The sequence below is a fragment of the Serratia sp. TSA_105.2 genome (genome assembly GCF_052692115.1).
In genome coordinates, this window is sequence record NZ_JBQZFT010000002.1 from 398,871 (window position 1) to 453,628 (window position 54,758).

58 protein-coding genes (1 of these 58 only partly in view) are annotated in these 54,758 nt (G+C 62.5%); 29 read left to right on the forward strand and 29 right to left on the reverse strand.

Going from position 1 to position 54,758, the window contains the following annotated elements:
- The first annotated feature begins 87 nt into the window (after positions 1-87).
- Positions 88-1,527: an aminotransferase class I/II-fold pyridoxal phosphate-dependent enzyme gene (locus tag ACUTSC_RS08225; protein WP_197766634.1), complete on the forward strand. Its 1,440-nt coding sequence runs from the start codon at positions 88-90 to the stop codon at positions 1,525-1,527.
- On the opposite strand, the gene ACUTSC_RS08230 is transcribed toward ACUTSC_RS08225, so the two are convergent.
- The gene (locus ACUTSC_RS08230) at positions 1,515-1,937 is read right to left on the reverse strand and encodes an NUDIX domain-containing protein (protein ID WP_197773101.1); all 423 of its coding nucleotides are present in this window, start codon (positions 1,935-1,937) and stop codon (positions 1,515-1,517) included. The two genes, ACUTSC_RS08225 and ACUTSC_RS08230, sit on opposite strands and share 13 nt — an antisense overlap.
- A 106-nt stretch (positions 1,938-2,043) precedes the next feature.
- Between ACUTSC_RS08230 and sseA the strand changes: the two genes are divergently transcribed.
- Positions 2,044-2,895, forward strand: coding sequence for a 3-mercaptopyruvate sulfurtransferase (gene sseA, locus ACUTSC_RS08235; protein ID WP_197766924.1), 852 nt, complete (start codon positions 2,044-2,046; stop codon positions 2,893-2,895).
- On the opposite strand, the gene ACUTSC_RS08240 is transcribed toward sseA, so the two are convergent.
- A complete protein-coding gene (locus ACUTSC_RS08240) occupies positions 2,892-3,761 on the reverse strand; it encodes a LysR substrate-binding domain-containing protein (protein WP_060421147.1) in 870 nt (289 codons plus the stop codon). The genes sseA and ACUTSC_RS08240 overlap by 4 nt on opposite strands.
- 105 nt (positions 3,762-3,866) lie before the next feature.
- Between ACUTSC_RS08240 and ACUTSC_RS08245 the strand changes: the two genes are divergently transcribed.
- From ACUTSC_RS08245 to ACUTSC_RS08265, 5 genes are all read left to right on the forward strand, one after another.
- Positions 3,867-4,436 (forward strand): DUF4865 family protein, encoded by a 570-nt coding sequence (locus ACUTSC_RS08245; protein ID WP_197766636.1) that lies wholly within the window; start codon positions 3,867-3,869, stop codon positions 4,434-4,436.
- 76 nt (positions 4,437-4,512) lie between these two features.
- Positions 4,513-5,748, forward strand: a complete 1,236-nt coding sequence (locus tag ACUTSC_RS08250; protein WP_197773099.1) for an FAD-dependent oxidoreductase — start codon at positions 4,513-4,515, stop codon at positions 5,746-5,748.
- Between the two features lie 68 nt (positions 5,749-5,816).
- Positions 5,817-6,077 carry a type II toxin-antitoxin system prevent-host-death family antitoxin gene (locus tag ACUTSC_RS08255; protein ID WP_197766638.1) on the forward strand — a complete coding sequence of 87 codons (261 nt, stop codon included), beginning with the start codon at positions 5,817-5,819 and terminating at the stop codon, positions 6,075-6,077.
- Between the two features lies 1 nt (position 6,078).
- Positions 6,079-6,384 (forward strand): type II toxin-antitoxin system RelE/ParE family toxin, encoded by a 306-nt coding sequence (locus ACUTSC_RS08260; protein ID WP_443003028.1) that lies wholly within the window; start codon positions 6,079-6,081, stop codon positions 6,382-6,384.
- 24 nt (positions 6,385-6,408) lie between these two features.
- A complete protein-coding gene (locus ACUTSC_RS08265; protein ID WP_197773097.1) occupies positions 6,409-6,921 on the forward strand; it encodes a GNAT family N-acetyltransferase in 513 nt (170 codons plus the stop codon).
- Positions 6,922-6,942: 21 nt separating this feature from the next.
- On the opposite strand, the gene ACUTSC_RS08270 is transcribed toward ACUTSC_RS08265, so the two are convergent.
- The gene (locus ACUTSC_RS08270) at positions 6,943-7,455 is read right to left on the reverse strand and encodes a DUF2165 family protein (RefSeq protein WP_197773096.1); all 513 of its coding nucleotides are present in this window, start codon (positions 7,453-7,455) and stop codon (positions 6,943-6,945) included.
- Positions 7,456-7,589: 134 nt separating this feature from the next.
- Here ACUTSC_RS08270 and ACUTSC_RS08275 point away from each other — a divergent pair, with 134 nt between their 5' ends.
- Both ACUTSC_RS08275 and ACUTSC_RS08280 read left to right on the forward strand, forming a co-directional pair.
- A complete protein-coding gene (locus tag ACUTSC_RS08275; protein WP_123894195.1) occupies positions 7,590-7,853 on the forward strand; it encodes a type II toxin-antitoxin system ParD family antitoxin in 264 nt (87 codons plus the stop codon).
- Positions 7,838-8,137: a type II toxin-antitoxin system RelE/ParE family toxin gene (locus ACUTSC_RS08280; RefSeq protein ID WP_443003025.1), complete on the forward strand. Its 300-nt coding sequence runs from the start codon at positions 7,838-7,840 to the stop codon at positions 8,135-8,137. The genes ACUTSC_RS08275 and ACUTSC_RS08280 overlap by 16 nt, the downstream gene beginning before the upstream one ends.
- A gap of 7 nt (positions 8,138-8,144) precedes the next feature.
- On the opposite strand, the gene urtE is transcribed toward ACUTSC_RS08280, so the two are convergent.
- From urtE to trpS, 15 genes are all read right to left on the reverse strand, one after another.
- Complete coding sequence (gene urtE / locus ACUTSC_RS08285) at positions 8,145-8,843, reverse strand: urea ABC transporter ATP-binding subunit UrtE (RefSeq protein WP_445653263.1); 699 nt, start codon at positions 8,841-8,843, stop codon at positions 8,145-8,147.
- A 12-nt stretch (positions 8,844-8,855) separates the two neighbouring features.
- Positions 8,856-9,662 (reverse strand): urea ABC transporter ATP-binding protein UrtD, encoded by an 807-nt coding sequence (gene urtD, locus ACUTSC_RS08290; protein WP_015377102.1) that lies wholly within the window; start codon positions 9,660-9,662, stop codon positions 8,856-8,858.
- Positions 9,659-10,735 carry an urea ABC transporter permease subunit UrtC gene (urtC, locus tag ACUTSC_RS08295; protein WP_149572084.1) on the reverse strand — a complete coding sequence of 359 codons (1,077 nt, stop codon included), beginning with the start codon at positions 10,733-10,735 and terminating at the stop codon, positions 9,659-9,661. Before urtC ends, urtD begins: the two co-directional genes overlap by 4 nt.
- Positions 10,735-12,315: an urea ABC transporter permease subunit UrtB gene (urtB, locus tag ACUTSC_RS08300; protein ID WP_197766643.1), complete on the reverse strand. Its 1,581-nt coding sequence runs from the start codon at positions 12,313-12,315 to the stop codon at positions 10,735-10,737. Before urtB ends, urtC begins: the two co-directional genes overlap by 1 nt.
- A gap of 56 nt (positions 12,316-12,371) precedes the next feature.
- Positions 12,372-13,640 carry an urea ABC transporter substrate-binding protein gene (gene urtA, locus ACUTSC_RS08305; protein WP_197773094.1) on the reverse strand — a complete coding sequence of 423 codons (1,269 nt, stop codon included), beginning with the start codon at positions 13,638-13,640 and terminating at the stop codon, positions 12,372-12,374.
- Positions 13,641-13,672: 32 nt separating this feature from the next.
- Complete coding sequence (locus ACUTSC_RS08310) at positions 13,673-14,386, reverse strand: FCD domain-containing protein (RefSeq protein WP_197773173.1); 714 nt, start codon at positions 14,384-14,386, stop codon at positions 13,673-13,675.
- Between the two features lie 14 nt (positions 14,387-14,400).
- A complete protein-coding gene (gene uca / locus ACUTSC_RS08315) occupies positions 14,401-18,021 on the reverse strand; it encodes an urea carboxylase (protein ID WP_443003022.1) in 3,621 nt (1,206 codons plus the stop codon).
- A 2-nt stretch (positions 18,022-18,023) separates the two neighbouring features.
- On the reverse strand, positions 18,024-19,853 hold the full coding sequence (gene atzF, locus ACUTSC_RS08320) for an allophanate hydrolase (protein WP_197773093.1): 1,830 nt from the start codon (positions 19,851-19,853) through the stop codon (positions 18,024-18,026).
- Positions 19,854-20,076: 223 nt separating this feature from the next.
- Complete coding sequence (locus tag ACUTSC_RS08325; protein WP_445653264.1) at positions 20,077-22,644, reverse strand: putative mucin/carbohydrate-binding domain-containing protein; 2,568 nt, start codon at positions 22,642-22,644, stop codon at positions 20,077-20,079.
- Between the two features lie 177 nt (positions 22,645-22,821).
- On the reverse strand, positions 22,822-23,286 hold the full coding sequence (locus tag ACUTSC_RS08330; RefSeq protein ID WP_004939471.1) for a YehS family protein: 465 nt from the start codon (positions 23,284-23,286) through the stop codon (positions 22,822-22,824).
- Between the two features lie 230 nt (positions 23,287-23,516).
- The gene (gene phnE / locus ACUTSC_RS08335; RefSeq protein ID WP_033637591.1) at positions 23,517-24,416 is read right to left on the reverse strand and encodes a phosphonate ABC transporter, permease protein PhnE; all 900 of its coding nucleotides are present in this window, start codon (positions 24,414-24,416) and stop codon (positions 23,517-23,519) included.
- Complete coding sequence (gene phnE, locus ACUTSC_RS08340; protein WP_019454695.1) at positions 24,413-25,276, reverse strand: phosphonate ABC transporter, permease protein PhnE; 864 nt, start codon at positions 25,274-25,276, stop codon at positions 24,413-24,415. Before phnE (ACUTSC_RS08340) ends, phnE (ACUTSC_RS08335) begins: the two co-directional genes overlap by 4 nt.
- A 78-nt stretch (positions 25,277-25,354) precedes the next feature.
- On the reverse strand, positions 25,355-26,287 hold the full coding sequence (gene phnD, locus ACUTSC_RS08345) for a phosphonate ABC transporter substrate-binding protein (RefSeq protein ID WP_019454696.1): 933 nt from the start codon (positions 26,285-26,287) through the stop codon (positions 25,355-25,357).
- 41 nt (positions 26,288-26,328) lie between these two features.
- Complete coding sequence (gene phnC / locus ACUTSC_RS08350; RefSeq protein ID WP_443003018.1) at positions 26,329-27,162, reverse strand: phosphonate ABC transporter ATP-binding protein; 834 nt, start codon at positions 27,160-27,162, stop codon at positions 26,329-26,331.
- 117 nt (positions 27,163-27,279) lie between these two features.
- Positions 27,280-28,287 (reverse strand): tryptophan--tRNA ligase, encoded by a 1,008-nt coding sequence (trpS, locus tag ACUTSC_RS08355; RefSeq protein WP_197773089.1) that lies wholly within the window; start codon positions 28,285-28,287, stop codon positions 27,280-27,282.
- Between the two features lie 289 nt (positions 28,288-28,576).
- Between trpS and ACUTSC_RS08360 the strand changes: the two genes are divergently transcribed.
- Complete coding sequence (locus ACUTSC_RS08360) at positions 28,577-29,452, forward strand: NAD(P)-binding domain-containing protein (protein WP_197773172.1); 876 nt, start codon at positions 28,577-28,579, stop codon at positions 29,450-29,452.
- Between the two features lie 33 nt (positions 29,453-29,485).
- Here the strand turns inward: ACUTSC_RS08360 and ACUTSC_RS08365 are convergent, their stop codons facing one another.
- The 3 genes from ACUTSC_RS08365 to ACUTSC_RS08375 form a co-directional block, all read right to left on the reverse strand.
- Positions 29,486-30,013 (reverse strand): cysteine hydrolase family protein, encoded by a 528-nt coding sequence (locus ACUTSC_RS08365; RefSeq protein ID WP_063991251.1) that lies wholly within the window; start codon positions 30,011-30,013, stop codon positions 29,486-29,488.
- A gap of 29 nt (positions 30,014-30,042) precedes the next feature.
- Positions 30,043-31,146 carry a suppressor of fused domain protein gene (locus ACUTSC_RS08370; protein WP_038880072.1) on the reverse strand — a complete coding sequence of 368 codons (1,104 nt, stop codon included), beginning with the start codon at positions 31,144-31,146 and terminating at the stop codon, positions 30,043-30,045.
- Positions 31,147-31,309: 163 nt separating this feature from the next.
- The gene (locus ACUTSC_RS08375) at positions 31,310-32,182 is read right to left on the reverse strand and encodes an oxygenase MpaB family protein (RefSeq protein ID WP_197766650.1); all 873 of its coding nucleotides are present in this window, start codon (positions 32,180-32,182) and stop codon (positions 31,310-31,312) included.
- Positions 32,183-32,423: 241 nt separating this feature from the next.
- On the opposite strand from ACUTSC_RS08375, the gene ACUTSC_RS08380 reads away from it, so the two are divergent.
- The 4 genes from ACUTSC_RS08380 (at position 32,424) to ACUTSC_RS08395 (ending at position 35,657) form a co-directional block, all read left to right on the forward strand.
- On the forward strand, positions 32,424-32,867 hold the full coding sequence (locus ACUTSC_RS08380; protein WP_015377088.1) for an acetyltransferase: 444 nt from the start codon (positions 32,424-32,426) through the stop codon (positions 32,865-32,867).
- A gap of 265 nt (positions 32,868-33,132) precedes the next feature.
- Positions 33,133-34,158, forward strand: coding sequence for a methionine ABC transporter ATP-binding protein (locus tag ACUTSC_RS08385; RefSeq protein ID WP_445653265.1), 1,026 nt, complete (start codon positions 33,133-33,135; stop codon positions 34,156-34,158).
- Positions 34,151-34,819: a methionine ABC transporter permease gene (locus ACUTSC_RS08390; RefSeq protein ID WP_033637581.1), complete on the forward strand. Its 669-nt coding sequence runs from the start codon at positions 34,151-34,153 to the stop codon at positions 34,817-34,819. The genes ACUTSC_RS08385 and ACUTSC_RS08390 overlap by 8 nt, the downstream gene beginning before the upstream one ends.
- A 19-nt stretch (positions 34,820-34,838) precedes the next feature.
- The gene (locus tag ACUTSC_RS08395) at positions 34,839-35,657 is read left to right on the forward strand and encodes a MetQ/NlpA family ABC transporter substrate-binding protein (RefSeq protein ID WP_038880058.1); all 819 of its coding nucleotides are present in this window, start codon (positions 34,839-34,841) and stop codon (positions 35,655-35,657) included.
- A 282-nt stretch (positions 35,658-35,939) separates the two neighbouring features.
- Here ACUTSC_RS08395 and ACUTSC_RS08400 read toward each other — a convergent pair whose 3' ends face one another.
- The gene (locus ACUTSC_RS08400; RefSeq protein WP_197766651.1) at positions 35,940-36,584 is read right to left on the reverse strand and encodes a TetR family transcriptional regulator; all 645 of its coding nucleotides are present in this window, start codon (positions 36,582-36,584) and stop codon (positions 35,940-35,942) included.
- A gap of 176 nt (positions 36,585-36,760) precedes the next feature.
- Here ACUTSC_RS08400 and bhsA (ACUTSC_RS08405) point away from each other — a divergent pair, with 176 nt between their 5' ends.
- The 3 genes from bhsA (ACUTSC_RS08405) to dapF all read left to right on the forward strand — a co-directional run bounded on the left by bhsA (ACUTSC_RS08405) (position 36,761) and on the right by dapF (position 38,457).
- Positions 36,761-37,018, forward strand: a complete 258-nt coding sequence (gene bhsA, locus ACUTSC_RS08405; protein ID WP_033637578.1) for a multiple stress resistance protein BhsA — start codon at positions 36,761-36,763, stop codon at positions 37,016-37,018.
- A gap of 192 nt (positions 37,019-37,210) precedes the next feature.
- Positions 37,211-37,468: a multiple stress resistance protein BhsA gene (gene bhsA, locus ACUTSC_RS08410; protein ID WP_004939517.1), complete on the forward strand. Its 258-nt coding sequence runs from the start codon at positions 37,211-37,213 to the stop codon at positions 37,466-37,468.
- 113 nt (positions 37,469-37,581) lie between these two features.
- Entirely contained in the window at positions 37,582-38,457 is an 876-nt protein-coding gene (gene dapF, locus ACUTSC_RS08415; protein ID WP_123894164.1) for a diaminopimelate epimerase, read from the forward strand.
- Here the strand turns inward: dapF and ACUTSC_RS08420 are convergent.
- On the reverse strand, positions 38,432-39,730 hold the full coding sequence (locus ACUTSC_RS08420) for an SLC13 family permease (protein WP_197766653.1): 1,299 nt from the start codon (positions 39,728-39,730) through the stop codon (positions 38,432-38,434). The two genes, dapF and ACUTSC_RS08420, sit on opposite strands and share 26 nt — an antisense overlap.
- Before the next feature lie 84 nt (positions 39,731-39,814).
- Positions 39,815-40,720, reverse strand: a complete 906-nt coding sequence (locus ACUTSC_RS08425; RefSeq protein WP_197766926.1) for a GNAT family N-acetyltransferase — start codon at positions 40,718-40,720, stop codon at positions 39,815-39,817.
- A 481-nt stretch (positions 40,721-41,201) separates the two neighbouring features.
- Between ACUTSC_RS08425 and ACUTSC_RS08430 the strand changes: the two genes are divergently transcribed.
- The 5 genes from ACUTSC_RS08430 to ACUTSC_RS08450 all read left to right on the forward strand — a co-directional run bounded on the left by ACUTSC_RS08430 (position 41,202) and on the right by ACUTSC_RS08450 (position 45,473).
- Entirely contained in the window at positions 41,202-41,873 is a 672-nt protein-coding gene (locus ACUTSC_RS08430; protein ID WP_004939528.1) for a CsgG/HfaB family protein, read from the forward strand.
- Positions 41,874-41,891: 18 nt separating this feature from the next.
- Positions 41,892-42,248: a DUF4810 domain-containing protein gene (locus ACUTSC_RS08435; RefSeq protein ID WP_060421091.1), complete on the forward strand. Its 357-nt coding sequence runs from the start codon at positions 41,892-41,894 to the stop codon at positions 42,246-42,248.
- The gene (locus tag ACUTSC_RS08440; RefSeq protein WP_197766654.1) at positions 42,245-42,901 is read left to right on the forward strand and encodes a GNA1162 family protein; all 657 of its coding nucleotides are present in this window, start codon (positions 42,245-42,247) and stop codon (positions 42,899-42,901) included. The genes ACUTSC_RS08435 and ACUTSC_RS08440 overlap by 4 nt, the downstream gene beginning before the upstream one ends.
- A gap of 112 nt (positions 42,902-43,013) precedes the next feature.
- The gene (amyA, locus tag ACUTSC_RS08445; protein WP_445653266.1) at positions 43,014-44,504 is read left to right on the forward strand and encodes an alpha-amylase; all 1,491 of its coding nucleotides are present in this window, start codon (positions 43,014-43,016) and stop codon (positions 44,502-44,504) included.
- Between the two features lie 120 nt (positions 44,505-44,624).
- Positions 44,625-45,473, forward strand: coding sequence for a PA4780 family RIO1-like protein kinase (locus ACUTSC_RS08450; RefSeq protein ID WP_033637570.1), 849 nt, complete (start codon positions 44,625-44,627; stop codon positions 45,471-45,473).
- 9 nt (positions 45,474-45,482) lie between these two features.
- Here ACUTSC_RS08450 and ACUTSC_RS08455 read toward each other — a convergent pair whose 3' ends face one another.
- Entirely contained in the window at positions 45,483-45,701 is a 219-nt protein-coding gene (locus ACUTSC_RS08455; RefSeq protein WP_025301999.1) for a DUF7661 family protein, read from the reverse strand.
- A 69-nt stretch (positions 45,702-45,770) separates the two neighbouring features.
- On the opposite strand from ACUTSC_RS08455, the gene ACUTSC_RS08460 reads away from it, so the two are divergent.
- Positions 45,771-46,598, forward strand: a complete 828-nt coding sequence (locus ACUTSC_RS08460) for a helix-turn-helix domain-containing protein (RefSeq protein WP_445653267.1) — start codon at positions 45,771-45,773, stop codon at positions 46,596-46,598.
- Here ACUTSC_RS08460 and ACUTSC_RS08465 read toward each other — a convergent pair.
- The 3 genes from ACUTSC_RS08465 to lsrG form a co-directional block, all read right to left on the reverse strand.
- Positions 46,574-47,164: a LysE family transporter gene (locus tag ACUTSC_RS08465; RefSeq protein ID WP_197766657.1), complete on the reverse strand. Its 591-nt coding sequence runs from the start codon at positions 47,162-47,164 to the stop codon at positions 46,574-46,576. The two genes, ACUTSC_RS08460 and ACUTSC_RS08465, sit on opposite strands and share 25 nt — an antisense overlap.
- Positions 47,165-47,247: 83 nt before the next feature.
- A complete protein-coding gene (locus ACUTSC_RS08470; RefSeq protein ID WP_063991238.1) occupies positions 47,248-48,153 on the reverse strand; it encodes an EamA family transporter in 906 nt (301 codons plus the stop codon).
- Between the two features lie 87 nt (positions 48,154-48,240).
- A complete protein-coding gene (gene lsrG / locus ACUTSC_RS08475) occupies positions 48,241-48,534 on the reverse strand; it encodes a (4S)-4-hydroxy-5-phosphonooxypentane-2,3-dione isomerase (protein ID WP_043146917.1) in 294 nt (97 codons plus the stop codon).
- Between the two features lie 192 nt (positions 48,535-48,726).
- Here lsrG and lsrK point away from each other — a divergent pair, with 192 nt between their 5' ends.
- The 6 genes from lsrK to ACUTSC_RS08505 all read left to right on the forward strand — a co-directional run bounded on the left by lsrK (position 48,727) and on the right by ACUTSC_RS08505 (position 54,278).
- Complete coding sequence (gene lsrK, locus ACUTSC_RS08480; RefSeq protein WP_197766658.1) at positions 48,727-50,292, forward strand: autoinducer-2 kinase; 1,566 nt, start codon at positions 48,727-48,729, stop codon at positions 50,290-50,292.
- Positions 50,293-50,513: 221 nt separating this feature from the next.
- Entirely contained in the window at positions 50,514-51,698 is a 1,185-nt protein-coding gene (locus ACUTSC_RS08485) for an MFS transporter (RefSeq protein WP_197766659.1), read from the forward strand.
- Between the two features lie 59 nt (positions 51,699-51,757).
- The gene (locus ACUTSC_RS08490) at positions 51,758-52,651 is read left to right on the forward strand and encodes a LysR family transcriptional regulator (RefSeq protein WP_038879978.1); all 894 of its coding nucleotides are present in this window, start codon (positions 51,758-51,760) and stop codon (positions 52,649-52,651) included.
- A gap of 79 nt (positions 52,652-52,730) precedes the next feature.
- Positions 52,731-53,072, forward strand: coding sequence for an HNH nuclease YajD (gene yajD / locus ACUTSC_RS08495; RefSeq protein ID WP_016928619.1), 342 nt, complete (start codon positions 52,731-52,733; stop codon positions 53,070-53,072).
- Between the two features lie 271 nt (positions 53,073-53,343).
- Positions 53,344-53,979, forward strand: a complete 636-nt coding sequence (locus ACUTSC_RS08500; RefSeq protein ID WP_038879975.1) for an AAA family ATPase — start codon at positions 53,344-53,346, stop codon at positions 53,977-53,979.
- Entirely contained in the window at positions 53,976-54,278 is a 303-nt protein-coding gene (locus ACUTSC_RS08505; protein WP_025301990.1) for a hypothetical protein, read from the forward strand. The genes ACUTSC_RS08500 and ACUTSC_RS08505 overlap by 4 nt, the downstream gene beginning before the upstream one ends.
- 22 nt (positions 54,279-54,300) lie before the next feature.
- On the opposite strand, the gene ACUTSC_RS08510 is transcribed toward ACUTSC_RS08505, so the two are convergent.
- Positions 54,301-54,758, reverse strand: partial view of a molybdopterin cofactor-binding domain-containing protein gene (locus ACUTSC_RS08510; RefSeq protein ID WP_445653268.1) — the 3' portion only. It continues 1,786 nt past the right edge of the window; 458 of the gene's 2,244 nt are visible here — the last part of the coding sequence; its start codon lies off the right edge, out of view; it ends in the stop codon at positions 54,301-54,303.

Below are 54,758 nucleotides of genomic sequence, written 5' to 3' on the forward strand. Positions count from 1 at the left end.
AGCTGCACCAAAAAACCCGCTGAATGGTTTACTTTGAAAGCATCTGTACCGGTTTTTTAACCCTTATCACCGATGAGAGGCCTCTGTATGACACGCTACGCCACGCTGGCCGCCATTCTCAGCCAACGCATTCAGCAAGGGTTGTATCCGGCCGGCCATCGCCTGCCTTCGGTGCGCGCGTTGAGCCAGGAGCACGGCGTCAGCATCAGCACGGTGCAGCAAGCCTACCGGCTGCTGGAGGAGCAGCGCCTGGTGGAGGCGCGGCCGAAGTCGGGCTACTTCGTGCAAACGCGGCGCGCGCAGGCCGAGCTGCCCGCCATGACGGCGCCGGTGCAGCGGCCGGTGGACATTTCGCAATGGGAGCAGGTGCTGGAGCTGGTGCGCAGCCGGCCGCGCGAAGGTCTGATCCAACTGGGGCGCGGCATGCCGGATATCGCCGAGCCGACGATGAAACCGCTGATCGTCGCCCTGCGCAACGCTGCCCGCCACGGCGACCTGCGCAGCCTGTATTACGACAGCATTCAGGGCGTGGCCGCGCTGCGCGAACAGGTCGCTCGTCTGTTGCTGGATTCCGGCTGCCAAATCAGCCCCGATCAGTTGCTGATCACCACCGGCTGTCAGGAAGCGATCTCCGCCGGGCTGCGCGCCGTTTGCCAACCCGGCGACATCGTGGCGGTCGATTCGCCCTGCTTCCACGGCACCATGCAGACGCTGAAGGGCCTGGGCATCAAGGCGCTGGAAATCCCCACCGATCCGCTCACCGGCGTCAGCCTGGCGGCGCTGGAGATGGCGCTGGAACAATGGCCGATCAAAGCGATTCTGCTGACGCCCAACTGCAACAACCCGCTGGGCTACATCATGCCCGACGCCCACAAACAGCGGCTGCTGACGCTGGCGCAACGCCACGACGCGGCGATCATCGAGGATGACGTTTACGGCGACATCGCCTATCACTACCCGCGGCCGCGCACCATCAAGTCATTCGACGACGACGGCCGCGTGCTGCTGTGCAGCTCGTTTTCCAAAACGCTGGCGCCGGGGCTGCGCGTAGGCTGGATCGCGCCCGGCCGCTACCTGGAGCGAGTGCTGCACATGAAGTTCATCGGCTCCGGCGCCACCGCCACCCAGCCGCAGCTGGCGATCGCCGAATTTATCCGCGGCGGCCACTATCTGCAACACCTGCGGCGCATGCGCGCCCGCTACCAGCAGAATCGCGACCGCATGACCGACCTTATCCTGAAGCACTTCCCGGCCGGTACCCGCGTCAGCCGGCCGCGCGGCGGCTTTATGCTGTGGATCGAACTGGACGAGGCGTTCGACACCCTGCGGCTGAATCGCCATCTCGAGCCGCAGGGCGTGCAGATCGCCGTCGGCAGCATCTTTTCCGCCGCCGGCAAATACCGCAACTGCCTGCGCATCAACTATGCGCCTAAGCTGACGGCGGAAATCGAACAGGCGGTGCAGCGGGTCGGCGCCACCATCCAGCGGCTGATGCCGAGCGGCGTGCTGCAACCTCAGACGGACTGAAGCAAAAACTCCGCCACCCGGCGGCGCAGATGTTCGATGCCCTGCGGATGGTGAATAAACTGCGCCACCGGCATCATCTGCCAGCGCTGGCCCTCGTCGCCGAAGCGAATGGCGGCGATCTGCGCCGGGGCGATCTCGCCGGCCATAAACCAGGTCGACGGGGAGCCGGGCAGGATGCCGTCGTAGCGCCGCCGCCAGGTCACCTGGCATTCGGCGATCGCCACGCCGAATTCTTCCAGCGTCTCCCGCTGCACGCACTGCAGCGGCGTTTCGCCGTTTTCCCGCCCGCCGCCGGGCAGATCCCACAGGCCGGGCCACGGAATGCCCGGTTTGTCGTCCCGCTGGTAAACCAGTAAGCGATCGTCGCACAGCAGCGCGATCTTGGCCCCGCCAAATGCATGATCCGTCATGTTTTCTCCGCTCCCCGTCCATCCTCTTTGACTGAACATCATACTTCATCCCCGCGCGGCCTGGTGTATAGTGAAAATCCGTTTTCACAACAGGCGAACAATGACGATGAACTCTCCGTTTCTGGTGACTCCCCAATGGCTTGCGCAGCATATCAACGATGAAAATCTGGTGGTGATCGACGTCCGGATGTCGCCGGTCGGGCTGACGCCGAAGAAAGACATGCTTGCCGAGTTCGAACGCGGCCATATCCCCGGCGCGGTTTATTTCGATATCGACGAGGTGGCGGACAAAAACACCGCGCTGCCGCACATGCTGCCGACGGCGGCGGAGTTTGGCGCGGCGGTGGGCAAGTTGGGCATCAGCGAGCGTGACACCCTGGTGATTTACGATGAGGGCAACCAGTTCTCCGCGCCGCGCGGCTGGTGGACCTTCCGCAATTTCGGCGCCCGGCATGTTTACGTGCTGGACGAAGGGCTGAACGGCTGGACCGCGCTGGGCCAGGCGCTGGCAACCGGCCCGGCGCAGCCTGAGCCGCAGACGTTCAACGCCCGGTTCAACGCCGACGCGGTGGTGGATATGCGGCAAGTGGAACAGGCGTTAGGCACGCCGGTGCAAATTCTCGACGCGCGCGCCGCGCCGCGCTTTTATGCCGAAGCACCGGAGCCGCGCCCCGGCCTGCATCGCGGCCATATTCCCGGCAGCATCAACATTCCGTACGGCGAGCTGCTGGAGAACGGCCGCTTCAAATCGCTGGAAGCGCTGCGCCAAACCTTCAGCGACAAGGGCGTGGACATCAACGGGCCGATCATCACCAGCTGCGGCTCCGGCGTGACGGCGGCGGTGCTGGCGTTCGGCCTGCTGTCGCTCGGCGCGCCGCAGGTCAAGCTGTATGACGGCGCCTGGAGCGAATGGGGCCAGCTGAGCGGCAAGCAGCCTATCGCTAAAGATAAAGATTAAGTGCCGATCCGCTCGACCACGATCTGCGCCAGCCGTTGCACGGCGGCGGAAGGCTGATCCTCGGCGCGGTGCAGCACCACGCCGAGCTGGCCGAGAGCGGGCAGCAGTTCGGGCGCCAGCGGCGCCAGGCCAGGCGGCAAACCCGCCGCCGTGCGCACCGTAACGCCCAACCCGGCGTTCACCGCCGCCCAAACGCCGTTCAGGCTGCGGCTGGTAAAGGCAATGCGCCAGGGAATGCCGGCGCGATCCAGCGCCTGCGTTGCCGCGCTGCGCATCAGGCAAGGCGCGTCGAACATCACGAGCGAAAGCGGCTCATCCCCTTCTCGCCAGGGCGCCAGCGCGAAGCCGGGCGAGGCGATCCAGTGCAGCTGCCGCTGACCCAGCGCCTGATGAAACGGCGTGTTCAAGCCGCCATCCCACGCCAGCGACAGATCCAGCTGGCCTTTCAGCACCCAGTCGATCAGCTCGGCATTGCGGGCGATGCGCGCCTCGATGCGCACCTTCGGATTGGCGCGCGCGAAGCTGCCCAATACCTGCGGCAGAAACGTCTCGCCGAAATCCTCCTGCAACCCCAGCCGCACCGTGCCCTGAAGATCCAACCCGCGCACCGCGGCGGCAGCTTCGTCATTGAGCTCCAGCAGGCGGCGCGCGTAGCCGAGCAGGGTTTCTCCCGCCTCGGTCATCACCATGCCGCGCCCGGCCTTGCGCAGGATCGGCGCGCCGACCTGCTGTTCCAGCTTTTTCAGGTGGGCGCTGACCGCTGAAGTCGAGCGCCCTAACCGTTCAGCGGCCTTGGCAAAGCTGCCCAGTTCGACGCCGGTAACAAAGCTGCGCAAATCCTCGAGATCGAACGTTATTCGCCCCATGCTGACCATCCTGATTTTCTGAACCATCAATCAAAATAATACCGATTTTACTGATAAAGATGGCGTGTCACGCTCTCCCGGTCAATGTCTTTCCGGAGAATCCTTATGCTCGCGATGCAATACCGTTTCACCCTGCCCGCCGATTACGACATGGCGATCGTCCGCCGCCGCATCGCCGATTTCGGCCACCGGCTCGACGCCTGCCCGCAGCTGATCGTCAAAGCCTATCTGTACGCGCAGCGCAGCGAAGGCAGCGCCGAGAACCTCTACGCGCCCTTCTACCTGTGGAACAGCAGCGCCGGCATGAGCGACTTCCTGACCGGCGAGGGTTTCAGGGGGCTCAGCCAGGCGTTCGGCTGGCCGCGCGTCAATCATTGGCTGCCGTGGCTGGCGCATTTCGATCGCCCTCATCTGGCCGGGACGGCGTGGGCGAGCTGCCAGGAACGGGCCATCGTCTCCTACAGCGATCTGCCTGCGCTGCGTCGGCAACAGCAGGCGGCCCCCGGCGCGCTGGCCTCCATCGTGGCGTTCGATCCCGCCGAGTGGCGATTAGTGCGGCTGGATTTATGGCGTGAACCGCCGCAGTCCCCCGTGCAAAACGGCCAGCTGTTCCGCGTCGGCCATCTGTCCGCCCCCTTTGACCACACTGCACCGCGGGTTGACAGCCAAACTTGATATTGATAATCATTATCAACACTAAACATTCATTTGCGGTTCGCGGGATGCGGGCCGCTCTCCGGGGTCAACCGCCATGCCGTCATCACCGATCACACCTTACGCCACCACCTGCTGCATCGTGGGAGGCGGCCCCGCCGGGCTGATGCTCGGCTATCTGCTGGCGCGGGCGGGGATCGACGTGACGGTGCTGGAGAAGCACGCCGACTTCCTGCGCGATTTTCGCGGTGACACCATTCACCCGTCGACGCTGGAAGTCATGCACCAGCTGGGCCTGCTCGACGAACTGCTGACGCTGCCACACCAGCGCGCTGAATCCCTGCACGCCGAAGTCGCCGGGCGCGACATTAAGCTGGCGGATTTCACCCGCCTGCCGACGCGCTGCAAATTTATCGCCTTTATGCCGCAGTGGGAGTTCCTCAACTTTTTGGCGCAGCAGGCCGCCGCATTCCCCCATTTCAGGCTGCTCACCTCGACGCAGGTTCATCAGCTACTCTACGACCGCGGCCAGGTATGCGGCGTGCTGGCCGACACGCCGGAAGGCCCGATCCGCGTGCGCAGCCAGCTGGTGATCGGCACCGACGGCCGCAACTCGGTGGTGCGCGAACAGGCGGCGCTCAGCAGCCGCTCCTTCGGCGCCCCGCGCGACGTATTGTGGATGAAGCTCAGCAAGCAGCCGGGCGATCCGGCCTGGTCGATGGGCCATACCGGACCGAAGCAGAACTTCATCATGATCGATCGCGGCGACTACTGGCAGTGCGGCTACTCGATCGATAAAGGCAGCTTCGACGCGATCCGCCGCAGCGGCCTGGAGAAATTTTTGCTGCACCTCGCCGAGGTGGCGCCATTCCAGGACGATCGCCTGCAGGAGATCGTCGAGTGGGATCAGGTGAAGCTGCTGAGCATCCGCATCGATCGTCTGGATCGCTGGGCCAAGCCGGGGGTACTGTGCATCGGCGACGCCGCGCACGCCATGTCGCCGATCGGCGGCGTGGGCGTCAACCTGGCGATTCAGGACGCGGTGGCCGCCGCCAACGCCCTGATCCCGCCGCTGCGCCAGCATCGGCTGCAGCTGAAGCATTTGCTGAGCGTGCAGCGCCGCCGCGAATTGCCCACCCGGGCCATCCAGTTTTTGCAGATCAAAATGAGCCAGCGCAAGCCGGGTGAACGCCGCGCGGCGGGCGGTTCGCGCCTGATCGCCCGCGTCGGCAACAGCCGCTGGCTACCGCGCCTGTTCGGCCGCATCATCGGCCTGGGTTTTCGCCGTGAAACGCCGCGACATCTGTCCAACGAAACCTGCCCGCCGGAATAATATTGGTTGTTTTTCCATCGCACCGTATAATGGTTAAATCGAACGATTTAATTAACTGGAGCGATTAAATGTACGCACTCAGCGCGAACGAGGCCAAAACCCAATTCGGCGATTTGCTGCTCAAGGCGCAGCGTGAGCCGGTGCAAATCAATCGCAACGGCAAACCGGTCGCCGTTGTCATGTCGGTAGAAGACTACCAGGCGCTGGAAGATCTCAAATTACGCGCGCTGCAGCAAAAAATCGCGCAGGCTACCGCCGAGGAAGACGCCGGTAAGGCAGTAGACGGCGATGCCTTCTTCAACCGTCTGTTCACCGACGAAACCGACTGATATGCCCGCGTTTCGCCTCACCCCGCAAGCCCAACAAGATCTGCTGGCTATTCGTCATTTCACCGTCGAGCACTGGGGAAAAGCGCAATCTCGCCGCTATCTTGAGCAGTTGAGAGAGGTCATGCATCATCTGGCGGACATGCCGGAAGCGGGTAAGGCCCACTTTCACGATTTGGGCGAAGAGATACACAGTTTTCCTTACGCCAGCCATAGGATCTACTACCGCAGTCGCCCTGCCGGTATCACCGTGCTTGCCATTCTGCATCAGGCGATGGTGCCCCACCGGCATCTGGAACAACGGCTGTAACTTTTCTTACTCAAAGGGGCACAGATGTTCACCGTCCGTCAGGCATTGCTGGAAGATTTAACGCAGGTGCGCGATATCGGCATCCGCACCTATCGCGCGCACTTCGGTGAGCTGTGGCGCTACCCGCACGAGCTGGAGGCCTTTCTGGCTGAGGATTTTTCCGTCTCCGCGCTGGAACGGACGCTGCGCGATCCCGACGTGTGCTGGCTGTTGGCCTATGAGGATGACGCCCTTGTCGGCTATGCGCGGCTCAACGTCGACAGCCTGCTGGCGCCAACGCAAACCCGCGGCGCAGAGCTGCAGAAAATCTATTTCCTGCCGGGCCATGCCGGCAACGGCTATGGCCAGCGCCTGTTCGAACAGGTGCAACAGCGGGCCATCGAGCGCCGGCAGAAGACGCTGTGGCTGGAGGTGCTGCAACGCAACACCGGCGCCCAACGCTTCTATCAGCGCCGGGGATTGAGCATTTGTGGCGAGACCTGCTACACCAGCGCCCAGGGCTCGATAGGCATCTGGTATATGAGCAAGGCGCTGTAACCGCGCCCCGCTCCGCCGTCGTCAGCGCGGCTCCCGCTGCAGCATCAGGTACAGCAAGGCAAACGCATTGGGCGCCAGGTAGATCAGCGCCCCCAGCTGCACCGCCAGCGGATCCTGCTTGGCCTGCCAGGCCATGAACCAGTCGCCGGCGACCACCATAAAACCGATACCCCACACCGCGATCGCGCAAAGCGCCCCCAGCATCGCCCAGGCTTTACCCTTGGCGAAGGCGGCGTAAGGGCCTTTCAATCGCCCGATCATCAGCACCACGCCTGCGGCCGCGAATAGGCCGGCCAGCGTTTCCAGCGTGGTGATGACAGCCAACCCCAACATGCAGGCCCAGTCGGCGCTGATCGCGCGCCACATCAGCCCCGGCGTTTGATAGGTATCCTGCATGGCGAGCAGCGGCCCCACCGCATTGCGCGCGGTGCCGGCGAAATCCGCCGTATTGTTCAACAGGCTGAACAGCCCCCACAGGGCCGGAAACAGGGACAGGACAATGCAACCGAGGCGTGACACAGTGATTTCGTTCATGGTTATCCTTAATGAATAAACGGGTGACTCCCGCCCTCATGACGGGACCGCTATTGAGATCCTGAGAGTTTGACGTGCACAATGTAAGAACTAATCTTACAATGACGCAGCATAGCCGAAAGTGAGGAGGAACAATGGGCAGAACATTAACGGTAGATCTGGGTGACGAGCTGCGTAGCTTCGTCGAAGACCTGGTGGCCAGCGGCGATTACCGCACGCCCAGTGAAGTCATCCGCGAATCGGTGCGCACCTTGCGCGAACGTACCGCCACCTCAAAGTTGGAAGAGCTTAGGCGCTTGATCGCCGAAGGAGAAAACAGCGGTGAGGCCGTCGAATGGGATCGTGATGTGTTCATGGAAAGAATACGGAGCAAAGCAAAAGGATGCGCAGAAAAGTAACCATTCGTCCAAAAGCGTTGGACGATATGGAAGAGATCTATTTTTACGGGTTGGCGCGCTTTGGCTTACAGGTGGCCGAAGATTATCTGCGCCGCCTGCATCAGGCTTTCGATAACCTTAGCCACCACCAACTCGGCAAAAACCTCGATGAAACCTGCCCCGGCCTATGGGTATTGCCCGTCGCCAACCACCTGATTTATTTTCGACAGCACAGGCGGGAGGTGAATATCATCAGAGTGCTGCATCATTCCCGCGATCCGCTCAGCCGATCCTTTTTCAGCTGATCCAACGTCAAATCGCCACCAGCCCGCGTACGCCGTCCTGTTCCATATTGCTGCCGGCGCCGCGCTGCACGATGCTGCCGCGCGACATCACCAGATAGCTGTCCGCCAGATCGGCGGCAAAGTCATAGAACTGTTCCACCAGCAGGATCGCCATATCGCCCTTCGCCGCCAGCTGCTTGATCACCGCGCCGATCTCCTTGATCACCGAAGGCTGGATCCCTTCCGTCGGCTCGTCGAGGATCAACAGCTGCGGCCGGCAGGCCAGCGCCCGGCCGATCGCCAGCTGCTGCTGCTGCCCGCCGGAGAGATCGCCGCCGCGCCGATCCTTCATTTGCCGCAGCACCGGAAACAAGTCATAGATCGGATCCGGCACCGTGCGTGCGGCGGCGCCGGAAAAGCGCGCCAGCCCCATCAGCAGATTTTCCTCCACCGTCAGGCGCGGGAAAATCTCCCGCCCCTGCGGCACATAGGCGATGCCCGCCTGCACCCGCTGATGCGGCTTTTTACCGGTGATGGTTTCGCCCTGCCAACGGACGCTGCCGCTGCGCGCCGGGACCAGCCCCATCAGGCATTTCAGCAGCGTGGTCTTGCCCACGCCATTGCGCCCCAGCAGGCAGGTCACCTCGCCGATGCGCGCCTCGAACGACATGCCGCGCAGAATGTGGCTGCCGCCGTAATACTGATTCAATTCCTCTACCTGCAGCATCGTTACGCCTCCTCAGCGCCCCAGATATACCTCAATCACCCGTTCATCGGCCTGCACCTGTGCCAGCGATCCTTCCGCCAGCACCTGCCCCTGGTGCAGCACCGTCACGCGATCGGCGATGGTTTCCACAAACCCCATATCGTGCTCCACCACCATCAGCGAATGCTTGCCTGCCAGCTCGCGGAACAGTTCGGCGGTGTAGTCGGTTTCGGCGTCGGTCATGCCGGCCGCCGGCTCGTCGAGCAGCAGCAGGTGCGGCTCCTGCACCAGCAGCATGCCGATCTCGAGAAACTGTTTCTGCCCGTGGGACAGTAACCCGGCGGGCCGGTGGCGCTCATGCCCCAGCCGCAGGGTCTTCAGCATCTCGTCGATGCGGTCGCGCTGCTCGCTGCTTAACCGAGCGCGCAAGCAGGCCCACACCGACTTGCGGGTTTTCTGCGCGATCTCCAGATTCTCGAATACCGTCAGCGCCTCGAACACCGTCGGTTTTTGAAACTTGCGGCCGATGCCGGCGTGGGCGATCTGCATCGGCGCCAGCCGGGTCAGATCGACGGTCTGATCGTAAAACACCCTGCCGCTGTCCGGCCGGGTCTTGCCGGTGATCACATCCATCAGCGTGGTCTTGCCGGCGCCGTTGGGGCCGATCACGCAGCGCAGTTCGCCGACGCCAATGCGCAGCGACAGATCGGTCAGCGCGCGAAAACCGTCGAAGCTGACGTTGACGTTGTCGAGCTGCAGCACCGGATCGGTTTGCTGCCGGTATTTATCCGCCGGCAGCGGGTGGGTAAACAGCTCGTCGGTCACTTGCATCGCTTTCATGAGGTTTTCCTCCGGCGCAGCAGGCCGATCACCCCTTTGGGCAGAAACAGCGTGACGACGATAAACATCAGGCCGAGGAAGAACTGCCAGTATTCGGGAATGGCCATGGTGAACCAGCTCTTGGCGCCGTTGACGATGCCGGCGCCGAGCAGCGGCCCCACCAGCGTGCCGCGCCCGCCGAGCGCCACCCAGATGGCGGCCTCGATCGAGTTGGTCGGCGACATTTCGCCGGGGTTGATGATGCCGACCTGCGGCACATAGAGTGCGCCGGCCAGCCCGCACAGCACCGCCGACAGCGTCCAGACGAACAGCTTGAACCCCTTCGGATCGTAGCCGCAGAAGGTCAGCCGGTTTTCCGCATCGCGCACTGCGGTCAGCACCCGGCCGAATTTGCTGCGCGCCAGCGCAAAGCCGATGGCCAGGCTGGCGGCCAGCAGCAGCACCGTCGCCAGAAACAGCGCCACCCGCGTACCGGCGGCGGTGATGGGAAAGCCGAGCAGCGTGGTGAAACCGGTAAAACCGTTATTGCCGCCGAAGCCGGTCTCGTTGCGAAAGAACAGCAGCATGCCGGCATAGGTCAGCGCCTGGGTCATGATCGAGAAATACACCCCTTTAATTTTCGAGCGGAAGGCGAAGTAGCCGAACAGGAAGGCCAGCAGGCCCGGCACCAGCACGATCAGGCACAGCGCCCAGGCGAAATGCTGGGTGCCGCTCCAGAACCACGGCAGCTCATTCCAGGAGAGGAACGCCATAAACGCCGGCAGCCCGTCGCCCGCCGCCTGCCGCATCAGGTACATGCCCATGGCGTAGCCGCCGAGCGCGAAGAACAGCCCGTGGCCGAGCGACAGCAGCCCGGCATAGCCCCATACCAGATCGAGCGCCACCGCCACCACCGCGTAGCACAGGATCTTGCCCGCCAGCGTCAGGGTATAGGTGGACACCGCCAGCGGATGATCCGCCGGTAACAGCGTCATGAACGGCATCACCAGCAGCGCCAGCAACGCCAGCGCGCCGATGCTCAACGCCAGCCGAGGCGCTTTCTGCACGCCGGTTACGGTCAATGGTTGGCTCATCAGTCAATCACCCTGCCCTTGAGGGCGAACAGCCCCTGCGGACGCTTTTGAATAAACAGAACGATCAGCACCAGGATCAGGATCTTGCCCAACACGGCGCCGATCTGCGGCTCGAGGATCTTGTTGACGATGCCGAGGCCGAAGGCCGCCGCCACCGTCCCCGCCAGTTGGCCGACGCCGCCGAGCACCACCACCAGGAACGAATCGATGATGTAGCCTTGCCCCAGCTCCGGCCCGACGTTGCCCAACTGCGACAGCGCCACCCCGCCGAGCCCGGCGATGCCGGATCCCAACCCGAAGGCCAGCATGTCCACCCGCCCGGTGGGCACGCCGCAGCAGGCCGCCATCGCGCGGTTTTGCGTCACCGCGCGCACGTTCATGCCGAGCCGGGTCTTGTTCAGCAGCAGCCAGGTCATCGCCAGCACCAAGAGCACGAACGCGATCACCGCGATGCGGTTCCACGGCAGCACCAGGTTCGGCAGCAGCTGCACGCCGCCCGACAGCCACGCCGGGTTGGCGACCTCCACGTTCTGCGCCCCGAACAGCACCCGCACCAGCTGGATCAACACCAGGCTGATGCCCCAGGTGGCCAGCAGGGTCTCCAGCGGCCGGCCGTACAGGTGGCGGATCACCGTGCGCTCAAGCAGCATGCCGATCCCGGCGGTGATGGCGAACGCCACCGGCAGCGCCGCCAGCGGGTAGAGCGCCAGCCAGTGCGGCGCAAACTGCTGAAACAGCCCCTGCACCAGGTAGGCGGAATAGGCACCGAGCATCAGCATTTCGCCGTGCGCCATATTGATGACGCCGAGCAGGCCGTAAGTGATCGCCAGCCCGAGCGCCGCCAGCAGCAGGATTGAACCGAGCGACAGGCCGCTGAACGCCTGGCCGAGCAGATCGCCGATCATCAGGCGATGCTGCACCTGCTGCAGGCTGCGTTGCGCCTCGGCGCGCACCGCGGCGTCCGGTTCATTGGCCACGTCGGTCAACGCTTGCAGCCGCGCGCGGGTGTCCGGCTCGCCCGATTCGCCCAACAGCCGCACCGCATTGAAACGCACCTGCGGATTGCCGTCGGCCAGCTGCAGGTTAGCCAGCGCCAGGCTCAGTACCTGATGCACCTGCGGGTCTGTTTCCCGCGCCAGCTGCCGGGCCAACAGCGGCAGCTGTTCGCCGTTCGCTTCGCGCTGCAGCGCGCTCGCCGCCTGCAGCCGCACCGCCGCGTCCGCGCTGACCAGCCGCTGCGCCGACAATGCGTTGGCGATCAGAATGCGCAGCCGGTTGTTCAGCCACACCTTCTTCGGTTCGCCAACCGGGGCCGCCTCGCCCTCGAGCGGCAGATAGCGATCGCCCTGGCGGATAAAGGCGCGCTTCGCCCCGTCGATCGCCACGGTTTCCTGCTGCAGCCCCTGCAGCAACGACAGGCGCGCGGCGTCCGGCTCGGCCGCCCACGCCTGCAGCAGTTTGGCCTGCTGCGCACGGTTGGCCGCCGCAAACTCATCGGCCGGCCCGGCCTGCGCCAGCAGGGGCCAGGCGCACAGCAGCCACAGCCCGACGCGCAGAGAGGATAAAAACGGAGATTGCATCAGCTGCCTCTTCTGTTGGGCCGGCGGGCGTTGGGCCGCGCCGGCGCTGAGTGACGTTACTTGCTGCCCTTCACCGGGTAATCCGGCTTCTTGTCGTTGCCGGCGATATACGGACTCCACGGCTGCGCGCGCACCGGCGCTTCGGTCTGCCACACCACATTGAACTGGCCGTTGCCCTCGATCTCGCCGATCATCACCGGCTTGTGCAGGTGGTGGTTGGTCTGGTCCATGGTCAGCGTGAAGCCCGACGGCGCGGCGAAGGTTTGCCCGGCCATCGCCGCGCGCACCTTATCGACGTCGGTGGTGCCGGCCTTTTCCACCGCCTGCGCCCACATGTGCAGGCCGACGTAGGTGGCCTCCATCGGATCGTTGGTGACCGCGGTGGCGTAATTCGGCAGGTTGTGCGCCTTGGCGTAGGCTTTCCACTGGCTGACAAACTGCTTGTTGGTCGGGTTATCCAGCGATTCGAAGTAGTTCCAGGCCGCCAGGTTGCCCACCAGCGGTTGGGTATCGATGCCGCGCAGCTCTTCCTCGCCGACCGAGAAGGCGATCACCGGCACGTCGGTGGCCTTGACGCCCTGGTTGGCCAGCTCTTTGTAGAACGGTACGTTGGAGTCGCCGTTGATGGTGGAGATCACCGCCGTGTTGCCGCCGGCGGCAAACTTCTTGATGTTGGCGACGATGGTCTGGTAATCGCTGTAACCGAACGGCGTGTAGACCTCTTCAATATCCTTGTCCTGCACGCCTTTGCTGTGCAGGAAGGCGCGCAGGATCTTGTTGGTGGTGCGCGGATAGACGTAATCGGTGCCCAGCAGGAAGAAGCGTTTGGCGCCGCCGCCGTCCTCGCTCAGCAGGTATTCCACCGCCGGGATCGCCTGCTGGTTCGGCGCCGCGCCGGTGTAGAACACGTTCGGCGACATCTCTTCGCCTTCGTATTGCACCGGGTAGAACAGCAGCCCATTCAGCTCCTCAAACACCGGCAACACCGATTTGCGCGACACCGAGGTCCAGCAGCCGAACACCGCCGCCACCTTATCCTGGCTCAGCAGCTGGCGCGCCTTCTCGGCGAACAGCGGCCAGTTGGAGGCCGGATCCACCACCACCGGCTCCAGCTTTTTACCGAGCACCCCGCCTTTGGCGTTGATCTCGTCGATGGTCATCAGCGCCACATCCTTCAGCGGCGTTTCGGAAATCGCCATGGTGCCGGAGAGCGAACTCAGAATGCCGACCTTGATGGTATCGGCGGCCTGCGCGCTCCAGGCCAGGCCCAGGCCGATCGCGGCGGCGGACAGCGCAAAAGCTTTGATAAAACGACGACGTTGCATAGTTCAAACTCCTGATGTGTGTGAAATCAAAATCATTGCGCCGAGCGCGCGGGCTGCTGGGCCCGCGCCTGATGCAACATGTGCAGCGTTATTTTTCGTACCTCTGCCTTGCTGACGGCAATATGCTCGCCGAGCAGCGCTTGCGCCGCCCCACTTTGCCGCTGCAGGATCGCCTGCAAAATGGCGGCGTGTTCGCGGTAGGTGGCGTCCACCCGCGCCTGCTGGGTGAAATCCAGCCGGCGAATGATGCGGATCTTTTCGGTCAGTTCGCGGTGAATGCGCGCCATCTCGCCGTTGCCCGCCGCGGCCACCAACGCCTGATGAAACTGCTCATCGTGCTGCGACACCGCCTGGCCGTCCGCCAGACGCGGCGCTTCGGTCCAAAAACGGTTCAGCGCCGCCAGCGCGGCCGGCGTTTCCCCGGCCGGCCATTCGCATAGCCGTTTCACCGCCTCTTGTTCCAGCACGATGCGCAGGTCGTACAGCTCTTCGAAATAGGCGAAGTCGAACGGCCGCACCTGCCAGCCGCTGCGAAACAGCACCTCGACATAGCCTTCGCGCTCGAGCCGAAACAGCGCCTGGCGCACCGGCGTGCGGCTGGCCGCCATGCGCTGCGCCACGTCGCTTTCGCTGAATCGATCGCCCGGCAGCAGGCGAAACTCGAAGATGTCGGCCTTGAGCTGCAGATAAATGCGCTCCGCCAGCCCCTCGGGCCGTGCCTTGTGCTCCCCGTTGGTGATTTGCATCATCGCCCCTCCGTTCAGACCGCTTTTTCCAGCCACAGCAGGGCGTCGCCCGGCCCGACCGGTCGCCCCTGCCGGCAACTGATGCGTTTGACGATCCCGGCGCGCGGCGCGGTGACCGCCAATTCCATCTTCATCGCCTCGACCACGATCAGCGGCTGCCCGGCCGCCACCGCCTGCCCCGGCTCCACCAGGATCTTCCACACGCTGCCGTTCAGATCGGCGCTGACCAGATCGCCGTCGATCGCGTCTTCTTCAACCGGCGGCAACAGCTGCGCCTCGGCCTCGTCGTCATCGCTGCGCCAGCGCGCCACTTCGGCGCTGAACGCCTGCTGCTGGCGATGCTGGAAGTCGGCGATCGCCTCGGCGTTATCGGCCAGGAAATCGGTGTAGGCGGCGAAGTCGAATTCGCTCTCTTCGATGCGCACCTGCATGCGCCCTTCGCGGAACGCTTCGCGCTGCTCGTCCAGTTCTTGCTCGCTGACCGGGTAGAAGCGCACCTGATCGAAGAAGCGCAGCAGCCAGGGCTCACCGGCGGTGAACTGCGGGTTTTTGAGGAATTTGTTCCAGATCGGCAGCGTGCGCCCCACCAGTTGGTAACCGCCCGGCGAGTCCATGCCGTAGATGCACATGTACATGCCGCCGATGCCGACCGTCCCTTCGGCGGTGTGGGTGCGCGCCGGGTTATATTTGGAGCTCAGCAAGCGATGGCGCGGATCGAGCGGCACCGCGCAGGGCGCGCCGAGGTAAACGTCTCCCAATCCGAGGATCAGGTAGCTGGCGTCGAACAGAATGTCGCGCACCTGCTCGCGTTGGCTCAGGCCGTTGATGCGCTGGATGAAATCGACGTTGTTCGGCAGCCAGGGCGCCGAAGCGCGCACCGTCTGCTGATAGCGATCCACCGCGCCCAGCGTGGCCGAATCCTCGAACGCCATCGGCAGCCAGACGGTGCGCGTCGGCACCTTCAGGCGGCTTACGTCCCCCAGCGCCCGTTCGCGCGCCAGCAGGCGCTGCAGCAGATCGGCCTGGCTTATCAGCCGGCTGTCGTAGCGGATCTGCAGCGAACGCACGCCCGGCGCCAGCTCCGCCACGCCCGGTATCGCCTCCTCTCGCAGCGACTGCATCAGCAGATGGATGCGCAGCCTCAGCGCCAGATCGAGCACGTTGTCGCCGTACTCCATCAGAATGTAACCGTCCCCCGCCTGGCGATACGCCACCGCCGGGCGCCCTTCCGCCGCCGGCAGTGCCGCCAGCACCGCGGCGGAAACGGTCTCCGCCGGGGCCAGATCCGGCGGCGGCAGGGTGATGGCCTTCACCGCCGCCAGCGCTTCGATGCTACCCAGCTGCGCCTGCTCCAGCGACTGCGCCTGGCGAAAGCCGATCGGATGAAACCGGATGCGGTCGCCCGGCTTCACCTGCCCCACTTTCCACAACTCGGCCTTGGCGATGGTCACCGGGCAGACGAAGCCGCCGAGGCTTGGCCCGTCGCGGGTCAGGATCACCGGGAAGTCGCCGGTGAAATTGATGGCACCGATCGCGTACTCGCAGTCGTGCACGTTGGAAGGATGCAAACCGGCTTCGCCGCCGTCCTCTCTCGCCCACTCGGGCTTCGGCCCCGACAGGCGCACGCCGAGGCGGTTGGAGTTGTAATGCACCTGCCAGTCGGTGGCGAAGAAGGCCTCTATTGATTCAGTGGTGAAAAAGTCCGGCGCGCCATGCGGCCCGTACAGCACGCCGATGTGCCACTGGTCGCCGTAGTGCGGGATCAGGCTGTCGTCCATCGCCTGCGGCGCGGCGATCGGCGCCGGCGTGGTGCTGGCGGCCAGCGCCGGTTGAGCGATCGCCAGCATGTCCGCCACGCGCAGGGTACGCCCGGCGTGGCCGCCAAACTGCCCGAGCGCAAAGGTGGAGCGGCTGCCGAGATACACCGGCACGTCGAAGCCGTTGCGTACCGCCAGATAGGTGCGGCAGCCGTGCGTGGCGCGCCCCAGCGTCAGCACCTGCCCGGCCCGCACCGCGATCGGCCGCCAGTAAGCGATCGCTTCGCCGTCCAAATCGGCCGGGCAGCTGGCACCCGTCAGCGCGATAGTGGCGTCGCAGTGAAAGCGCAGCGTCGGCCCCTGCAGGGTAAACTCGAGCCCGGCGGCCGCCGGGTGGTTGCCGACGATGCGGTTAGCCAGCCGGAACGCGAAGTCGTCCATCGGGCCGGACGGCGGCACGCCGATGTCCCAATAGCCGAGGCGGCCGGGATAATCCTGCACGCTGCTGTAGGTGCCGGGTTGCAGCACTTCGAGGCAGTGCGGTTGGAAACGCACCTCGTCCAGCAGGCGCGTCCAAACGTCGCCGCGCTGAAATTGCGGCGTGGCGATCACCTGCCGCAGATAGTCGAGGTTGGTGGCGATGCCGTGCAAACGGGTCGCCGCCAGCGCCACGCGCAGTTTTTCCAGCGCCTGCTCCCGATCCGCGCCGTGCACGATCAGCTTGGCGATCATCGGGTCGTAAAACGCCGAGACTTCGCTGCCGGTCGCTACCCAACCGTCGAGGCGCACGTCGTCAGGGAAATGCACCTCAGTCAGCACGCCGGGGCTGGGCTGGAAGTTTTTCAGCGGATCTTCGGCGTAGAGACGCACTTCGATCGCCACGCCCTGCGGCGCGCGTTGCAGCGCCGCCCAATCCAGCGCGTCGCCCGCCGCCACCTGCAGCATGCCTTCGATCAGATCCAGGCCGGTGACCATCTCGGTGATCGGGTGCTCGACCTGTAAGCGGGTGTTCACTTCCAGGAAGTAAAACTCGTCACGCGCGGCGTCGTAAATGAATTCCACGGTGCCGGCGCTGCGGTAATTCACCGATTCGCCCAGCGCCACCGCCGCCCGATGCAGCGCCTGGCGGGTCGACGCCGGCAGGTGTGGCGCCGGGGTTTCTTCCACCACCTTTTGGTTGCGGCGCTGCAGCGAGCAGTCGCGCTCGCCGAGCGCCACCACCCGCCCCTGGCCGTCGCCGAAAATCTGCACCTCGACGTGGCGCGCCCGATCGACGAAGCGTTCGATAAAGGCGCCGGCGTCGCGGAAGAACTGTTCTCCCAGCCGTTTGACGCTGTCGTAGGCGTCGCGCAGCGCCGCCTCGTCGTCACAGCGCGTCAGACCGATGCCGCCACCGCCGGCGGTGCTTTTCAGCATCACCGGGTAGCCGATGCGCGCGGCGGCGGTAACCGCCTGCTCGACGCTCTCCAGCAAGCCGGTGCCCGGCGTCATCGGCACTCCGGCCAACGCCGCCAGCTCGCGCGCCCGATGCTTGAGGCCAAACTCGCGGATCTGCGCCGCCGTCGGGCCGATAAAGGCGATGCCCGCCGCCTCGCAGGCGTCGGCAAACTCGGCGCTCTCGGACAAAAAGCCGTAGCCGGGGTAGATCCCCTGCGCGCCGGTGGCCGCCGCCGCCGCGAGGATTTTGTCAATGCACAGGTAGCTGTCGGCGGCCTTGTCGCCGCCGAGCGCCACTGCCCTGTCGGCCTCGGTAACGTGCGGCGCATTGCGGTCGGCGTCGGAATAGACCGCTACGCTGGTGACGCCCAGGCGTTTCAGGGTGCGAATGGCGCGGCAGGCGATCTCTCCGCGGTTAGCGATCAGTACGGTAGTAAACATGTTCATGCCCCCTTAACGCCGGCGAGATAGTCACGCCAGCCGCCAAACTCGGTAATATCCGTGGCGCCTTCCAGCGCCCAGGCTTCGCAGATAAACCCCTTAACCCGCCGGCCGTCCGCCAGCAGCAGCGTGCCGATGCCCAAGGGCGACGGGATTTCCGCCACAAACTCGCCGAAACGGGCCAGCGGGATGTCCCACAGCTCAAGACGGATCGCCGCTCCCTGCGCCGCGCGCGCCAGCCCCGGTTTCGGCGGCTCGGTATCGGCCAGCGCGTAGAGGCGGTAACAGGGTGCGGTGACGGTTTGCTCCACCCGCACCGCGTCGCGCTGCGTCAGCTGGACGTTGAGCGGCATACCGCTGAGGTGAGCGCCCACTACCGCCAGACGCACGTGTCCCGCTGACGGGGCCGGCGTGGGCTGCGGCGGCAATGCCCGGCCGGTAGCCCCGAGCGGTAAGGCGCTTTGCCGTTGCCAGCGCAGGCCAAACGCCGCCAGCGCCCGGTCATGCCAGGCGGGCGCAATCAGGGTGATGCCCGCCGGCAGCCCGTCTTCGCGCAGCGGCCCCGGCAGCGCCAGCGCGCTCAGATCGGCCAGGTTGGTGAAATTGGTGTAAGTGCCGAACTGCGAATTGAACAGCACCGGCTCCTGCGCCATCTCCGCCAGGGTGCGGATAGTGGGCGCAGTCGGCACCACCAGCGCGTCGAACGGCGCCAGCCGCTGAGCAATTTGCCGCGTCAGCTCGGCGCGCAGGTATTCCGCCTTGTAGGCGTCGCAGGCGCTGTAGCTCAGGCCGTTGCCGACGATGCCACGCACCACCGGGTCGATAGCCTGTGGGCTCGCTTCCAGCACCTGCTCAATCGCCACCGTACGCTCCGCCACCCAGGGGCCGTAATACAGCTGCTCCGCCAGGGTGCGAAACGGCGCGAAATCGAGGGGTTCCAGCGTGGCGCCGCCCGCCTGCAGCTGCGCCAGCGCGCGGTGAAACGCCCGCTCGGCCTGAACGTCACCGAAAAACTCCAGCTGGGCGGGGATGGCGAAACGCGGCGCGGCGGGAATATCCGCCGGCGCGGTATGCGGATCGGGGCGGGAATACGGATCTGCCGCGTCAAAGCCACTCGCCAGTTCCGCCACCTGCGCCGCATCGGCCACCGTCAGCGCGAAGACCGACACCGTATCGTTCAACCGGCAGGCCGGCACCACGCCGCGGTTGGACAACCGCCCTTTGGTCGGCTTCAGCCCGACGATGTTGTTGAACCCGGCGGGCACGCGCCCCGAACCGGCGGTGTCGGTGCCCAGCGCGAACGGCACCAGGCCGCGCGCCACCACTGAGGCGGAGCCGGAGCTGGAACCGCCGCTGACGTAGCGGCTGTCGAAGCTGTTGACCACCGCGCCATAAGGTGAGCGGGTGCCCACCAACCCGGTAGCGAACTGGTCGAGGTTGGTTTTACCGAGGGCGATCGCCCCGGCGGCGCGCAGGTTCGCGACCACGGTGGCGTCCGCCGCGGCCTGATAGGTGAACGCCGGGCAGGCGGCGCTGGTCGGCCAGCCACCGACGTCGATATTGTCTTTGATGGCGAAGGGCACGCCGAACAGCGGCAGGCGGCTGAGATCGCCGTCGACCGCCGCCAGCAACTGCGCGAGCTGCCGATACTGCTGCTCGCGCTGCGCCGGCGTGGCGAGATACAGCCAGGCGTTATCGTCCGGGTTCAGCCCGGCGATCAGGGTTTCGATCGTCGCGCTGACGCAGGCGAGGCGCTCACCCGCCGGACGGGTTTGATAATGGTGCTGCCATTCACTGAGGGTAAAACCGCACGTTTCAACAGGGTCGCTCATCGGCTGAATTCCATCTGGTACACAAGATGGGATTCAACAGAGCAACCGGCGTGCCAATTTTTAATCTCATGATTTCAATAAATTATAATTAAAACTTATGACGGCAAGGGTGAACGGCCTGCACCAGCGGCGCGCAGCGGGAGAACAAAAAGAGTGCAATAAGGAGATGATACAGAGGAAAATCGGGGCGACGATACTCGCCGCCCCGGGAGGCCGATGGGGATCAATCCTTGATGCGTTTCAAACCGACCGGCGTAATGCAGTAGGTCTGTTGCTTGCCCTTCTCCGCCAGCCGCACGTGCTGCATCTCGTTGACGACCGCCAGACGGTTGTCCGGCTCTTCATGCCGCAGATGGATCACCTCACCGCCGTAGCCTGACAGCGGCAGCACCCAGCTTTTAGCCTGTTGATTTTGGCTGCCGATGACGTCGTAGCTGAGCAAGGTATTACCGTCCGCATCCGTCACGCTAAGGAAAGCGTAGCTGTCGGCAAAGTAGTGGTGAGCAATCCCCGCCGCCAGCGTCACGGTCACGGTTTTCTTCACCAGATCGACGGCGCAGGTCAGAAACTGGCGATCGCCAATCCCTTTGCCGGCCACGGTAAACGCATTGCCGACGTCAGCGCCCGGCGGCGTATTGTCGGCCGGCAGGCAATCCCGATAGGTCGCCAACAGCGGCTCGCGCTGCGGCTCGGCAAAGGCGCCGATCGCCAGATAAATATCGTCCTTGAACGACGACGATGGCGCGTAGTAGGCCGGCAGCAGCCGGCGCAAACGCTGCGCCGCCTGTTCCAGGCGCGTCAGCAGCGCCTGCTCGGGATCGCCGGGCAACGCCGGGTTTTTCAGCCCGCTGGTTTCGATACGCAGCACGTTGGTTTTGTTTTTGTTATCGATGACGCCGGCCGCCGCCGGATTCAAACGCACCCGGCTCGGCTCCACATGATAAATCTCGATGTCATCACCCTCAGCAAACGGCAGCTCGTCGTGACTTAACGTAGCCTGAGTGCCCTGAACCTCTTTGCTGAAGCGCACCGCACCCTGCCGATCGCGCAGCGTCACCCGGGCATAGGTTTCACCCGGGAAGTAGGCGTGCGGCGTGGTGCTGGTCACGTCAACCACCACCGCCCCTTTGGCGCGATCGACGACCACGGTGGCGAAGACCGCATCGCTCAGGCCCAACAGATTGATCTCCTGCGACACGATCGGCGAAGCGGCTTTGCGCTCGAAGCGAAGCGTCACCGCGCTTTTCCCCTGTTTCACCGTCAGGTAACCCGCCGTCGGCCGGTATTTGCGATCTTTACCGGTCGGCAACCGCAGAGTGTACACGCCGATCGGCAACGCATTCAGGGCCAGGGTCGGCGCGTCGATACGGACCTTGTGGGCATAGCGCGCCCCTTCCATCAGCACAAGCTCCTCACCGTAGATCTGCGCAAAGTCATCGATATCCAGACTCAGGGTGACATCGCCTTTCAGGCCGCTCGCCTTGAGCTGAGAGGAATCGACCAGGCGCAGGGAGGAATCCAGCTTCAGCTGTGCCTGCACCGCCGGCAAACTCTGCGCATCCACCAGTTGATACAGCGGGTACACCGCCTTGGCGTGGCTGAACGCGTTGAGATCGCGCTGCGTTTGGGTGATCACGCCGCCGGTCAGCTCGACAAACGGCGTCACGTCGATTTGCTCGCCGGCCGCGGCGAAGCTTGCCGACAGCAGGTCCAGCAAGGTATGTTCGGACGGCACGAAGCCCGGCGTATTGCAGCTTTGGCGATATTGCTGGTTAAAGTGCGTGAAGGCGTTCTTGCCTGCCTTGTCGACCATCAGCATCGCGAAGAACAGCTTGGAGCGCAGATCCCATTGGTTGAGCGGCGTGCCCTGAGCGATCAGATCGACGATTTTCTTCTCGACGCCGGCCGCGTTGCCGTAGTTATACAGCCACCCTTCCTGGTATTTGCGCTCTCCCAGCATCACGTCCTGATAGCAAGCGGCGTAAATATTGTTCCACATCTCACCGGTGGAGAAATATTTGTCGCCCATAAAGTGCCCCTGATAGCCGTGCGCGATCTCATGCAGGCTGCCCCAGTTGCTGTCTTTCGGCGTCAGCCAGAAGCTGCTGACCGAGTCGCTGGTTTCCGCCGTCCAGCGGCCGCCGTAATACGCGGCGCCGGCGCCGTGTTTATCGGCCTTCATAAAGTAGCGGTTGCGAATATTGCGATCGGATTCGTGTTCAGCCTCGAACGAGACGCCGGTCAGCGCATTGTAGAAGGTGAAAATGCGGTCATAGTAGGCGATCAGCCCGTCGATGTTTTTCGCTTCGCCCAGCGACTTCAGCGCCGGTTTACTGATTTTCGGCACCAGCAACACCGCGTATTCCGCATCGACCAGCGCAAACTCGGCGTCCCGATCGTCCCAACGGGCGAAGAATGCGGCTTCGTTTTCGCCGCGGCGATAAACCGGCAGCGCTTTCGCCGTGTCCGGATACTCGAACTCCAGCGCCGGTTCGCCCTGCCCGTACGGCGTATCGATGAACGGCACCGAGACGGCATTGACCTGGGCCTCGACCCAGCTCGCGCCGACGCTGAATTCAGCCTCCGTTTTGCTGTCGTCATTCAGCAAGCGCAGCGTGAGCTTGCCGGTAAACGCCGCGTTGGTCTGCCGCACTCGCAGCACCTGCCCAGCGGCGAGAATGATGCCCAGGTGCTGGCGATCGTGATCGATACCTTTGCTCATGCCTGCCGCATCCAGCCAGACCGGCCGGGTCAACGTGTAAAGTGATTGGGTTTTCGTGATGGTTGGCATCCTGCTTTCCTCATGGTTGGGGTGATTGAATTGACCATGAGAAAGTAACCGGAGGGGCGGCCCGCCCACCATCGATGGTGGATGGCTGAGGGCCTGTACAACAACGGCGGGCGGGAGAGCGGCAATAAAAAAGGCGCAACCTTGCGATTGCGCCTGAGGCTCGGTGAACGCTGCGTATTACTCGCCGCGAACGCGCTGCGCCAACCCTTTGAGGAAGTAGCGCAGCATCTGATCGCCGCATGGGCGGTAGTTCTTGGTGCCTTCTTTGCGGAACAGCGCGCTCAGCTCCGGCTTGGAGATACGGAAGTCCACCGCGGTGAAGATCTGGTGCATGTCGGTGTCTTTCAGCTCAAACGCCACGCGCAGCTTTTTCAGCACCAGGTTATTGGTGATCGGCAGCTCAACCGCCGGCGCCGGGAACTTGTCGTCCTTGCCGCGCTTGAAGAACACCAGGCCGTTGAGGAAGTGCGCCATCACTTCGTCCGGGCACTTCTCGTAGCCCGGCTCGCCTTCTTTGATCACGTAAGCGTCCATCGCCGACACCGCCACCTCGAAATCGTCCAGTTTGATAATCTCGACCATTTTGGCGTTGTTAATGCTCAGCATATAGCGCACGCTGCGCAGCACGTCGTTGTTCATCATGGGATTGCATTGCCTTTACTTGTCTAACGGGGACGTGCGCATTGTAAAAAATGCCCCATACCCAAAATAATTGGAGTTGCATCGCGGCGGCAAATTTGTAAGCCCCCGGAGCATAGTTAACTATGTGACCGGGGCGCGCAAATGCAGCCAACAAAGAGGCAGCTCGAAGTACGACGGGTATGGCCGCACACCTTGAATGTGCGGCAGTATAGGGATCGGCAAGGGGTTTCTCAATCGATTTGGCTTTTTTGCTGATACAGCGGGATGTCTTCGCCGATGATGTACTTGTTGCGCAGCATCGACGAGACCTTATCCATGATCATCACCACCACCACCAGGATCAGGGTGATGAACATCACCACGTCCCAGTTCCACAGCCGCATGTTTTCCGCGTACACCAGGCCGATGCCGCCGGCGCCGACGAAGCCCAGCACCGCCGCAGAGCGGGTGTTGGACTCGATCTGGTACAGGCTGAGCGCCAGGAAGGTGGGGAACGATTGGGTGAAAATGCCGTAGCGGTGCTTCTGCAACCCGTTGGCGCCCACCGCCGTCAGGCCGCGGCTGGGGGATTTGTCCACCGCCTCGTGCCCTTCGGCGTACAGTTTGCCCAGCAGCCCGACGTCCTGCATCACGATCGCCAACACCCCGGCCAGCGGCCCCATGCCGACGGCGCGCACGAAGATCAGCCCCCAGATCGCCATGTCGATACCGCGCAGCACGTCCAGCAAGCGGCGCACCAGCACGGAGATCGGCCGCAGCAGCGGCGTCGACATCACGTTGCGCGCGGCGAAGAACGACAGCGGCAGCGCGATCAGCGACGCGGTGATGGTGCCGGCGAACACGATGGCGATGGTGATGCCGATCTGCTGGAAGTAGTACATGAACGGCCAGTTGACGAAGTCGTGCCAGACGAACATGCGCAGGAAATAGCGCCCCAGCTGCTGACAGCCGTTGATAAACTGCGGCCAGGTAATGCCGAAGACCAGGAAGAAGAACACGTAGTACAGCACGATCGCCAGCGCGATCAGGCCGACGGTGCGCAGGTAGCGCCCCTGCTGCGCGAAGATCGCCGGATGCTGTTGTTTCAACTGGCGCAGCGTTTCCGCCGACGCCGGAGTGCCCGCTATCATTTTGCCCCCTCCACCACGCGCTTGCGCAGCTCGCCCGACACGTAGTCGAGCACGGAAACCACCACGATGATCAACAGCAGCGTCATGCTGACCTGATCGTAGCGGTCGAGTTTAATGTTGGTCATCAGCTCCTGGCCGATGCCGCCCGCGCCCACCAGCCCCAAAATGGTCGACTGACGGAAGTTGATCTCCAGCCGCATGAAGCTGTAGGAGAGAAACACCGGCTTCACCTGCGGCCACAGGCCGAAGCGCATGCGCTGCAGCGGCGTGGCGCCGCAGGCCGCCAGCCCGCGCACCGGTTTGTTGGAGGCGGTTTCTATCGATTCGTAGAACAGCTTGGTCAGGCTGCCGATGGTGTGCAGCGCCAGCGCCAGGAAGCCGGGAATGGCGCCGATGCCGAACGCCATCACGAACATCACCGCCCACGCCAGCTCCGGCATGGTGCGCAAAAACGCCACCAGCGTGCGGATCGCCAGCCGCACCGAGGCCGGGGTATAGGTGTTGCCGGCCGCCAGAAACGCCAGCACGGTCGCCACCAGCACAGAGAAAATGGTCGCCGCCAGCGCCAACTGCAGGGTCTCCCAGATCAGCGGCAGCTGGATATTCAGGCGGTAACCCCAGTAGGCCAGCGAGCCCTCGGTGCGCCCGTCGGCGAACAGTAAATGCCAATGCAGCGTCGGAATGGTTTCGGCCAGGTAGTCGAAGAAGTGCGGAATAGACACCCAGACGGTGTGCAGGTTGAACTCGGCGAGGTTGCCGGCGCCCAGGTACAGCACCACCAGCCCGAGCGACCACAGCAGCGCTTCGCGCTTTTGCTTGCTGCGGATCCGTTGATAATAGTGTGCGAAATCGGTATTCAAAAGAGGTCTTCCATCTTTATGGAACAAGGGGTTCAGCACGCTGAACCCCTTCATTCGGACGGCCGAGGCAGCCGGGAATTAACGGTCGCCTTTGGTCAGCTCGCGCTTCATATCGATGATGTTCTGGTATTCCGCCAGGGTGGTGTCGCCGATGTGCTGTTTGCCGCCCATCGCTTTGATAAAGCACTGGTGATCGTCTTTATCCAGCTTCTTGATCGCGGTGACCACTTTGGCCTTGAAGTCGGCCGGCAGCGAGTTGCTCACCAGGATCGGGCCGTTCGGGATCAGCGGCGACTGCCAGATGATGCGGATCTGTTTCATCAGGTCAGGGTGATCCATGCGGATCATGCGGGTGAACGCGCCGCTGGTGTAGCCGGTGTTGTAGTCGCCGATCATCGACGCCCAGGTCACCGCGCCTTCGAACTGGCCGTTCAACACGCCGAGAATGTCCTGCTCGTGGCCGCCGGAGAAGGTGACGCTGGAGAAGGTGTTGTTGTATTTGTTGTCGACCGTGCCGCCGAACAGCTTTTTAAACGCCTGGTTCGGGATCAGGAAGCCGGAGGTGGAATCCGGATCGGCGAAGCCGATGGCCTTGCCTTTCAGGTCTTCCAGTTTCTGGTACGGGCTACCGGCCTTCACCACCACCACCGAGTGGTAGCCGCGCGACTGGTCGACGTCGTCGACCGCGATGCCGACGATGTCCACCGCTTTCGGATCCTTGATGTAGACCGAAGCGAATGACGACGGCGACATGCTCAGCACCAGGTCAATCTTGCCGCCCAGCAGGCCCTGGATCACGCCGGAATAGTCGGACGAGTTGCGCAGCTTGGTATCGACGTTCAGCTCTTTATCCAGAAACTGCTTCACGCACTGGTTATCGCCGATCTGCTGGGTGGCGTTCTGGCCGCCGAGAATGCCCAGGTTCAGCTCTTTCGGCGCATCCGCTGCGGCAGCATTAAATACCATCATCGCGCCGGCCATCAGGGTGGTCAGACTCAATACTTTTTTCATCAGGTGTGCCTTGTGTGTAAAGGGTAAAGGTCAAAAGTGCTTCAATGGATCTGATTGGCTTCTTCGCCATACAGCTGGTGCAGGATCCGTTCGTTCAGTTGCGAAGGATGCCCGTCAAACACGATCTTCCCGTGGGCGATGCCGATCACCCGCGAGCAATACTCTTTCACCAGTTCGACCGAGTGCAGGTTCACCATCACCGCGATGCCGTCTTCGCTGATTTTCTGCAGCGCGTCCATGATGCGGCGAGTGTTTTTCGGATCGAGCGACGCGACCGGCTCATCGGCCAGCAGGATTTGCGGGTTTTGCATCAGCGCGCGGCAGATGGCGACGCGCTGCATTTGACCGCCGGAGAGGTTCTCGGCGCGTTGCAGCGCGTGCGGCAGCATGTTGAGCCACTGCAACAGCTCGATGGCGCGAGCGCGGTCGGCGTCATCGAACAGTTTGAAGAAGGATTTCAGAGTGGAAGTGTGGCTCAGACGGCCCAACAGCACGTTGGTCATCACGTCCAGCCGCGGCACCAGGCAAAAGTCCTGGAAGATCATGCCGCAGCGCGCGCGCCACTGGCGCATCTGGCGGCCGGCCAGCTGGGCGATATCCTGCGCCGCGCCATCGTCTTCGAAGTACAGCATCTCGCCGCAGCTGGAAGGAATGGTGCCGTTCAGGGTATGCAGCAGCGTGGACTTGCCCGCGCCGGAACGGCCGATCACCGCCACGAATTCACCGGCGTGCAGCTCGAAATTGATGTCATCCAGCACGCGCTGCTGCGCTTTGTAGGCCTTGCCGAGTCCCTTTACCGATAATACTTTGCGGGATGCGGCGGCGTGCTGCCCTGGAAAGTCATGCTGTGCCAATTTTAACAGTGCCTGAGCCATATGATTTCTCTGGTTTCAGTGGCTAATCATTATGGGCACCTATTAACGGATAAGTTTATGACAGTGGGATGATCGTTTTATGGCCGGGGCGTGACGCGTGCCGCCCCGGCGTTCGCCTCACGCCAGGGTGAAGAAGTCCAGCCCCAGCGCCCTCTTGACCTGCTGCAGCGTCTGCTGGCTGACCTGATGCGCGCGGCGGGTGCCGTGCTGCAGGATGCGCGTCAGCTCGCCTTTATCGGCGATGAATTCGGCGCGGCGGGTGCGGATCGGCTCAAGCAGGCTCTGCAGGCAATCCTCCAGCAGCCGTTTGATTTTCACGTCCCCCAACCCGCCGCGGCGGTAATGCGCCTTCAGCTCCGCTACCAACGCGGCGTCTTCGCAGAAGGCGTCCAGGTAGGTGAACACCATGTTGCCCTCCACCCGGCCGGGATCGCTGACGTTGAGATGGCCGGGATCGGTGAACATGCTCATCACCGCCTTGTGCACCTCGTCGGCGCCGGCGCCCAGCGGGATGGCGTTGCCGCGCGATTTCGACATTTTGCCCTGCCCGTCCAGCCCCGGCAGACGCCCGACGTTGCTTAACAGCGGCTGGCACTCCGTCAGCACCGGTTGGCCGACGATGTGGTTGAAGCGCCGCACGATCTCGTTGGTTTGCTCCAGCATCGGCAGTTGATCCTCACCGACCGGCACGTGGGTGGCGCCAAAGGCGGTGATGTCCGCCGCCTGGCTGACCGGATAGATCAAAAAACCGGCCGGCAGGCTGCGGGCGAAATCCTTCTCGGCGATTTCGTTTTTCACCGTCGGGTTGCGTTCCAGCCGCGCCACGCTGACCAGGTTGAGGTAGTACATCGTCAGCTCGGTCAATGCTGGCAGCGCCGACTGCAGGCAGATCGTGGTCTTGTGCGGATCGATGCCCACCGCCAAATAGTCGGCCACGACATTGAGCACGTTGGCGCTGATTTTTTGCGGGTTGTTGCCGTTGTCGGTCAGGCCCTGCAGATCCGCCACCATCACCGTTTGGTTATGCTGGTGCTGCAGTTCGGCGCGCTGGCGCAGCGAGCCGACGAAGTGGCCTAAATGCAGTGGGCCGGTGGCGCGATCGCCGGTAAGAATGGTGTAGCTCATGACAGTGCTCCTGAAGGTCTGTAGACCGCCGGATCAACGCCACAAAAAACAATGCCGCCAAACCGGCGGCATTAAAAGAGATGTGAATACTCGTGCCGCCTCAGAAGAGGCGCCACCATGACTGATTGTGGGTGGAGTGCATCAATATATTCATGCCATCAAGGTATACCCGCAGCGGCAGCGCGTCAATAGCCCGCCGCCGGCGCGTAAGACGGCGTTACACTCCAGCATTTGCGTTCCTGGCCTGGCGCGCTAGGGTAAAACCTTCAACCTGAAAAAGGAGCGCATGATGAAGATCGGATTTGCCGGACTGGGTGGGATGGGCAGCGCCATGGCGGCCAACCTGTTGCAGGCGGGCTTCGCCTTAACGGTATGGAACCGTTCGCCGCAGGCGGCGCAGCCGCTGGTGAGCGCCGGCGCACGGCAGGCCGAACGGCCGGAGCAGCTGGCCGATGCCGACGTGCTGATCACCATGCTGGCCGACGATGCCGCCACGCAACAGGTGGTGGTGGGCAGCGGGTTGCTGCAGCGGATGAAACCGGGCGCGCTGCATATCAATATGGCGACCATCTCGGTCGAACTCGCCCAGCGTTTGACGGCGCTGCATGCGGAACACGGCATCGGCTATCTCGCCGCGCCGGTGCTGGGGCGGGTCGACGTGGCGGCCGCCGGCAAGCTGAATATTCTGGCGGCCGGCGATAGCGAGCTCCTGAAGAAAGCGCAGCCGCTGTTCGATGCCCTCGGCCAGAAAACCTGGCACTTCGGCGCCGATCCGGCGCAGGCCAACGTCGTCAAAATCGCCACCAACTTTACGCTGGCCAGCGCCATTGAAGCGATGGCGGAAGGCAGCGCGCTGGTGCGCAACTACGGCGTGTCCGGCGCCGACTACCTGCAGATGCTGAGTAGCACCGTCTTCGCCGCCCCGGCCTATCAGGGCTATGGCGCGCTGATCGCCGCCGAGAAGTATTCCCCCGCCGGATTCCGGCTGGCGCTGGGGCTGAAGGACGTCGGGCTGGCGCTGGCCGCCGGGGCCGACAGCCATACGCCGATGCCGTTCGCCGGGGTGCTGAAAGACAACTTCCTCGACGCGATGGCGCAGGGGGATGCGGATCTGGACTGGGCCGCGCTGGCCAAGGTGGCGGCGCGGCGGGCGGGCCTGAAATAACGAACGGGGGCCTCGGCCCCCGTTTTTCCGTTCTCAGAACACGATGTCTGCCGCGGGAACGGCGCGGATCGGCACGCCGAAGCTTTCGATATTCGACAGCGTCTCGTTATGGTGGGTGCGGATCAGCAAACCGTCGGCATAGGGTTTGTCGTGGCAGGTGTGGGCATCCGCCGCCAGCGTCACCGGATAACCGTGCGCCGCCGCGCTGCGCACCGTGGTGTCGATGCAAAACGGCGTGGAGTAGCCGCAAACCACCAGCTGCGATACACCGTTGGCGATCAGTAACGCGCCCAGTGAGGTGCGCAGGAACGAGTCCGGCGTGGTTTTATCCACCCGGTGATCGCCCGGCGCCACCTTCAGCGCCGCGAGCACTTGCCAGGCGGCGCTGCCGTGCCGCAGCTCATCGTCCGGCGTGTGGTGCTGAATCACGACAACCGGCACGCCCGCCAAGCGGGCGCGCTCGCTCAGCTGATTGATGCGCGCAACGGTGCCCGCAGCATCCGCCGGCGGCGGCGTAAACAATCCTTCCTGCACATCGATAATCAACAGCGCGGTGGTCATGGCGGCTCCCGAAGAGAAGATAAGTGGCGTCAGCACACCGGCTGGCGCGGGCGGAAAATATGGTCGACGCCCTGCTCCCGCAGCCGATTCACCAGATCGTGCCCGCCGTTCGGCGTGGCGTGTGCCAGCTGCCGCTCGGCGGTAAACACCGGGCTGGCCCAGAACAGGTTCACCGGATCGCCGTACTGCTGCGGCAGAGCCAGGTGCGCACTATGCGGGTAGAAGGACGACGATAAAATATAACCCTCGTAGCCCAGCGGCGCCACGTCCGACTCCAGCGTATGCCCTTCACCGATCCAGGTCAGCCGCGCCCACGGCGCGTGCGCGAAACCGGCCAACGCGCTGGCCATCTGCACCGCGTTGTCTTCGGTCATGTATTGGCTGTCGATGGCAATCGCCATCTCCATGCGGCGATAGCGCGAAGCCTCGTCGTTGAACAGGATCTCCACCCACGGCATCGGCCGAATGCTGACCCCCATGGTGAGGAAGTAATAGATGCCGTCACGCTCGTGCTGGGTGATGGCCATCGGTGGCCACTTGCCCTGATCGATGGCGTAGTACTTCACCGAAGGGCCAAAATGCGGCTCATAGCGCGCCTGAAAATCGCGCTGCATCTTCGGCCACGGATTGCCCTCTTCACGCTGCCAGCTGCGCCAGAACTGGCGGGTGCTCTCCGCCTGGGCATACTGGGTGTTGGTCGAGGCCGAGCCGAGCGGATAAGCCAACGGGCTCTCCTTGATGCAGCTGGCGGAATAGCACACCGAATGGTCGATATACAGACTCCAGCCGGGGATCACCGCCAGCAGTTGGCCGTAATACCACAGGGCCGCGCCGTCGTCGCTTTCGCTCCACACCACCATCAGCCCTTCCGGGTTCAGCGGCGCTTCGCCTTCCAGGTTGCGGCAATACTCCGCCGCCAGCATCGGCGGCTGCCCTTGTTCCAGCGCGGCGCGATCTTCCTGCAGCGGCGCGGCGGCCAGGTTGCGCAGCCAGCAGGCGCGCACCTGATAGCGATCGCTGTAGGCTTCGGCGGGATAGATATAAAAATAGGCTGCCCGGTGATCTTGCTGAACCACCGCAACCAGCGTCTGGTTCTCATTGCTGACTTCAGCAAGTACGTATGACTCGTTCATATCACCTCAATAGGGTCAGGGCGCGGCAGAATCGGCTGCGCGCCAAAAATGGAATGTGGCTTTGCCCCCAAGTGTAAAACGCATTACTGACCGGATCACCCGTAAAAGTCTCAAAAGCGTCCGTAAACGAAGATAAACAAAGGTTAATTATAGCGGCTGTGGCTCATAACGGCTGAGTGATGCGCCGCACCGCGCGCTGATAGGAGCCGTTGCGCATCGACGCGCCCAGCACCTTGCCGAGGCCTGCGGCGCCCGTTCGCACCAGCCGCCGCCGCAGCGCGCCCGGATGAAAACCGAACTGCCGCTGCGCCCAATCGGGTAACAGATCGATGCCCGCCTGCATCACCACCCCACCGAGCGGGCGCGCCAATGCGCTCGGCGCCGGCGCCTTCAGCAGAATGCGCGCCACCTCTTGCGTGCGTTCATCGCAGACCAGCTGCGGCCGCATCGCCTGCAGGTACTCTTCGACCTCCGCGCAGGACTGAGGAATTGCGGTCGCCCCCAGCGCGGCGGCCACGCGCGCCGCTTCGCGGTAGTATTGATCCTGCAAATCGCGGGAAAGATGGGGGTTGCGGTAGCGCAGGTGGCTGGCCAGAAAACGGCTGCTCTCCGCGACGTGCACCCAGGTCAGCAGCGCCGGATCGCTGGCGGCATAAGGCATGCCGTCGCTGCCGACGCCGGTCACCCGCAGATGGATGGCTTTGACTTTGGCGATCAGCCGCTCCGCCTCGGCGGTCGGGCCGAAGGTGGTGACCGACACGAACTGGCTGGTGCGGCGCAGGCGGCCAATCATATCTTCGCGGAAGTTGGAGTGATCCCACACCCCGGCCAGCGCCAGCGGGTGCAGCATCTGCAGCAGCAAGGCGCTGACGCCGCCGCACAGCATCGGGGTGAAATCGCGGTGAACCTGCCAGATGACCGACTGCGGGCCGAACAAGCCCGGATCGCCCGGTGGGTTCTCAAAATCGACGCCGCCGAGCGCCAGCCCGGTCAGGCTGAGCACCTGTTTTTCTATCGCTGCGCGTACCGCTTCCATCCTGCTGCCCTCTCGCTCATTCAGCGGCCAGTGTATCACGCGGCGGCCGCCCCATTACGCCCCGCGGCGGTTGAAAGCATTAACTTACTGAATTACAGTTGTTATACCGCTGGCAGAAAGGCGGGCCTATTCGATCCACTGCAGAGGCGCTTTGCAGGGCGTTAACCCACGTTAATTCGGCACTAACCCCACAAAACCTCTATCTAGTTTTTTTCCTCCAACTTAGATAGCAGAGAGTTCGATGATTACCATCAGAGCACGCGCGGCGGAAGACAACGCGCAATTGGCAGATATCTGGCTGCGTTCGGTGCGCGCCACTCACCATTTTTTAACCGAAGACAACATCGCGCAGCTGTTCCCGCTGGTGCTGAACGACTACCTGCCGGCGGTTAACGTCTGGGTGGCCGAAGAGCGGCCGGGGCACCCCTGCGGCTTTATCGGCCTGAACGGCAACAAGGTGGAGATGCTGTTTATCGACGCCGATCAGCGCGGCAAAGGGGTGGGCAAAGCGCTGCTGACCCACGCGGAAACGCTGCACGATGAACTGCAGCTGGACGTGAACGAGCAAAATCCGCAGGCCAGCGGCTTCTACCGCCACTACGGGTTTGTCATCACCGGCCGCTCGCCGCTCGACGGCCAGGGCAATCCGTTCCCGCTGCTGCACATGAAGCTGGACAAACGCTAGCCCTCCCACCGGCCGCCCTGCGGCCGGTTTTCTCCCCCCCTGTTTCACCCGCCGTTTTATATATCAAATCAGAATAAGTAATAGAATTTACATTCTTCCTGTCACTATAAACCCTCGGTAGGATTGCCCGGTATTCACCCGCAACAGAGATTCCGTCCGCCACTCCCCGCCGGGTTGTGCCCTGCAGAAAAGCCGAACGATCCCTGTCCGGCGCACCGCGCTCTGGACGGAATACTGTGATGTATCGATAAGGATCCGCTTCGCTATGATCGTTCTTTCGAACGTTTGCAAAACTTTTGACAGCACACAGGGCCGCGTCGTGGCGGTAGACAATGTCAGTCTGGCGGTAGAGGCCGGGCAAATTTACGGCATCATCGGCTACAGCGGCGCCGGCAAAAGCACGCTCATCCGCCTGCTTAACGGCCTGGAAACGCCCACCAGCGGCCGCATTGACGTAGGCGGCTTCGATATCGCCCGCGCCAAAGGCAGCCACCTGCGCCAGGCGCGCCTGAAAATCAGCATGGTGTTCCAGCACTTCAACCTACTGTGGTCGCGCACCGTCAGCCAAAACATCGCTTTTTCCATGCAGATCGCCGGCGTGCCCAAGGCGCAGATTGCGCCGCGCGTGGCGGAACTGATCGCGCTGGTCGGTCTGCAGGGGCGCGAAGACGCCTACCCGTCGCAGCTCAGCGGCGGCCAGAAACAGCGCGTCGGCATCGCCCGCGCGCTGGCCAATAACCCGAGCGTGCTGCTGTGCGACGAGGCCACCTCGGCGCTCGACCCGCAGACCACTGACGCCATTCTCGACCTGCTGCTGGACATCAACCGCCAGCTGAAATTGACCATCGTGCTGATCACCCACGAGATGCACGTGGTGCGCAAAATCTGCCACCGCGTGGCGGTGATGGAAAACGGCCGCATCGTCGAAGAAGGCCCGGTACTCGACGTGTTCACCCGGCCGCAGCAGCCGATCACCCGGCAGTTCGTCAAACAGGTGCCACAGTATGCGGACACCGAAGAGAGCTTCAACCCGCTGCTCACCGCTCACCTGCCGGGGGCGATTTTCAAGCTGACCTTCGTCGGCGTGCAAACCCATCAGGCGGTGATCTCTGAAGTGATCCGGCGCTACGCCCTGACCGTCAACATTCTGCACGGCAAGATCAGCCACACCCTCAACGGTTCGTTCGGCGAACTGTATATCCACGCCGAAGGCAACGAACAACAAGTCGCCGACATGCTCAACCTGCTGCACGAAAGAGACATCGCCGTCGAGGTTATCCAACATGATTGAATCCCTGTTCCCCCACCTGCGTCTGGATCAACTGTGGGACGCCACCTGGGAAACGCTGTACATGACCGGCATCGCCGGTTTGGCCACGCTGGTGCTGGGCATTGTGCTCGGCGTGCTGCTGTTTTTAACCTCCAAGGGCCAGCTGTGGCAGAACCGGGCGGTCTACTCGCTGATCTCCGTACTGGTCAACGTCTTCCGCTCCATTCCGTTCATCATTCTGATCGTGCTGCTGATCCCGTTCACCAAATCGCTGATCGGCACCATTCTCGGTGCGGACGCGGCCCTGCCGGCGCTGATCGTCGGCGCGGCGCCGTTCTACGCCCGGCTGGTAGAGATCGCGCTGCGCGAGGTCGACAAAGGGGTGATCGAAGCGGCGCGCTCGATGGGCGCCAAAAACCGCACCCTGATTTTCCGCGTATTGCTGCCGGAGAGCTCGCCGGCGCTGGTTTCCGGCATCACCGTCACCCTGATCGCGCTGGTGAGCTACACCGCGATGGCCGGGGTGATCGGCGCCGGTGGCCTGGGCAACCTGGCCTATCTGGAAGGGTTCCAACGCAACCACAGTGACGTGACGCTGGTGGCGACGCTGACGATCCTGCTGATCGTTTTCGTCATTCAGTTCATCGGCGACACCCTGACAAGAACGCTCGATAAACGTTAATTAACCAAGGAAAACGATGATGAAAAAGCACCTACTGATGTTGGCTTTCGCCTCCGTCGCCACCCTCGCCTCTTTTGGCGCCACGGCAGCGACCAAGCTGGTGGTCGGCGCCTCCAACGTGCCGCACGCCGAGATCCTCGAACAGGCCAAGCCGATACTGGCGAAGGAAGGCATCGATCTGCAGATCAAGCGCTTTCAGGACTACATCCTGCCGAATACCGCCTTGGCCAGCCACGACATCGACGCCAACTACTTCCAGCACGTGCCTTACCTGAACTCGGTGCTGAAAGACCACGCCGACGACAAGAGCTACGACTTCGTCAGCGCCGGCGCGATCCATATTGAGCCTATCGGCATCTACTCGAAGAAGTACAAGAGCCTGAAAGATCTGCCGGAAAACGGCAAAATCATCATGCGCGACGCGGTGGCGGAAGAAGGCCGCATCCTGTCTATTTTTGAACGGGAAGGCGTGATTAAGCTGAAGCCGGGGGTGAGCAAGGTGGACGCGCGCATCAGCGACGTGGTGGAAAACCCGAAACACCTGAAGTTCCAGGCCAACGTTGAAGGCGCGCTGCTGCCGCAGATGTACAACAACGACGAAGGCGACGCGGTGGTGATCAACGCCAACTACGCCATCGACGCCGGGCTGAATCCGACCAAAGATCCGATCGCGGTCGAAAGCGGCGAAAACAACCCGTACGCCAACATCATCACCGTGCACAAGGCCGACGTGAACAAACCGGAGATCGTGGCGCTGGTCAAGGTACTACACTCCAAACCGATTCAGGACTTTATCCGCGAGAAATACCAGGGCGCGGTGATCCCGGTCAATCAGTAATCGGTTACACGGCCCGGTAAAAGCCGCAATGCCGCTCACTTAAGCCTGAGTGGCATTTTTTTATCCAGCCTCTGGGCGTTCTGTGCAGGGGAATTGCCGTAAATGTCCGCATTTCTCTGTGGCCAATATGAACGGCAATTGGAGGGGCCGATGGCGCGGCCCCTGGCTCGGTCGAGATGCGTGAGCCACATGGGGCATCTCACTTTTATCGACCGAAAATGTCACGAACGCCTGCAGAAAAACGCTAACTGATCAGCATTGCGGTAAAAACCGGGCCGGTTGTTACACCTTATTGCCAATCTGGCTGAGCCGCGGCCACACCAGCATCAACGCCTCCAGCAACCGCAGCAGATCGCTCCGGCTTGCCCCTTCGCGGGCCTGCACCGACATGCCTTCAATGGTGCAAATCACGTATTTCGCCAGCAGTACGGTGTCGGTTTTCGCCAGCAGTTCGCCCTGCTGCACCTTGCGATCGAAGCAGGCCTTCAGCGCCGCTTCCTGCGCATGATGCTTCCTGCGCAGCATCTGGGCGACATCATCGGACGCCGACGACAGCGCGGCGGAGGCGCACACCATAAAGCAGCCTGACGGCGTGTCGGGGTCGGTAAACACCTCGGCGGAAGAACGCACGTAGGCTTCGACGATCTCGGCCACCGGCAGATCCTGCTCCAACAGTTGGTTGGTGCAGGTGGTGTATTTCTGCAGATAGCGCTCCACCGCCGCGCGGAACATCCCTTCTTTGTTACCGAATTCCGCATACAGCGTTGGCGCCTTGGCGCCGGTCACTTCCACCAGATCGGCCAGCGAGGTAGCTTCATAACCGTGCCGCCAGAACAGATCGAGCGCGCTTTCCAGCGCCCGGTCGCGATCAAATTGTTTCGGTCTGCCACGGCTTTTTTTGCCGCAAACCGTTTCATTGATGCTCATCGTTCCTCTCCTATCCCGCTCCACGGCAGGGTTAGCACAAATAACTTAACGATCATTATAAAAAAATATTGCGCCCTCGTCGAGAACCGATTAGCATTTAGTTATCGATCGTTAAGATAATTTAGCGAAGCGGATTAACCCCCTCTATTCACCGTTATCGGAAAGGAAATAACATTATGAAAAACTTAAAATTAACCTTAGCAGCTCTCACTCTGGCCAGCGTTTCCTTCGGCAGCTTCGCCGCTGATTTGGTCCAGAACCAACCGGCAGACCAGCAGAAAGTGGGCGTCATCACCGTCAGCGGCGCATCCGATCTGACCTCGCTGGAAAGCAGCCTGGCCGCCAAAGCCGATCAAGCCGGTGCAAAATCCTTCCGCATCATCGGCGCCGGCGGTAACAACCAGCTGCACGGCACTGCAGAAATCTATCAATAACAACGCATTAAGCCAACAGATTGCCTGTTCTTTTGCTCACAACGCCAGGGCGTAAAAAAAATTAATTAACGAGCATTAAAAAAATACTTGCAATCTGTCAAACCGGCATCTAACATTAAATTATCGATCATTAATTAATTTAACGACCTTACCAAACAAACATTGTAAAGAACACAGATAGGAAATAAGACCATGAAAAACCTGAAAATGACCATCGCCGCCATCGCACTGGCTTCCGTCTCCTTCGGCAGCTTCGCCGCCGAACTGGTCAACGCTCAACCGGCCGATCTGCAAAAAGCAGGCGTCGTCACCGTCAGCGGTGCGTCCGACCTGAGCAGCCTGGAAAACAAACTGGCGGCCAAAGCCGACGCAGCCGGCGCCAAATCCTTCCAGATCATCGCCACCACCGGCGACAACAAACTGCACGGTACCGCGATCATCTACAATTAATTGCCACACCGGCAATCGCGCAAAAGGGCGGCTCAGGCCGCCTTTTGTTTGTTTTGACGCCAACGTTCTGTTGTAAGCTGTAGCAACCTTTTCTTGCTGAGCCGAGCAACGCCATGACTCCCCTGCTGTTTCACAAATATCACGGCCTGGGCAACGACTACCTGGTTTGCCACCGTTCGGTCGCCGATCGTCTGAGCCAGGAACAGATCCGCCTGCTGTGCCACCCGCATTACGGCATCGGTTCCGATGGCCTGCTGATCGACAGCGGCGACGCCGTCAATCCCACCCTGCGCATCATCAACCCGGACGGCTCCGAAGCGGAGAAAAGCGGCAACGGCCTGCGTATCTACGCGCGGTATCTGTTCGACAGCGAGCGCGTGGGGCATCAGCCGTTTCTGGTGCATACCGCCGGCGGCGATGTGCGTTGCCAGGTGGCGGAAGACGCGCATCAGATAACCGTGGAGATGGGGCGCGCCAATTTCAGCCCGGCGGCGCTGCCGGCCTTGATCGATCTGCCGGAGGCACTGAACTATCCGCTGCCCCTGATGGAGGAGACGTTAAGCGTTTCGTTGGTGTCGATGGGCAACCCGCACTGCGTGGTGCCGGTGGAAAAACTGGATCTGGCGCAGGTGCATCGGCTCGGACCGCAGATTGAACGCCATCCGCTGTTCCCGAAACGCACCAATGTACAACTGGTGGAAGTGGTCGATCGCCAGACGCTGCGCATCGGCATCTGGGAGCGCGGCGCCGGTTTTACCCTCGCCTCCGGCAGCAGCAGCTGCGCCGCCGCCAGCGTGATGCGCAAGTTGGGACGAGTCGGCGATCGGGTTAGCGTGCGGATGCCGGGCGGCGAACTGCAGATCGCCTTCAGCGGCGATTTTCAGGTCAGCATGCGCGGACCGGTGCATAAAATCGCCACCCTGACGCTGGACGAAGATTGTTTTGCCGGCGGCGCGGGGCTGTTTACGGGATCCACCCCAGCAGCCTGAACCACAGATAATCCAACGGCACCAGCAGTACGAAGCTGAGCGCGGCCAACAGCAGGCACAGCTTCAGTCCTTCACGCGCCGGCACTTTGCCCATCCCCATCGCCACCACGATCGGCGAGGCCTGATACGGCAGCAGCGGCGTGGCATAACCGATCACCTGGGTCATCAGCACCGTCAGCAGCGGCAGGCCGCTGCCTGCGGACAGCGCCTGCGCCAGCGGGGTAAACAGCGCCGGCACGCCGTTGGCGGTCACCACGAAATTCAGCAACGCGGTGATCCCCACCAACGAACCGAACGCGGTGAACGGTTTGCCGTGCAGATCCGGCATCATCGCCAGCAGCGCACCGCCCAGCCGATCACCAAGCCCCGAGTGGCTGACCAGCGCGGTCAGCCCCAGGATCCCCGCCACGTAAATGCAGGTGCGCACGTTAACCCCGGCGGCGAACTGCTCGCCGTTGAGAAACCCGATGCGCGGCAGCAGGCAAACGCAGGCCGCCGCCAACCCTATCCAGGCGGGAGCGATGCCGTGCCAGCTGTCGGTCATCCACAGCAACACCGTGGTGCCCAACAGCGCGATCAGCCGCCATTCGGCGGCGCTGAGCGGGGTTTGCGCCGCCTCGGCCGCCACCGGCTGTGGCCGCGCACGGAACAGGCCGCAGATGCACAGCGTCAGCAGCGCGCCTTTGGCGATCCCGAGCACCGGGGCGTGCAACAGCAGGTAGGAGAGATAAGCGAAGTGGCTGCCGTAGGCGCTTTCCGCCGCGCCGCTCATCACCAGGTTGGGCACGTTGGCCGGCAGAATGCTGGCGGAGAGCTGGAAGGTGCCGAACCCCACCGCCAGCGCCAAACCGATGCGGCCGCGCGTGCCCTCAGCCAGACCGGCGCGATCGGCCAACGCCATGACGATCGGCATCAGCAGCGTAATGCGCCCCATGTTGGAAGGCATGACAAACGCCAGCGCGTAGCTTATCGCCACCACCCCGCCCACCAGGCGGGGCCAGGAGCCGGCCAGGTGCGGCAAGAGCCGGTTGGCCAGGCGATCCGCCAAGCCGGTGCTGCGGATGGCGGTGCCCAGCACGAAACCGCTGAGCACCAGCCAGAATGCGGAAGACGCGAAACCGGAAAAGGTCACCGCGGCGGGCGCCAGCTGCAACACCATCACCGCCGCGAAGAACAGCAGCGCAACCAAATACTCCGGCAAGCGGGCGCTGGCCCATAGCGCGATGACCACCAGCGTGACCAGCGCGGACAGCGCCATCGGATCCCCCAACATAGTTTCCTCCCTGATAAAACGTTGTGATTGTTATCAAACGGTTAACAGGGTGGCACAAGGCGCGGGCGCTAACCTTGAAACCGCTCACATATCGTCGTTCTTCAGATTTTTCAGCATGCACACGTTGCAGCCGTGATGGCCGGTGTTGCCGCGCCGTTCCGTCAGCAGCGTGAATCCCAGCGCGTAGTACAACCCGATCGCCTCTTTCAACTGTTCGGTGGTTTCCAGGTAACAGTAGCGATACCCCGCCGCCCGCGCCGCCTTCAGCGCCTGCACCACCATATAGCGCGCCATGCCCAGCCCACGCGCGCCGGGTTTGAAGAACAGCTTCTGCAACTCGCAATAGCCGGGCTCTTCGCCCGCCAGCGGCGCCATGCCGACGCCCCCCACCACCTGCCCGTCCCGCTCCAGCACCCAGTAGTGGCCGCCGTTGTCGCGATACAGACCGGTCAGCCGATCGAGATCCGGATCGTGCAGGCTGACGCCTTCCATCTTGTCCATGCCGTACTCGCGAAACACGTCGCGAATGATCGCCGCCATCGCCGCATCGTCGCGCACGGCGATCGGCCGCACCTGCAGATTGGCGTCGCGCTGTTTGCGCGCGCTGCGCAGCGCCGCAGTCATCTTTTTCATCGCCGCAGTGGTACTCGCCAGCTCATCGTCGTCCAATTGCGCCAGCGCCGCCTGCATAAAACCGTCGGCGTCGCTCTCGATGCCGGCCAGCGCCTTGCCGCCCTTTTTACTCAGCCGATGCAGGTTGTGCCGCTTGTCATCCGGATGATCCACCGTTTCTATCACACCGGCGGCCACCAGGCTGCGCAGCGCCCGGCTGGCGCTGGCTTTGTCGATGCAAAGCCGGGCCGCCAGCTCGGTGACACCCAGCGGCTGCTCGCTGACTTCAATCATCAGATGGATCTGCAGCGGCGAAAAGCGCGAGCCGTTGCTCTGCTTGTTCAACATGCCGAATTCTCTGACCAAACTGCGCGCCAATGCTCTGAAATCCCTGATGTTCACGATTGATATCCCCGATTAGCTACCGATGAAAAATGACATTTGGTTGATAGTGTTACCTAATTTTCACTAGCTTAACGGATCATCAAGCCGCCATGAACCCCGAGATAACACAGGAGCTGATGCAAAACGTAACATTAATCAATACAACAAACTGGTTAGTTAAAATATTTCAGGATTAATGGCCATGTATTTACGATTAAAAAGACAATAACCCAGACAAAAAATACACAATCGTGAAAAACGCTGTAATGAAGAGAAAAAATCGAGACTAATCCATTGCATTCCAACGGGTTACAACAATGTTAATAGCGGCATTAATGCCGATATCTTGTTGTAATTTGTTACATATTCATGGCAGGATCGCGGCGTTTCTATAACGGGGACAACGTTCGTTATATCAACGTCGGGCGCGGGTTGCTCCCGCGCTGTTTTATGCTCATGGAGAGATCGCACGCCAATGAAAAAATCACTCGCCGTCTGTTCCGTCGCCCTTTCCGTCACCTTGCTGGCGGGCTGCGCGACCGAATCTTCTCGCACTTTGGAAGTGCCGAAAGTCGCTTCCTACAACACCACTTATCAGGGCCCACGCAGCCCTATCGCCGTCGGTAAATTCGACAACCGCTCCAGCTACATGAACGGCATCTTCTCCGATGGCGTCGATCGACTGGGCAATCAGTCCAAGACTATCCTGATCACGCATTTGCAGCAGACTGGCCGTTTCAACGTGCTGGATCGCGCCAACATGGAAGAGCTGAAAACTGAAGCCGGCATTAAAGGGAAGGCACAAACGCTGAAAGGCGCCAATTATGTAATTACCGGCGATGTCACCGAATTCGGCCGTAAAGAAGTCGGCGATCATCAGCTGTGGGGGATCTTGGGTCGCGGTAAATCACAAGTCGCTTACGCCAAAGTCAATCTGAACGTCGTAAACGTACAGACCTCAGAAGTCGTCTTTTCCTCTCAGGGCGCCGGTGAATACGAACTGTCCAATCGCGAAATCATCGGTTTCGGGGGCACCGCCAGCTACGACTCCACCCTTAACGGCAAGGTGCTGGACCTGGCTGTGCGTGAAGCCGTCAATAACCTGGTCACCGGTATCGAAAATGGCGCATGGCGCCCTGCTAACTAACGGAATAGAAGCAGAAAGATGATAACTAAAAAAATGGGCGGGGCGCTGTTTGCAGCGACCCTGCTGGCCGGCTGCGCCGCGCCGAAAACACTTTACAATTGGGATGGCTATCAAACTTCTCTTTATCAATACTACCAGCAGGAGGGGCAAAGCCCTGAGCAGCAGATCGCCACGCTGAAAGAGATCGTCGAGAAATCCCGCGCCAAGGATAAAGCCGTACCACCAGGTCTGCATGCGCAACTGGGGCTGCTGTACAGCAAAACCGGCAACGACGGACAAGCAATGAGTGAATTCAACACGGAAAAAACGCTGTTCCCGGAATCTGCGCCGTTTATGAATTTCCTGATGGCCAGGGATAAGGGGAGTTTTAAATGAAGCGTGTACTCACTTTACTCGGCGTTGCCGCCACCCTGTTGCTAAGCGGCTGTGCCAAGCAGACGCCTTATGATTATGCGGCGTTCCATGAGAGCAAGCCGAAGTCGATTCTGGTCTTGCCGCCGGTTAACCAGTCGCCGGATATCAAAGCCAGCCACAGCGTACTCGCCAGCGCCACCCTGCCGTTGGCCGAGGCCGGTTACTATGTACTGCCGGTCGCTGTAGTGGAGGAAACCTTCCTGCAAAACGGTCTAACCAACGCCAACGACATTCGCGCCGTCAGCCCGAAAAAACTGCACCAGATTTTCGGCGCCGACACCGTGCTGTACCTGGATGTCACGCAATACGGCACCAGCTACATGGTGATCAGCAGCGAAACCCGCGTTACCGTAGCCGCCCGCCTGGTCGATTTGCGCAACGGCAAACAGCTGTGGACCGGCACCGCCACCGCATCCAGCAACGAAGGCAACAACAACTCCGGAGGCCTGCTGGGCATGGTGATCAGCGCCGCGATTTCACAAATCGCCGATACCATCAGCGACAAAGGATTTGATGTTGGCGCCATCGCCAACACCCGTCTGTTATCGGCGACAGGTCAGAACGGCGCCATTCTTTATGGCCCACGCTCACCTCATTACGCCAGCCAGCGTTAAGCCATCTCTCGGGCGGCCTTCTCGGGCCGCCTATGCCAAACTTGTCCCTTTTGCCAAAAGTAGCCCATGCTTTAACTGCTCCTCTCCTTCTGGCTAACCGGGACGCTGGCTCATGACGAAAAAAACCACCCTGCTGCAATTCTTCCACTGGTACTACCCCGACGGCGGCAAACTATGGCAGGAGGCCGCCGAGCGCGCCCCGCACATGGCCGAACTGGGCATCACCGACCTGTGGCTGCCGCCCGCCTGCAAGGGCGCTTCCGGCGGCTACTCCGTAGGCTACGATACTTACGATCTGTTCGATCTCGGCGAATTTGACCAGAAAGGCAGCGTGGCCACCAAATACGGCGACAAGGCGGCGCTCGAACACGCCGCCAATACGCTGCGCGAACACGGCGTGGGGGTGCTCTACGACGTGGTGTTCAACCACAAGCTCGGCGCGGACGAGAAAGAACAGGTACACGTGTTCAAGGTGGACGCCAACAACCGCAACGACATCGACGACCAGGGCTTCGACGCGCTGGCCTACACCCGCTTCACCTTTCCCGGCCGTCAGGGCGTACATTCCGAGTTTATCTGGGATTACACATGCTTCAGCGGCGTCGATTACGTTGAGCAGCCGGACGACAAAGGGGTGTTCAAAATCGCCAACGACTATGGCGACGACGGCTGGAACGATCAGGTCGACGACGAAAAAGGCAACTACGACTATCTGATGGGGGCCGACGTGGAGTTCCGCAATGCCGCCGTGACGGAGGAGCTCAAATACTGGGCTCGCTGGCTGTTGGAAACCCTGCCGTGCGACGGCTTCCGCCTGGACGCCGCCAAACACATTCCCGCCTGGTTCTTCAAAGAGTGGGCGGATCACGTGCGCGGCAGCGCACAGCGCGACCTGTTTATCGTCGCCGAATACTGGTCGCACGATCTCGGTGCGCTGCAACAATACATCGAGCTGGTGGACGGCAAGGTGATGCTGTTCGACGTGGCGCTGCACCTGAAGTTTCATCAGGCGTCGAAACAGGGCGACGGCTTCGACATGGCGCAGATCTTCACCGATACCCTGACCGCCGCCGATCCGGCCCACGCGGTAACGCTGGTCGCCAACCACGACACCCAGCCGTTGCAATCGCTGGAAGCGCCGGTGGAACCCTGGTTCAAACCGCTGGCCTACGCGCTGATCCTGCTGCGCGAACAGGGCGTGCCCTGCGTGTTTTACCCCGACCTGTATGGCGCCAGCTACCGCGACAAGGGGCGCGACGGCGGCGAGTACCAGATTGACATGCCGGCGATCCCGGAGCTGGAGAAGCTGATTGCCGCCCGCCAGCGTTTCGCCAACGGCCCGCAAACCGACTACTTCGACGACAGCCACTGCGTGGCCTTCAGCCGCGCCGGCACCGCCGAGGCCCCCGGCTGCGTGGTGGTGCTGACCAACGGCGGCGAGAGCGGCAAGACCGTCGCACTGGGCGCCGATTTGGCGCACACCGCCTGGCGCGATTTCCTCGGCAACCGTCAGGAGGAAATCACCACCGACGACCAGGGCAGCGCCCATTTCCCGGTCAACGCCGGCAGCGTCAGCGTCTGGGTGCCGGCCGCCAGCCTGTGAGCGCCCGCCGCCGCGTAATGATGACGCGGCGGCAAAACTAATGTTTGCCTTTCGGGTCTAACTTACGCTATCAACTGCGCAAGCCATTCACACCGGAGCCTAAATAGGGTACAAGGCTGCATGAAAATTCCAAAACGACTCCAGCCGCTGGTTGATGACGGGTTAATCGACGACGTCATCCGCCGGTTGAAAAGCGGCAAAGAAGCCGACGTGTTTATCGTGCGCTGCGGCGATGAGATCCGCTGCGCCAAAGTGTACAAAGAGGCCGAGAAGCGCAACTTCAAGCAGGCCGTCCACTACCAGGAAGGGCGCAAGGTGCGCAACAGCCGCGATGCTCGCGCCATGAGCAAAGGCTCCAAATTCGGCCGCCAGCAGCAGGAAGAAGCCTGGCAAAACACCGAAGTGGACGCGCTGTATCTGCTGGCCAAGGCCGGGGTGCGGGTGCCGCAGCCGGACATCTGCCTGGACGGCGTGCTGCTGATGGAGCTGATCACCGACGAAGAAGGCCTGGTGGCGCCGCGCCTGAGCGATGTCATCCTGACGCCGGAACAGGCACGCGCCGATCACGCCCTGATGATGAACTACGCGGTACGCATGCTGTGCGCCGGGCTGGTGCACGGCGACCTGTCGGAATTCAACGTGCTGATGGATAAAGACGGGCCGGTGATCATCGATCTGCCGCAGGTGGTGGACGCCGCCGCCAACAACCACGCCAAAAGCATGTTCGAGCGCGATATCGGCAATCTGGCCGAGTATTACGGCCAGTTCGCGCCGGAGCTGCGCGACAGCCAATACGCCAAAGAGATTTGGGCGCTGTATCAGGAAGGCAACCTGACGCCGGACAGCGTCCTCAGCGGCCGGTTCAGCGAAACTCTGAAACGCGCCGACGTCGGCTCGGTGCTGGAAGAGATCCAGGCCGCCGGCGAGGAACATCAACGCCGCATGATGGCGCGCAACGCGGAAGAGTAACGCGCCGCGCTATTCGACGCGAAACACGTCCGGCCGCTGCGGCGTCGCCGCCTCGTGATAGATATCCCCCAGATAGCCGGCGATCTCCTCTTCGCGCAGATCGGCCGGCAGCACGATATCGTGGCTGGGGGCATATTTGCGCTCCGGCAGCGTCACGCGGAACAGCCGCCATTCGTCCCCGATGCGCTTCACGCCCAGCAGACGGCCGAACACGTTAAAAATCATCATCCGCCATTCCCCCCCTCGTCGCTTTCAGGCTATAACACTGTGATGCCACCGCAGTGAAAAGGAAAGCGTATGAGTGAAAAAACGCCGCAGTTCTGGCGCGATCCGCAGTTGCCGTTCGTCGAAGCCCGCGCCATCGCGGATGGCCGCCAGGTGTGCTACAGCCTGCACAGCCACGAATTCTTTTCCATCGGCGCCATCACCGGCGGCGTCAGCACCTATGTCAACGGCGAGCGGCGCATGCAGGTCAGCGCCGGCGATTTGGTTGTCATCAACCCGCAGCAGGCACATGCCTGCAACCCCATTGCCGATCGCCGTTGGTCGTACATCATGTTCTATCTCGATCTCGCCTGGCTCGGCGCGCTGCAGCAGGAGCTGCTCGGCGGCGACGGTGACCGTTTTGTTCCGTTCAGCCAGCCGCTCAGCCGCGATCCGGCGCTGTTCCACGGCCTGAACCGGCTTTATGCGCTGCTGACGGATCCGCTGTGCAGCGTGCTGGAAAAACAGATCGCCATGGTGGAGTATTTCAGCGCCCTGCAGCTCGGGCTGGGCGACGTCCGCCAGCCGGAGACACCATCGCATGCCCGACTGGAAGCGGCGGCGGCGTTTATCGACGCGCACTGCACCCGGCCGCTGACGCTGGACGACATTTGCCGCACCGCCGCGCTGTCCCCTTCTTACCTGATCCGCGCCTTCCGCCAGCGCTACGGCATGACGCCGCACGCCTATCTGGTCAACCGCCGCGTGCAGCACGGCCACCGGCTGTTGAAAAGCGGCCTGCCGATCGCCGCGGCCGCCAGCGAAAGCGGCTTTGCCGATCAGGCGCACTTCCAGCGCACCTTCAAGCAGCTGCGGGCCGCCACGCCGGGGCAGTATCAAAAACCCTCCGCCAGCAGATAGCAGGCGCTGGCCGCCAACAGCAGCGCCATCGCCCGGTTGAAACGCCGCACGTTGCGCGCCTGCCTGAGCAGGCCGCGCAGCATCGCGCCGACATAGGCCCAGCAGGCCACCGAGGCATAGCAAATCACGAAGTAGAGCCCGGCGAACTGCCACAGCAGCAGCATATCGCCGTCGCCGACAAAGGCGCCGAGGCTGGCCACCGACGCCAGCCACGCCTTGGGGTTCAGCCATTGCATCAGCGCACCGTACCAACAGGAAGGCACCCGCGCCGCGCCGTTGCCCAATCTGCCGTCGTCAAACGCCAGCCGGTAGGCCATAAACAGCAGGAAGGCCACGCCGGCCCACTGAATCAAGCGGGTCAATGCCGGCCACAGGATCAGCAACTGGTGCATGCCCAATCCCAGCAGCACCAGCAACAGGGTAAATCCCAGCGTGGCGCCGAACACATGGCGCTGGGTCGCGCCAAAGCCGAATTGCGCCCCGGTGCTCAAAGCGACGATGTTGACCGGGCCGGGAGTGATGGAGGCCGCCAGCGCAAACGCGGCCATGGAAAGGTAGATGTTCATGATGGGCACCTGAGAAAGTATTCACAGGCGCCAGAATGCCGGCCGCCGCCGACAACGTATTGAACAGAATTGCCCTGTTCGGTTTAACGCGCAATCGCCGCCCGGCGGCGCGGCAGCCCGAAGGTGTTGACCGCCATGCCGGCCAGCACCAGCAATGCGCCGCCGAACTGCGCCGGCGACAGCGCTTCGTCCAGCAGCAGCCAGGCGGCGAACAGCCCGACCAGCGGCACCAGCAGCGTCAGCGGCGCAACCCGCCAGGTTTCATAGCGCCCCAGCAGGCTGCCCCACACCGAATAACCGAACAGCGTGGCGGCGAACGCCAGATAGGCAACCGCCAACCAGGTGCCGACCTGCACATGGCTCAGGCTGCTCAGCACCGCCTCAGGGCCGTCGAACAGCCAGCTGCAGGCCAGGAACGGCACGACCGGGATCGGCGCGCTCCACACCACCAGCGATAAAATATTACGCTGCGGGAAACCGGCCAGGATCTTCTTGTTGGTCAGGTTGCCCAGCGCCCAGGAAAACGCCGCCGCCAGCGTCAGCAGCAGGCCCGCCAGGGGGACCGCGCCGCTGCCCGGCTTATGCAGGCTGGCCTGCGCCAGCACCAGCATGCCGCCGCTGGCGATAGCGATGCCGACGAAATGGTTGACGCGCAGCTTTTCGCCCATCAGCACGACACCCAACAGCAGGGTGAAGAACACCTGCGCCTGCAGCACCAGCGAAGCCAGCCCCGCCGGCATCCCCACCTTGATGGCAACGAACAGAAACGCGAACTGCGCGAAGCTCATGGTCATGCCGTACAGCAGCAGCCATTTCCACGGGATCGTCGGGCGCGGGATAAAGAAGATCGCCGGCAACGCCACCAGCAAGAAACGCATCCCGGCCAGCAGAAACGGCGGCATGCCCTGTAAACCGAACTTGATCACGACGAAATTCACGCCCCAGATCACCACCACCAACAGCGCCAACAGCCGATCGCGCAATGTCATCCTCGCCCCGCTTATCCCATTGAAAATTCGCTTTAGCTTGCAGGTTACAACCAAACCGGGCGCATGGACACCGGCAAACGCCGGCGATTATTCAGGCATCAGGCCGATAAAGGTGGTCTTCTTGCGCGGGCCGGTCATCAGCGCTTCCAGCTTCTCAACGCACTGCAGGTAGTGCGGGGTCTGCTTGTGCGCCGCCACCGCCTGCTCGTCGCGATAAGCTTCGTAGATGTAAAACCGCGTCGGAATCTGTTCGTCCTGCAGCACGTCGAAGCGCAGGTTGCCCGGCTCTTCGATTGCCCCCCGATGATTGGCGCGGAAAACATCGATAAATTCGTCGATTTTGTCTTGTTTAACGTTGATCTCAACCAATGTGACGTGCATGGCAACTCCTTGTTTAAACGGCGTACCGCAAAATGACTCTTTCCAACCATAGGTTTATTCCCGTCGATTGCCCGCCGCAACGGCAATTTTGCCGCCTGGCTCACAAATCGCATCGGCGACGCCCACCTCTGCCCCGGCGGGGTAAGGCGGCGGCATCTATAGTTAACACTCCTCCCCCTGAGAGCATAGGCTATGGACAACTACTTGATGGCGCTGGACGCAGGAACGGGCAGCATTCGCGCGGTGATCTTCGATGTGGCGGGCAACCAGATCGCGCACGGCCAGGCGGAGTGGCAACACCTGGCGGTGTCGGGCGTGCCCGGCTCGATGGAGTTTGACCTCAGCCGCAACTGGCAGCTGGCCTGCCAGTGCATTCGCCAGGCCTTGCAGCGCGCCGGGCTGACGGCGCAGGCGATACGCGCGGTGGCCTGCTGCTCGATGCGTGAAGGCATCGTTCTTTACGACCGCAACGGCGTGCCGATCTGGGCCTGCGCCAACGTCGATGCGCGCGCCAGCCACGAAGTCAGCGAGCTGAAAGAGCTGCACAACCACGGCTTCGAACGCGAGGTGTATCAATACTCCGGCCAGACGCTGGCGCTGAGCGCCATGCCGCGCCTGCTGTGGCTGGCGCACCATCGGCCGGACATCTACCGCCAGGCGGCGACGCTGACCATGATCAGCGACTGGCTGGCCAACATGCTCAGCGGCGAGCTGGCGGTCGATCCTTCCAACGCCGGCACCACCGGCATGCTGGATCTGACCAGCCGCGACTGGCGGCCGGCGCTGCTCGACATGGCCGGGCTGCGCGCCGATATTCTGTCGCCGGTGAAAGAGACCGGCAGCGTGCTGGGGCGCGTCACCGAACAGGCGGCGCAGGAGAGCGGGCTGCTGCGCGGCACCCCGGTAGTGATGGGCGGCGGCGACGTGCAGCTCGGCAGCCTGGGGCTCGGCATCGTGCGCGCCGGGCAGACGGCGGTGCTCGGCGGCACCTTCTGGCAGCAGATCGTCAACCTGCCGGAGCCGGCCATCGATCCGGAGATGAACATTCGCATCAACCCCCACGTCATTCCCGGCATGGCGCAGGCGGAATCCATCAGCTTCTTTACCGGCCTGACCATGCGCTGGTTCCGCGACGCTTTCTGCGCGGAGGAAAAATTGCTGGCGGAGCGGCTGGGGGTCGATGCCTACAGCCTGCTGGAAGAGATGGCGGCCAGAGTGCCGCCGGGTGCCTACGGCGTGATGCCAATCTTTTCCGACGCCATGCATTTCAAAACCTGGTACCACGCGGCGCCGTCGTTCATCAACATGTCGATTGATCCGGAGCGCTGCAACAAACAGACGCTGTTCCGCGCGCTGGAAGAGAACGCCGCCATCGTCTCCGCCTGCAACCTGGAGCAGATCGCCGCCTTCTCCGGCGTGCAGGCGCGCTCGCTGGTGTTCGCCGGCGGCGGGGCCAAGGGCAAGCTGTGGAGCCAGATCCTCAGCGACGTCACCGGTTTGACGGTGCGGGTGCCGGTGGTCAAAGAGGCCACCGCGCTGGGCTGTGCGATCGCCGCCGGCGTCGGCGCCGGGCTGTACGAGTCGCTGGTCGAAACCGGTGAGCGCCTGGTGCGCTGGGAACGCGAGTATCAGCCGGACATGGCCCACCACGCGCTGTATCAGGAACAGAAAGAAACCTGGCGGCAGGTTTACGCCGATCAGCTGACGCTGGTGGATAGCGGCCTGACCACTTCGCTGTGGAAAGCGCCGGGGCTGTAAACGCTACGCGGCATTCGGTCATAACCTTATGCCGTTTTATTCCTTTCCCCTCAGCGCGGCGCAAGCCGCGTTTCCACTCGCCGCCGGCGATTGTTTCCCCTCAGAAACAGTGTAACCACCGCAAACAGATTTATCCGCGGCTTCGGCCTGCCGTAGATTGTGACTTCGGTCACACCGCGCCCCGAGCGCGGCCTGCGCATTCACCCAAGACGAGCGGCATTATGCTGAATAATAAAGATAAACCTGCATCATCCCCGTGGCCGGCGATCTTCTCGCTGACGGTCGCCTGTTTTGTCATGGTCACCACCGAGTTTCTGCCGATCGGCCTGCTGACCAACATCGCCCCTTCGCTCGGCGTCAGCACCGGCACCGCCGGGCTGATGGTCACCATGCCCGGCATCGTGGCGGCGGTGGCCGCCCCTACATTAAGCCTGATTTCCGGCCGCCTGGACCGGCGTTTACTGATGCTGGGGCTGTCGATGCTGCTGATCGTCTCCAACCTGGTGGCGGCGCTGGCGGTCAACTTCCCGATGATGCTGCTGGGCCGCGTGCTGCTGGGCATCTGCGTCGGCGGCTTCTGGTCGTTCGCCGCCAACTACGGCCGTCATCTGGTGCCGGAAGCCAGCCAGGGCCGCGCCACCGCGCTGATCCTCAGCGGCATCTCGGTCGGCGCGGTGTGCGGCGTGCCGGCCGGGGCGCTGATCGGCGATCTGTTCGGCTGGCGCGCCGCCTTCTTCGGCGGTGCGGCATTGGCGGTCGGCGTGCTGCTCGCGCAGCTGCGTTTACTGACCTCGGTGCCGCCTTCCCGGCCGGTCACGCCGCGCGATCTGGTGCTGCCGCTGCGCCTGCCGATGGCGCGCATCGGCCTGATCGCCATCGTGCTGTTGTTCATCGGCCACTTCGCCGCCTACACCTATCTGCGGCCCCTGCTGCAACAGGTGTTCGTCCTCAGCCCGTCGGCGATCTCGCTGCAGCTGTTGGCCTATGGCGCCATCGGCCTGCTGGGCACCTTCCTCGGCGAGCGTTTGGGGGAATACAGCCTTCGCGCCACCTTTATTCTTATAGCCGCCATGCTGGCGGGCATTCTGATCGTTTCGCCGCTGCTCAGCGGCCTCGGCGGCGCCACGCTGATGGTGTTGGTCTGGGGACTGGCCTTTGGCGCGGTGCCGGTATGCGCCACCAACTGGATGTTCGCCGCCGTGCCGCAGGCGCCGGAAGCCGGCCAGGCGCTGCTGGTGTGCGTCATCCAGATCGCGCTGGCCTCCGGCGCACTGCTGGGCGGCGAGGTGGTGGATTGGCAAGGCGTCAGCAGCACCATGCTGTTCGGCGGCGCACTGATCCTCTCCGCCACGCTGGTGTTCGGGCTCAGCTTGCGCTCCGGCGCGATTGGCGCTAAACAGTGTTAATCCTTATTTATCCGCAGAAACACGTCCCGGCCGCCGCCGGGGCATGACGTTGAGAACCTATGGACCATCATTTGCTCGCTATCCGGGTGTTCAACCGCGTGGTGGAAACCGGCGGCTTTACCCGCGCCGCCGATTCGCTGGGCATGCCGAAAGCCACGGTGACCAAGCTGATCCAGAGCCTGGAAGATCACCTGCAGACCAAGCTGTTTCAGCGCACCACCCGCAGCGTGTCGGTCACCCGCGAGGGCGAATGCTATTACCAGAATACGGTGAAATGGCTGGCGGATTTGGAGCAGATGGAAGGCTGCCTGACCGAATCGCAAAGCTCTCCGCAAGGCGTGCTGCGCATCGACACCGGCGGCGGCACCGCGCGCCGGCTGCTGTTGCCCGCCCTGCCCGATTTTCTGGCGCGCTACCCGCAGATCCAGATCGATCTGAGCGTCGGCGACCGCGTTATCGATCTCATTAGCGACAGCACCGACTGCGTGATCCGCAGCGGCCCGCTGGCCGATTCCAGCCTGATCGCCCGCCGCCTGTTCGATCTGGACTGGGTGAGCTGCGCCACCCCGGCCTATCTGGCGCGCCACGGCACGCCGCGCCACCCGTGCGATCTGGAGCAGGGTTTCCCGATGGTGCATTATCGCCACCCGCTCAACGATCGCATTCACCCGCAACGCTATGTCGAACGCGGCAAAGAGATCGCCATCCAGCAACGCTATCCGGTCAGCATCAACGAAGGCAACGCGCTGCTGGCGGCGAGCCTGGCCGGGTTGGGCATCATCCAGACCTACCGCTTTATGGCGCAGCCGCACCTCGACAGCGGTGAGCTGGTCAGCCTGCTGCACGACTGGCAGCCGCCGCCGGAGCAGATGTACGTGGTCTACCCGTCCAACCGCCACCTCAGCGGCAAGCTGCGGGCGTTTATCGACTGGGCGGTGGAGACGTTTCGCTAGCGGCAGGATGAGCTGCACGTTGTAGCCGCACGCAATGTGGTATTATTTGCCGCATAGTGATTCACGACGGACGACCACCATGGCCTATATCCCCAAAAACTATGCGAAGCTGGAAACCGGCTACCGCGAAAAAGCGCTGAAACTGTTCCCCTGGGTGTGCGGGCGCTGCTCGCGCGAGTTCGTTTATTCCAACCTGCGCGAACTGACGGTGCACCACATCGATCACGATCACAGCAACAACCCGGAAGACGGCAGCAACTGGGAAATGCTGTGCCTGTACTGCCACGACCATGAACACTCGAAATACACCGAGGCCGATCAATACGGTTCGACGGTAGTGGCCGGTGAAGACGCGCAGAAAGATGTCGGCGTCGCCACCCACAACCCGTTCGCCAATCTGAAGGCGATGATGAAGAAATAATGTCGGCGACAGCTTAATGGGTCACTAACTTATTAAGCTGTTAAATTAACAAAACCTGCCTCCGCATTGCCACTTCCCAGAGAATTCCTACTTACCCATCCTGCCGATTCACCGCAAAATAAGCTGCGCAGTTAACGACATACTGGCTTGGCAAGCCGCCGCAGTTGGTGCATATTGTTCGCGAGTTGTTCTTGTTAACCTGTTTGATTATCAACCTAATAAGCACATTAACTTAATAAGTTATCAGCTTAATAACTTGAGAGATGGCAGCATGATTGTCCTGATTGGCTCGCAAAAAGGCGGCGTCGGCAAATCGACGAAAGCGGTGAATATCGCCGGGTATCTGATTCTTAAGCAAGGCAAGACGGCGATCATCGTCGATGCCGACGACCAGAAATCGATCATGACCTGGTACAACGACCGCCAGAACGTCGAAGGGTTGCCGCACATTCCGGTGGTGGCCGCGTCGGGCAAAATCAAGGAGACGCTGCTGGAGCTGGATCGCCATTACGACTACGTGATCGTCGACACCGCCGGCCGCGACAGCGCCGAACTGCGCTCCGGGCTGCTGGCCGCCGATCTGTTCCTCTCGCCGCTGCGCCCTTCGCAGATGGATCTCGACACCGTCGGCTATTTGTCGGAGATGTTCTCCACCGCGCAGGAATACAACGAGAAGGTCAAAGGCTACATCGTGCTGAACATGTGCCCGACCAACATCTTCATCAATGAAGCCAACGAAGCGGCGCAGGTGCTGAGCGAATACCCGGAGTTCACCCTGGTGAGCCACCGCCTGTGCGACCGCAAGATTTACCGCGACGCCTGGGGCGAAGCCATCACCGTGCATGAGGCGAACAACGAAAAGGCGCAGAGCGAAATTGAATGCCTGGTGAAAGAGGTGATCCTGTGAAGAAACGCACCCCCACCCACCGCATGTCGGAAGACGAATTCATCAACAGCGCCACCTCGCACACGCTGCCGGTCGCGGCGCCCGCGCCGGAAGCCAAACCGGCCGGCCGCAAGCGCACCTACAAGGCGATCTCCGTCAGCCTGACGGACAACCACATTGAAGCCATCGATGAAGTGATCGTGCAGGCGGCCCGCAACGGCATCGTGCGCATCACCCGCTCCGACATCATCAAGCTGGCGATCGACGGGCTGGCGGAAAAAAGCGAAGCGCAGCTGCTGGAACTGTTGAAGAAGCTCTGACCGCACGGCAGCCGGCGGGCCGTTAAACCGAGGAGAACTCGCGTGGGAACGGCATAGCACGATAGGTTTTGCCGGTGGCCTTATGCAGCGCGCTGGCCATCGCCGGAGCGACCACCGCAGTCGATACTTCCCCGCATCCCTGCGGCGCGCGCGCGCTGTCGAGCACCACCACTTCCACCTTGGGCATTTCGGCAATCGCGAGCAGCGGATAACGATCGAAATTCCCTTCCACCACGCCGCCCCGTTCAAAATGCAGTTCGCTGTGCAGACAGGTGGTCAACGCAAAGCCGATGCCGCCCTCTACGTTGGCGCGCACCAGATTTGGGTTTATCACCTTGCCGCAGTCAATCGCACATACCGCGCGGAGCACCCGCAGTCGCCCCTCCTGAATGGCGATTTCAACCACCAAACCGACGTAGGTGGTAAAAGCGTTATTGCGGCCAAGCCAAATATTGCACGACATACCGCGATAAACGCCCG

What these genes read in the sequence shown, in the direction of transcription:
- ACUTSC_RS08225 (WP_197766634.1), top strand. Translation starts at nt 88, where the DNA reads ATGACACGCTACGCCACGCTGGCCGCCATTCTCAGCCAACGCATTCAG.
- ACUTSC_RS08230 (WP_197773101.1), bottom strand. Translation starts at nt 1,937, where the DNA reads ATGACGGATCATGCATTTGGCGGGGCCAAGATCGCGCTGCTGTGCGAC.
- sseA (WP_197766924.1), top strand. Translation starts at nt 2,044, where the DNA reads ATGAACTCTCCGTTTCTGGTGACTCCCCAATGGCTTGCGCAGCATATC.
- ACUTSC_RS08240 (WP_060421147.1), bottom strand. Translation starts at nt 3,761, where the DNA reads ATGGGGCGAATAACGTTCGATCTCGAGGATTTGCGCAGCTTTGTTACC.
- ACUTSC_RS08245 (WP_197766636.1), top strand. Translation starts at nt 3,867, where the DNA reads ATGCTCGCGATGCAATACCGTTTCACCCTGCCCGCCGATTACGACATG.
- ACUTSC_RS08250 (WP_197773099.1), top strand. Translation starts at nt 4,513, where the DNA reads ATGCCGTCATCACCGATCACACCTTACGCCACCACCTGCTGCATCGTG.
- ACUTSC_RS08255 (WP_197766638.1), top strand. Translation starts at nt 5,817, where the DNA reads ATGTACGCACTCAGCGCGAACGAGGCCAAAACCCAATTCGGCGATTTG.
- ACUTSC_RS08260 (WP_443003028.1), top strand. Translation starts at nt 6,079, where the DNA reads ATGCCCGCGTTTCGCCTCACCCCGCAAGCCCAACAAGATCTGCTGGCT.
- ACUTSC_RS08265 (WP_197773097.1), top strand. Translation starts at nt 6,409, where the DNA reads ATGTTCACCGTCCGTCAGGCATTGCTGGAAGATTTAACGCAGGTGCGC.
- ACUTSC_RS08270 (WP_197773096.1), bottom strand. Translation starts at nt 7,455, where the DNA reads ATGAACGAAATCACTGTGTCACGCCTCGGTTGCATTGTCCTGTCCCTG.
- ACUTSC_RS08275 (WP_123894195.1), top strand. Translation starts at nt 7,590, where the DNA reads ATGGGCAGAACATTAACGGTAGATCTGGGTGACGAGCTGCGTAGCTTC.
- ACUTSC_RS08280 (WP_443003025.1), top strand. Translation starts at nt 7,838, where the DNA reads ATGCGCAGAAAAGTAACCATTCGTCCAAAAGCGTTGGACGATATGGAA.
- urtE (WP_445653263.1), bottom strand. Translation starts at nt 8,843, where the DNA reads ATGCTGCAGGTAGAGGAATTGAATCAGTATTACGGCGGCAGCCACATT.
- urtD (WP_015377102.1), bottom strand. Translation starts at nt 9,662, where the DNA reads ATGAAAGCGATGCAAGTGACCGACGAGCTGTTTACCCACCCGCTGCCG.
- urtC (WP_149572084.1), bottom strand. Translation starts at nt 10,735, where the DNA reads ATGAGCCAACCATTGACCGTAACCGGCGTGCAGAAAGCGCCTCGGCTG.
- urtB (WP_197766643.1), bottom strand. Translation starts at nt 12,315, where the DNA reads ATGCAATCTCCGTTTTTATCCTCTCTGCGCGTCGGGCTGTGGCTGCTG.
- urtA (WP_197773094.1), bottom strand. Translation starts at nt 13,640, where the DNA reads ATGCAACGTCGTCGTTTTATCAAAGCTTTTGCGCTGTCCGCCGCCGCG.
- ACUTSC_RS08310 (WP_197773173.1), bottom strand. Translation starts at nt 14,386, where the DNA reads ATGCAAATCACCAACGGGGAGCACAAGGCACGGCCCGAGGGGCTGGCG.
- uca (WP_443003022.1), bottom strand. Translation starts at nt 18,021, where the DNA reads ATGTTTACTACCGTACTGATCGCTAACCGCGGAGAGATCGCCTGCCGC.
- atzF (WP_197773093.1), bottom strand. Translation starts at nt 19,853, where the DNA reads ATGAGCGACCCTGTTGAAACGTGCGGTTTTACCCTCAGTGAATGGCAG.
- ACUTSC_RS08325 (WP_445653264.1), bottom strand. Translation starts at nt 22,644, where the DNA reads ATGCCAACCATCACGAAAACCCAATCACTTTACACGTTGACCCGGCCG.
- ACUTSC_RS08330 (WP_004939471.1), bottom strand. Translation starts at nt 23,286, where the DNA reads ATGATGAACAACGACGTGCTGCGCAGCGTGCGCTATATGCTGAGCATT.
- phnE (WP_033637591.1), bottom strand. Translation starts at nt 24,416, where the DNA reads ATGATAGCGGGCACTCCGGCGTCGGCGGAAACGCTGCGCCAGTTGAAA.
- phnD (WP_019454696.1), bottom strand. Translation starts at nt 26,287, where the DNA reads ATGAAAAAAGTATTGAGTCTGACCACCCTGATGGCCGGCGCGATGATG.
- phnC (WP_443003018.1), bottom strand. Translation starts at nt 27,162, where the DNA reads ATGGCTCAGGCACTGTTAAAATTGGCACAGCATGACTTTCCAGGGCAG.
- trpS (WP_197773089.1), bottom strand. Translation starts at nt 28,287, where the DNA reads ATGAGCTACACCATTCTTACCGGCGATCGCGCCACCGGCCCACTGCAT.
- ACUTSC_RS08360 (WP_197773172.1), top strand. Translation starts at nt 28,577, where the DNA reads ATGAAGATCGGATTTGCCGGACTGGGTGGGATGGGCAGCGCCATGGCG.
- ACUTSC_RS08365 (WP_063991251.1), bottom strand. Translation starts at nt 30,013, where the DNA reads ATGACCACCGCGCTGTTGATTATCGATGTGCAGGAAGGATTGTTTACG.
- ACUTSC_RS08370 (WP_038880072.1), bottom strand. Translation starts at nt 31,146, where the DNA reads ATGAACGAGTCATACGTACTTGCTGAAGTCAGCAATGAGAACCAGACG.
- ACUTSC_RS08375 (WP_197766650.1), bottom strand. Translation starts at nt 32,182, where the DNA reads ATGGAAGCGGTACGCGCAGCGATAGAAAAACAGGTGCTCAGCCTGACC.
- ACUTSC_RS08380 (WP_015377088.1), top strand. Translation starts at nt 32,424, where the DNA reads ATGATTACCATCAGAGCACGCGCGGCGGAAGACAACGCGCAATTGGCA.
- ACUTSC_RS08385 (WP_445653265.1), top strand. Translation starts at nt 33,133, where the DNA reads ATGATCGTTCTTTCGAACGTTTGCAAAACTTTTGACAGCACACAGGGC.
- ACUTSC_RS08390 (WP_033637581.1), top strand. Translation starts at nt 34,151, where the DNA reads ATGATTGAATCCCTGTTCCCCCACCTGCGTCTGGATCAACTGTGGGAC.
- ACUTSC_RS08395 (WP_038880058.1), top strand. Translation starts at nt 34,839, where the DNA reads ATGAAAAAGCACCTACTGATGTTGGCTTTCGCCTCCGTCGCCACCCTC.
- ACUTSC_RS08400 (WP_197766651.1), bottom strand. Translation starts at nt 36,584, where the DNA reads ATGAGCATCAATGAAACGGTTTGCGGCAAAAAAAGCCGTGGCAGACCG.
- bhsA (WP_033637578.1), top strand. Translation starts at nt 36,761, where the DNA reads ATGAAAAACTTAAAATTAACCTTAGCAGCTCTCACTCTGGCCAGCGTT.
- bhsA (WP_004939517.1), top strand. Translation starts at nt 37,211, where the DNA reads ATGAAAAACCTGAAAATGACCATCGCCGCCATCGCACTGGCTTCCGTC.
- dapF (WP_123894164.1), top strand. Translation starts at nt 37,582, where the DNA reads ATGACTCCCCTGCTGTTTCACAAATATCACGGCCTGGGCAACGACTAC.
- ACUTSC_RS08420 (WP_197766653.1), bottom strand. Translation starts at nt 39,730, where the DNA reads ATGTTGGGGGATCCGATGGCGCTGTCCGCGCTGGTCACGCTGGTGGTC.
- ACUTSC_RS08430 (WP_004939528.1), top strand. Translation starts at nt 41,202, where the DNA reads ATGAAAAAATCACTCGCCGTCTGTTCCGTCGCCCTTTCCGTCACCTTG.
- ACUTSC_RS08435 (WP_060421091.1), top strand. Translation starts at nt 41,892, where the DNA reads ATGATAACTAAAAAAATGGGCGGGGCGCTGTTTGCAGCGACCCTGCTG.
- ACUTSC_RS08440 (WP_197766654.1), top strand. Translation starts at nt 42,245, where the DNA reads ATGAAGCGTGTACTCACTTTACTCGGCGTTGCCGCCACCCTGTTGCTA.
- amyA (WP_445653266.1), top strand. Translation starts at nt 43,014, where the DNA reads ATGACGAAAAAAACCACCCTGCTGCAATTCTTCCACTGGTACTACCCC.
- ACUTSC_RS08450 (WP_033637570.1), top strand. Translation starts at nt 44,625, where the DNA reads ATGAAAATTCCAAAACGACTCCAGCCGCTGGTTGATGACGGGTTAATC.
- ACUTSC_RS08455 (WP_025301999.1), bottom strand. Translation starts at nt 45,701, where the DNA reads ATGATGATTTTTAACGTGTTCGGCCGTCTGCTGGGCGTGAAGCGCATC.
- ACUTSC_RS08460 (WP_445653267.1), top strand. Translation starts at nt 45,771, where the DNA reads ATGAGTGAAAAAACGCCGCAGTTCTGGCGCGATCCGCAGTTGCCGTTC.
- ACUTSC_RS08465 (WP_197766657.1), bottom strand. Translation starts at nt 47,164, where the DNA reads ATGAACATCTACCTTTCCATGGCCGCGTTTGCGCTGGCGGCCTCCATC.
- ACUTSC_RS08470 (WP_063991238.1), bottom strand. Translation starts at nt 48,153, where the DNA reads ATGACATTGCGCGATCGGCTGTTGGCGCTGTTGGTGGTGGTGATCTGG.
- lsrG (WP_043146917.1), bottom strand. Translation starts at nt 48,534, where the DNA reads ATGCACGTCACATTGGTTGAGATCAACGTTAAACAAGACAAAATCGAC.
- lsrK (WP_197766658.1), top strand. Translation starts at nt 48,727, where the DNA reads ATGGACAACTACTTGATGGCGCTGGACGCAGGAACGGGCAGCATTCGC.
- ACUTSC_RS08485 (WP_197766659.1), top strand. Translation starts at nt 50,514, where the DNA reads ATGCTGAATAATAAAGATAAACCTGCATCATCCCCGTGGCCGGCGATC.
- ACUTSC_RS08490 (WP_038879978.1), top strand. Translation starts at nt 51,758, where the DNA reads ATGGACCATCATTTGCTCGCTATCCGGGTGTTCAACCGCGTGGTGGAA.
- yajD (WP_016928619.1), top strand. Translation starts at nt 52,731, where the DNA reads ATGGCCTATATCCCCAAAAACTATGCGAAGCTGGAAACCGGCTACCGC.
- ACUTSC_RS08500 (WP_038879975.1), top strand. Translation starts at nt 53,344, where the DNA reads ATGATTGTCCTGATTGGCTCGCAAAAAGGCGGCGTCGGCAAATCGACG.